The sequence below is a fragment of the Polynucleobacter sp. AP-Elch-400A-B2 genome (genome assembly GCF_018688355.1).
In the GTDB taxonomy this organism is placed as follows: Bacteria; Pseudomonadota; Gammaproteobacteria; order Burkholderiales; family Burkholderiaceae; genus Polynucleobacter.
Genome location: NZ_CP061317.1, coordinates 1 through 57,671, shown reverse-complemented (window position 1 = coordinate 57,671; position 57,671 = coordinate 1). Strand labels below are relative to the sequence as shown.

The 57,671-nt window shown below is 46.3% G+C and carries 50 protein-coding genes, 7 tRNA genes and 3 rRNA genes (1 of these 60 running past the window's edge); 6 read left to right on the top strand and 54 right to left on the bottom strand.

Annotated features, from left to right (window positions below; all coding sequences use genetic code 11):
• The 25 genes from rplD to FD977_RS00180 all read right to left on the bottom strand — a co-directional run.
• Positions 1–604: the 5' portion of a 50S ribosomal protein L4 gene (rplD, locus tag FD977_RS00300; protein WP_046329377.1), read on the bottom strand. 17 nt of this gene lie to the left of the window's left edge; the window shows 604 of its 621 coding nt (coding positions 1–604); the start codon lies at positions 602–604; the stop codon falls past the left edge of the window.
• 11 nt (positions 605–615) lie between these two features.
• Positions 616–1,272, bottom strand: a complete 657-nt coding sequence (gene rplC / locus FD977_RS00295) for a 50S ribosomal protein L3 (protein WP_215306983.1) — start codon at positions 1,270–1,272, stop codon at positions 616–618.
• Between the two features lie 197 nt (positions 1,273–1,469).
• On the bottom strand, positions 1,470–1,781 hold the full coding sequence (gene rpsJ, locus FD977_RS00290) for a 30S ribosomal protein S10 (RefSeq protein WP_011901899.1): 312 nt from the start codon (positions 1,779–1,781) through the stop codon (positions 1,470–1,472).
• A gap of 126 nt (positions 1,782–1,907) precedes the next feature.
• The gene (gene tuf, locus FD977_RS00285) at positions 1,908–3,098 is read right to left on the bottom strand and encodes an elongation factor Tu (protein WP_215305625.1); all 1,191 of its coding nucleotides are present in this window, start codon (positions 3,096–3,098) and stop codon (positions 1,908–1,910) included.
• A gap of 50 nt (positions 3,099–3,148) precedes the next feature.
• The gene (gene fusA, locus FD977_RS00280) at positions 3,149–5,251 is read right to left on the bottom strand and encodes an elongation factor G (RefSeq protein WP_215305632.1); all 2,103 of its coding nucleotides are present in this window, start codon (positions 5,249–5,251) and stop codon (positions 3,149–3,151) included.
• Between the two features lie 27 nt (positions 5,252–5,278).
• A complete protein-coding gene (gene rpsG, locus FD977_RS00275) occupies positions 5,279–5,749 on the bottom strand; it encodes a 30S ribosomal protein S7 (protein ID WP_015420229.1) in 471 nt (156 codons plus the stop codon).
• Between the two features lie 174 nt (positions 5,750–5,923).
• Positions 5,924–6,304 (bottom strand): 30S ribosomal protein S12, encoded by a 381-nt coding sequence (gene rpsL, locus FD977_RS00270; protein ID WP_108468237.1) that lies wholly within the window; start codon positions 6,302–6,304, stop codon positions 5,924–5,926.
• Positions 6,305–6,481: 177 nt separating this feature from the next.
• A complete protein-coding gene (gene rpoC / locus FD977_RS00265) occupies positions 6,482–10,744 on the bottom strand; it encodes a DNA-directed RNA polymerase subunit beta' (RefSeq protein ID WP_215305631.1) in 4,263 nt (1,420 codons plus the stop codon).
• 1 nt (position 10,745) lies between these two features.
• On the bottom strand, positions 10,746–14,846 hold the full coding sequence (gene rpoB, locus FD977_RS00260) for a DNA-directed RNA polymerase subunit beta (RefSeq protein ID WP_215305630.1): 4,101 nt from the start codon (positions 14,844–14,846) through the stop codon (positions 10,746–10,748).
• Between the two features lie 227 nt (positions 14,847–15,073).
• A complete protein-coding gene (gene rplL / locus FD977_RS00255) occupies positions 15,074–15,448 on the bottom strand; it encodes a 50S ribosomal protein L7/L12 (protein ID WP_173941805.1) in 375 nt (124 codons plus the stop codon).
• Positions 15,449–15,483: 35 nt separating this feature from the next.
• Positions 15,484–16,125, bottom strand: a complete 642-nt coding sequence (gene rplJ, locus FD977_RS00250) for a 50S ribosomal protein L10 (RefSeq protein ID WP_215305629.1) — start codon at positions 16,123–16,125, stop codon at positions 15,484–15,486.
• 237 nt (positions 16,126–16,362) lie between these two features.
• Positions 16,363–17,064: a 50S ribosomal protein L1 gene (rplA, locus tag FD977_RS00245; RefSeq protein ID WP_215305628.1), complete on the bottom strand. Its 702-nt coding sequence runs from the start codon at positions 17,062–17,064 to the stop codon at positions 16,363–16,365.
• A gap of 2 nt (positions 17,065–17,066) precedes the next feature.
• Positions 17,067–17,498 (bottom strand): 50S ribosomal protein L11, encoded by a 432-nt coding sequence (gene rplK / locus FD977_RS00240; protein ID WP_011901890.1) that lies wholly within the window; start codon positions 17,496–17,498, stop codon positions 17,067–17,069.
• Between the two features lie 158 nt (positions 17,499–17,656).
• Entirely contained in the window at positions 17,657–18,229 is a 573-nt protein-coding gene (nusG, locus tag FD977_RS00235) for a transcription termination/antitermination protein NusG (RefSeq protein WP_215305627.1), read from the bottom strand.
• Between the two features lie 7 nt (positions 18,230–18,236).
• Positions 18,237–18,614 carry a preprotein translocase subunit SecE gene (secE, locus tag FD977_RS00230; protein WP_215305626.1) on the bottom strand — a complete coding sequence of 126 codons (378 nt, stop codon included), beginning with the start codon at positions 18,612–18,614 and terminating at the stop codon, positions 18,237–18,239.
• Between the two features lie 20 nt (positions 18,615–18,634).
• Positions 18,635–18,710: transfer RNA gene (locus FD977_RS00225), tRNA-Trp, on the bottom strand.
• Between the two features lie 12 nt (positions 18,711–18,722).
• On the bottom strand, positions 18,723–19,913 hold the full coding sequence (tuf, locus tag FD977_RS00220) for an elongation factor Tu (RefSeq protein ID WP_215305625.1): 1,191 nt from the start codon (positions 19,911–19,913) through the stop codon (positions 18,723–18,725).
• A gap of 68 nt (positions 19,914–19,981) precedes the next feature.
• Positions 19,982–20,056, bottom strand: a tRNA-Thr gene (locus FD977_RS00215).
• 20 nt (positions 20,057–20,076) lie between these two features.
• Positions 20,077–20,150: transfer RNA gene (locus tag FD977_RS00210), tRNA-Gly, on the bottom strand.
• Positions 20,151–20,157: 7 nt separating this feature from the next.
• Positions 20,158–20,242 (bottom strand) — tRNA-Tyr (locus tag FD977_RS00205).
• A gap of 112 nt (positions 20,243–20,354) precedes the next feature.
• Positions 20,355–20,468: ribosomal RNA gene (gene rrf, locus FD977_RS00200) — 5S ribosomal RNA — on the bottom strand.
• Positions 20,469–20,577: 109 nt separating this feature from the next.
• A 23S ribosomal RNA gene (locus tag FD977_RS00195) occupies positions 20,578–23,451 on the bottom strand.
• 267 nt (positions 23,452–23,718) lie between these two features.
• A tRNA-Ala gene (locus FD977_RS00190) sits at positions 23,719–23,794 on the bottom strand.
• A gap of 30 nt (positions 23,795–23,824) precedes the next feature.
• Positions 23,825–23,901, bottom strand: a tRNA-Ile gene (locus FD977_RS00185).
• A gap of 57 nt (positions 23,902–23,958) precedes the next feature.
• Positions 23,959–25,491: ribosomal RNA gene (locus tag FD977_RS00180) — 16S ribosomal RNA — on the bottom strand.
• The 16S, 23S and 5S rRNA genes sit together here with 5 tRNA genes alongside, the layout of an rRNA operon.
• A gap of 495 nt (positions 25,492–25,986) precedes the next feature.
• Between FD977_RS00180 and FD977_RS00175 the strand changes: the two genes are divergently transcribed.
• Positions 25,987–26,646: a GNAT family N-acetyltransferase gene (locus tag FD977_RS00175; RefSeq protein ID WP_215305624.1), complete on the top strand. Its 660-nt coding sequence runs from the start codon at positions 25,987–25,989 to the stop codon at positions 26,644–26,646.
• Here FD977_RS00175 and FD977_RS00170 read toward each other — a convergent pair.
• From FD977_RS00170 to FD977_RS00160, 3 genes are read right to left on the bottom strand one after another with little or no spacing between them, the layout of a single operon-like run.
• Entirely contained in the window at positions 26,643–26,996 is a 354-nt protein-coding gene (locus FD977_RS00170) for a c-type cytochrome (RefSeq protein WP_251369499.1), read from the bottom strand. The genes FD977_RS00175 and FD977_RS00170 overlap by 4 nt on opposite strands.
• 23 nt (positions 26,997–27,019) lie before the next feature.
• A complete protein-coding gene (locus tag FD977_RS00165; RefSeq protein ID WP_215305623.1) occupies positions 27,020–27,667 on the bottom strand; it encodes a BON domain-containing protein in 648 nt (215 codons plus the stop codon).
• A gap of 27 nt (positions 27,668–27,694) precedes the next feature.
• Positions 27,695–28,297, bottom strand: a complete 603-nt coding sequence (locus FD977_RS00160) for a phosphoheptose isomerase (RefSeq protein WP_215305622.1) — start codon at positions 28,295–28,297, stop codon at positions 27,695–27,697.
• A gap of 106 nt (positions 28,298–28,403) precedes the next feature.
• Between FD977_RS00160 and rsmI the strand changes: the two genes are divergently transcribed.
• A complete protein-coding gene (gene rsmI / locus FD977_RS00155; protein ID WP_215305621.1) occupies positions 28,404–29,309 on the top strand; it encodes a 16S rRNA (cytidine(1402)-2'-O)-methyltransferase in 906 nt (301 codons plus the stop codon).
• A 40-nt stretch (positions 29,310–29,349) separates the two neighbouring features.
• Here rsmI and FD977_RS00150 read toward each other — a convergent pair whose 3' ends face one another.
• The gene (locus FD977_RS00150; RefSeq protein WP_251369207.1) at positions 29,350–29,586 is read right to left on the bottom strand and encodes a hypothetical protein; all 237 of its coding nucleotides are present in this window, start codon (positions 29,584–29,586) and stop codon (positions 29,350–29,352) included.
• Between the two features lie 106 nt (positions 29,587–29,692).
• On the opposite strand from FD977_RS00150, the gene FD977_RS00145 reads away from it, so the two are divergent.
• From FD977_RS00145 to gcvH, 4 genes are all read left to right on the top strand, one after another.
• A tRNA-Arg gene (locus FD977_RS00145) sits at positions 29,693–29,768 on the top strand.
• A gap of 82 nt (positions 29,769–29,850) precedes the next feature.
• Positions 29,851–30,993: a fatty acid desaturase gene (locus FD977_RS00140; protein WP_251369498.1), complete on the top strand. Its 1,143-nt coding sequence runs from the start codon at positions 29,851–29,853 to the stop codon at positions 30,991–30,993.
• A 41-nt stretch (positions 30,994–31,034) separates the two neighbouring features.
• Positions 31,035–31,220 carry a hypothetical protein gene (locus FD977_RS00135; RefSeq protein ID WP_041396810.1) on the top strand — a complete coding sequence of 62 codons (186 nt, stop codon included), beginning with the start codon at positions 31,035–31,037 and terminating at the stop codon, positions 31,218–31,220.
• Positions 31,221–31,320: 100 nt separating this feature from the next.
• Complete coding sequence (gene gcvH, locus FD977_RS00130; protein ID WP_215305620.1) at positions 31,321–31,713, top strand: glycine cleavage system protein GcvH; 393 nt, start codon at positions 31,321–31,323, stop codon at positions 31,711–31,713.
• Here the strand turns inward: gcvH and priA are convergent.
• The 25 genes from priA to dnaA form a co-directional block, all read right to left on the bottom strand.
• Entirely contained in the window at positions 31,710–33,827 is a 2,118-nt protein-coding gene (priA, locus tag FD977_RS00125; RefSeq protein WP_256442664.1) for a primosomal protein N', read from the bottom strand. The genes gcvH and priA overlap by 4 nt on opposite strands.
• Before the next feature lie 281 nt (positions 33,828–34,108).
• On the bottom strand, positions 34,109–35,221 hold the full coding sequence (gene hemE, locus FD977_RS00120) for a uroporphyrinogen decarboxylase (protein WP_215306979.1): 1,113 nt from the start codon (positions 35,219–35,221) through the stop codon (positions 34,109–34,111).
• Positions 35,222–35,230: 9 nt separating this feature from the next.
• Positions 35,231–35,647 carry a F0F1 ATP synthase subunit epsilon gene (locus FD977_RS00115; protein ID WP_215305619.1) on the bottom strand — a complete coding sequence of 139 codons (417 nt, stop codon included), beginning with the start codon at positions 35,645–35,647 and terminating at the stop codon, positions 35,231–35,233.
• Positions 35,648–35,668: 21 nt separating this feature from the next.
• Entirely contained in the window at positions 35,669–37,069 is a 1,401-nt protein-coding gene (gene atpD / locus FD977_RS00110) for a F0F1 ATP synthase subunit beta (RefSeq protein WP_215305618.1), read from the bottom strand.
• Between the two features lie 55 nt (positions 37,070–37,124).
• On the bottom strand, positions 37,125–37,994 hold the full coding sequence (gene atpG / locus FD977_RS00105; protein WP_215305617.1) for a F0F1 ATP synthase subunit gamma: 870 nt from the start codon (positions 37,992–37,994) through the stop codon (positions 37,125–37,127).
• Between the two features lie 17 nt (positions 37,995–38,011).
• On the bottom strand, positions 38,012–39,553 hold the full coding sequence (atpA, locus tag FD977_RS00100) for a F0F1 ATP synthase subunit alpha (RefSeq protein ID WP_215305616.1): 1,542 nt from the start codon (positions 39,551–39,553) through the stop codon (positions 38,012–38,014).
• Positions 39,554–39,598: 45 nt separating this feature from the next.
• Positions 39,599–40,135, bottom strand: a complete 537-nt coding sequence (locus FD977_RS00095; RefSeq protein WP_215305615.1) for a F0F1 ATP synthase subunit delta — start codon at positions 40,133–40,135, stop codon at positions 39,599–39,601.
• A gap of 1 nt (position 40,136) precedes the next feature.
• Complete coding sequence (locus tag FD977_RS00090) at positions 40,137–40,607, bottom strand: F0F1 ATP synthase subunit B (RefSeq protein ID WP_215305614.1); 471 nt, start codon at positions 40,605–40,607, stop codon at positions 40,137–40,139.
• A gap of 63 nt (positions 40,608–40,670) precedes the next feature.
• Positions 40,671–40,937, bottom strand: coding sequence for a F0F1 ATP synthase subunit C (gene atpE, locus FD977_RS00085; RefSeq protein WP_028818346.1), 267 nt, complete (start codon positions 40,935–40,937; stop codon positions 40,671–40,673).
• A gap of 42 nt (positions 40,938–40,979) precedes the next feature.
• Entirely contained in the window at positions 40,980–41,870 is an 891-nt protein-coding gene (gene atpB, locus FD977_RS00080) for a F0F1 ATP synthase subunit A (RefSeq protein WP_215305613.1), read from the bottom strand.
• A gap of 34 nt (positions 41,871–41,904) precedes the next feature.
• Entirely contained in the window at positions 41,905–42,393 is a 489-nt protein-coding gene (locus FD977_RS00075) for an ATP synthase subunit I (protein ID WP_215305612.1), read from the bottom strand.
• Positions 42,394–42,426: 33 nt separating this feature from the next.
• Entirely contained in the window at positions 42,427–43,320 is an 894-nt protein-coding gene (locus FD977_RS00070) for a ParB/RepB/Spo0J family partition protein (protein ID WP_371743133.1), read from the bottom strand.
• A gap of 20 nt (positions 43,321–43,340) precedes the next feature.
• On the bottom strand, positions 43,341–44,111 hold the full coding sequence (locus FD977_RS00065; protein WP_215305610.1) for a ParA family protein: 771 nt from the start codon (positions 44,109–44,111) through the stop codon (positions 43,341–43,343).
• Positions 44,112–44,135: 24 nt separating this feature from the next.
• Positions 44,136–44,798, bottom strand: coding sequence for a 16S rRNA (guanine(527)-N(7))-methyltransferase RsmG (rsmG, locus tag FD977_RS00060; RefSeq protein WP_215305609.1), 663 nt, complete (start codon positions 44,796–44,798; stop codon positions 44,136–44,138).
• The gene (gene mnmG / locus FD977_RS00055) at positions 44,791–46,716 is read right to left on the bottom strand and encodes a tRNA uridine-5-carboxymethylaminomethyl(34) synthesis enzyme MnmG (RefSeq protein WP_215305608.1); all 1,926 of its coding nucleotides are present in this window, start codon (positions 46,714–46,716) and stop codon (positions 44,791–44,793) included. The genes rsmG and mnmG overlap by 8 nt, the downstream gene beginning before the upstream one ends.
• Positions 46,717–46,961: 245 nt before the next feature.
• Positions 46,962–47,891: a branched-chain amino acid ABC transporter permease gene (locus FD977_RS00050; RefSeq protein ID WP_215305607.1), complete on the bottom strand. Its 930-nt coding sequence runs from the start codon at positions 47,889–47,891 to the stop codon at positions 46,962–46,964.
• Positions 47,892–48,812 carry a branched-chain amino acid ABC transporter permease gene (locus tag FD977_RS00045; RefSeq protein WP_215305606.1) on the bottom strand — a complete coding sequence of 307 codons (921 nt, stop codon included), beginning with the start codon at positions 48,810–48,812 and terminating at the stop codon, positions 47,892–47,894. It lies immediately after the preceding gene.
• Between the two features lie 17 nt (positions 48,813–48,829).
• The gene (locus tag FD977_RS00040; RefSeq protein WP_215305605.1) at positions 48,830–50,053 is read right to left on the bottom strand and encodes an ABC transporter substrate-binding protein; all 1,224 of its coding nucleotides are present in this window, start codon (positions 50,051–50,053) and stop codon (positions 48,830–48,832) included.
• Positions 50,054–50,075: 22 nt separating this feature from the next.
• Complete coding sequence (locus tag FD977_RS00035) at positions 50,076–50,780, bottom strand: ABC transporter ATP-binding protein (RefSeq protein ID WP_215305604.1); 705 nt, start codon at positions 50,778–50,780, stop codon at positions 50,076–50,078.
• A complete protein-coding gene (locus FD977_RS00030) occupies positions 50,777–51,544 on the bottom strand; it encodes an ABC transporter ATP-binding protein (RefSeq protein WP_215305603.1) in 768 nt (255 codons plus the stop codon). The genes FD977_RS00035 and FD977_RS00030 overlap by 4 nt, the downstream gene beginning before the upstream one ends.
• A gap of 95 nt (positions 51,545–51,639) precedes the next feature.
• A complete protein-coding gene (locus FD977_RS00025) occupies positions 51,640–51,864 on the bottom strand; it encodes a DUF3717 domain-containing protein (protein WP_215305602.1) in 225 nt (74 codons plus the stop codon).
• A gap of 13 nt (positions 51,865–51,877) precedes the next feature.
• Complete coding sequence (locus tag FD977_RS00020) at positions 51,878–52,372, bottom strand: SET domain-containing protein (protein ID WP_215305601.1); 495 nt, start codon at positions 52,370–52,372, stop codon at positions 51,878–51,880.
• 5 nt (positions 52,373–52,377) lie between these two features.
• Complete coding sequence (gene gyrB, locus FD977_RS00015; protein WP_215305600.1) at positions 52,378–54,876, bottom strand: DNA topoisomerase (ATP-hydrolyzing) subunit B; 2,499 nt, start codon at positions 54,874–54,876, stop codon at positions 52,378–52,380.
• A gap of 11 nt (positions 54,877–54,887) precedes the next feature.
• Positions 54,888–56,003, bottom strand: a complete 1,116-nt coding sequence (dnaN, locus tag FD977_RS00010; RefSeq protein WP_215305599.1) for a DNA polymerase III subunit beta — start codon at positions 56,001–56,003, stop codon at positions 54,888–54,890.
• A gap of 243 nt (positions 56,004–56,246) precedes the next feature.
• Entirely contained in the window at positions 56,247–57,671 is a 1,425-nt protein-coding gene (gene dnaA / locus FD977_RS00005; RefSeq protein ID WP_215305598.1) for a chromosomal replication initiator protein DnaA, read from the bottom strand.

The following is a 57,671-nucleotide window of genomic DNA, read 5'->3' as shown; positions in this document are numbered from 1 at the left end:
CAATTTTTGCGATCGCTGCTTTGCTTACCAATACTTTTTTGTATTGAACTAAAGCTAATGGATCAGCGTGCTGTGGCTCACATACAGCAACCTTATGCAAGTTGCGTGATGCCAAGTACAAATTCTCGCTAACCTGATCAACGATGATCAAGACTGAATCCAATCCCATTGCTTTAACTTTGTCAGCTAAAACTTTAGTCTTTGGAGCATCAAGAGTAAATTGGTCAACAACATTCAAACGACCTTCGCGAGCTAACTGAGACAAAATAGATCTCATACCAGCGCGGTACATTTTCTTGTTTACTTTTTGGCTGAAATTTTCTTCAGGTGAATTCGGGAATATACGACCACCTCCACGCCAAAGCGGGGAAGAGCTCATACCAGCACGTGCACGACCAGTGCCCTTTTGACGCCAAGGTTTTTTGGTTGTGTGCTTAACTTGCTCACGGTCTTTTTGTGCGCGGTTACCGCTACGTGCATTTGCTTGGTAAGCCACAACAACTTGGTGTACCAATGCTTCGTTATATTCGCGTTCGAATACTTCTGGTGAGGCTTGAATGCCTGCGCCTAAAGTTCCGTTATCTTGGAGAAGCTTAAGTTCCATATTCGCTCTCCTTATTTCTTCTTCAACGGTGTCTTCACCGCTGGAGTAACAATCACTTTACCGCCTGGGGCGCCTGGAATAGCGCCTTTAACCATGATGAGATTGCGTTCTGCATCAATGCGTGCGATGACTAAATTTTGTACAGTGCGTGTCTCGTCACCAAGGTGGCCTGTCATGCGCTTACCTGGGAAAACACGACCTGGATCTTGCGCCATACCGATAGAACCTGGCACGTTATGTGAACGTGAGTTACCGTGTGACGCGCGACCTGAAGCGAAGTGATGGCGCTTGATGGTACCGGCGTAGCCTTTACCAATCGTTACGCCTTGTACATCCACTTTTTGGCCAGCAGCAAATGCAGTGTCAGCAGGAATTACTTGTCCTGGTGCCATTTCTGCGATTTTTGCAGCATCTAGTTGGAATTCGTTGAGACCGTTACCAGCCATCACACCCGCTTTAGCGAAGTGACCAGCCATTGCTTTGGTAACGCGAGTAGCTCTACGTGTGCCATGTGCCAACTGGATAGCATCATAGCCATCAGTTGCCTGGGTCTTGATTTGAGCGATTCTGTTGTCGCTCACGTCAATTACGGTGACAGGAATTGCTTCCCCTTCGTCCGTAAATAGACGGGTCATGCCGATCTTGCGACCGATTAAGCCTAAGCTCATAATCATGCTCCACGCCGACTTCGATTGGTCGGCAAAATTAATTTAAGTGATTTACAAGTAAAAGTACTTCTAAATCAATAAGTTACAACGTTTTTAATGCTGATAAAACCTGAATATTCGCCCAAATAATTGAGCGAAGCCTTAGATTCTATCCCGAAAGCCCAGTCTTGGCAAGCGCAAAGACTGGAAATACTCAATTACTGCAACTTAATTTCGACATCCACACCTGCTGGAAGGTCTAATTTCATCAAAGCATCTACTGTTTTCTCTGTAGGATCAACGATATCCATCAAACGCAGATGGGTACGTATCTCTAGCTGGTCACGTGAAGTCTTGTTCACGTGTGGTGAACGCAGAATGTCAAAACGCTCAATACGCGTTGGCAAAGGTACTGGGCCCTTAACAACCGCACCAGTACGCTTAGCTGTATCAACGATTTCAGCTGCAGACTGGTCGATCAAACGGTAATCAAATGCTTTAAGACGAATACGAATTTTTTGGTTTTGCATATTAATTCCAAAGAGCGTTGCGGTGCTGCCGCGTTATATTTCTAAAGAGCTCGGTGACATCAGCAGCACTGATGTCACCGGTTAGCAAACCGCTAAATAATATTTACTTCTACCGCTTTAAATCTATTAAGCCAAAATCTTAGCAACCACACCGGCGCCAACAGTACGGCCACCTTCACGGATCGCAAAACGTAAACCTTCTTCCATCGCGATTGGCGCGATGAGTTTTACGGTAATCGTGACGTTATCACCAGGCATCACCATTTCTTTGTCTTTTGGCAACTCGATTGAACCAGTCACGTCCGTAGTACGGAAGTAGAACTGGGGACGATAGTTGTTAAAGAATGGTGTATGACGGCCACCTTCATCTTTACCCAAGATGTAAACCTCGGCTGTAAAGTGAGTATGTGGGGTGATTGAACCTGGCTTAGCCAACACTTGGCCGCGCTCAACTTCTTCACGTTTTGTGCCGCGTAACAAGATACCGACGTTATCGCCTGCTTGACCTTGGTCGAGCAATTTGCGGAACATTTCAACACCAGTACAAGTGGTCTTGAGGGTTGGCTTGATACCAATAATTTCAATCTCTTCACCAACCTTAACGATACCGCGCTCGATACGGCCTGTAACAACAGTACCGCGACCGGAGATAGAGAACACGTCCTCTACTGGCATCAAGAACGCACCGTCAATGGCACGCTCTGGAGTTGGGATATAAGTATCTAGTGCATCAGCCAATTTCATGATGGCTTCTTTACCCATTGGGCCTTCGTCGCCTTCAAGAGCTAACTTAGCAGAACCTTGAATGATTGGAGTGTCATCGCCTGGGAAGTCGTACTTAGATAAAAGCTCACGCACTTCCATTTCAACTAGCTCTAACAATTCAGCATCATCAACCATGTCGCATTTGTTTAAGAAAACCACGATGTAAGGAACACCAACTTGGCGTGCCAAGAGGATGTGCTCACGCGTTTGTGGCATTGGGCCGTCAGCTGCAGAGCAAACCAAAATAGCGCCGTCCATCTGAGCAGCGCCCGTAATCATGTTCTTTACGTAGTCAGCATGTCCTGGGCAATCCACGTGTGCGTAGTGACGATTTGCAGTCTCATACTCAACGTGTGCTGTATTAATCGTAATACCGCGTGCTTTTTCTTCTGGAGCAGCATCGATCTGATCGTATGCTTTTGCTTCGCCACCAAATTGCTTAGAGAGCACGGTTGCAATTGCAGCTGTCAAGGTAGTTTTACCGTGGTCAACGTGACCAATAGTGCCAACGTTTACGTGCGGTTTTGTCCGCTCAAACTTTTCTTTTGCCATTTTTTTGTCTGCCTTCTTAGCTAGTCAATATTCAAAATAATGTGGATAAATTACTTCGCTTTAGCAGCCATAACTGCTTCAGCAACGTTCTTAGGTGCTTCGGAATAATGCTTAAATTCCATGGTGTAGGTAGCGCGACCTTGGGTCAACGAGCGCAAGCCAGTTGAGTAACCAAACATCTCTGCCAATGGCACTTCAGCGCGAACGATCTTTCCGCCCCCTGGAATGTCATCCATACCTTGCAAAATACCGCGACGTGATGAGAGGTCACCCATTACGTTACCCATGAAATCTTCTGGTGTTTCAACTTCAACAGCCATCATTGGTTCAAGCAACACTGGTGATGCTTTGCGCATACCGTCTTTGAATGCCATCGAACCCGCCATCTTAAATGCGTTTTCGTTGGAGTCAACGTCATGGTATGAACCGAAGAACAATGTTGCTTTGATATCTACAACTGGATAGCCAGCCAAAATACCGGAGTTCAAAGTTTCGATAATTCCTTTTTCTACTGCAGGGATATATTCACGTGGAACTACACCGCCCTTAATAGCGTCTACGAATTGGAAACCTTTGCCTGGCTCTTGTGGTTCAAGCTTGAGCACAACGTGTCCGTACTGACCACGACCGCCAGACTGCTTAACAAATTTACCTTCAACTTCTTCGCAAACCTTACGAATAGTTTCGCGATAAGCAACTTGTGGCTTACCAACAGTTGCCTCAACACCAAATTCACGACGCATACGGTCAACCAAAATTTCCAAATGGAGCTCGCCCATACCGGAAATAATAGTTTGGCCAGACTCTTCGTCTGTCTTTACGCGGAATGATGGATCTTCTTGTGCCAAACGATTTAAAGCAAGGCCCATTTTTTCTTGGTCTGGTTTTGTCTTTGGCTCTACTGCCTGTGAGATCACCGGCTCTGGGAATACCATGCGCTCCAAAATCACGATGCCATCTGGATCACACAGTGTTTCGCCAGTAGTTGCGTCTTTTAGACCAACTGCAGCTGCGATATCACCCGCAAATACTTCTTTAATTTCTTCACGTTCGTTTGCATGCATCTGCAACAAACGACCAACACGTTCTTTCTTGCCCTTGATTGGGTTGTAGATCGTGTCGCCAGATTTCATTACACCTGAGTAAACACGGAAGAAGATCAGCTGGCCAACAAATGGGTCAGTCATGATCTTGAATGCCAAGGCTGAGAATTTCTCATCATCAGCGGCTCTACGTGTCGTAGGCGTGCCGTCTTCCAGTTCACAAGGGACAGGTGGAACATCTAATGGTGAAGGCAGCAATTCAACCACTGCGTCCAACATCGCCTGAACACCCTTATTTTTGAAAGCTGTTCCACACATCATTGGAATGATTTCATTGGCAATTGTGCGTTGACGCAATGCTGCTTTAATTTCTTCTTCGGTCAATGCGTCACCGCCGAGGTACTTTTCCATCAACTCTTCTGAGCTTTCAGCGGCGGCTTCGAGTAACTTCTCACGCCACTCTTCAGCAGATGCTTGCAACTCAGCGGGAATTTCTTCGTAATTAAATTTAGTGCCTTGTGATTCCTCATCCCAATAGATGGCCTTCATTTTGACCAGGTCTACAACACCTTTGAAGTTTTCTTCAGCGCCAATCGGAATCTGGATCAAGATAGGGTTTGCTTTAAGGCGTAATTTCATCTGATCATAGACCTTGAAGAAATTCGCGCCAGTACGGTCCATCTTGTTTACGAATGCCAAACGCGGAACGTGATACTTGTTAGCTTGACGCCAAACAGTTTCAGATTGTGGCTGCACACCACCTACCGCACAGTAAACCATGCAAGCGCCATCCAAAACTCGCATTGAACGCTCAACTTCAATGGTGAAGTCTACGTGTCCTGGGGTATCAATAATGTTGATGCGGTGCTCTGGAAAATTACCAGCCATGCCCTTCCAGAACGTTGTAGTAGCAGCAGAAGTAATCGTGATACCACGCTCCTGCTCTTGCTCCATCCAGTCCATGGTTGCAGCGCCATCATGTACTTCACCAATTTTGTGATTAACACCGGTGTAGAACAAAACACGTTCTGTTGTTGTTGTCTTACCTGCGTCAATATGCGCAGAAATACCGATATTACGGTATCTTTCGATAGGGGTTTTACGTGCCACTGTTGGTACCTTTTCTTTGCTGTGCGATTAGAAGCGGAAATGTGAGAAAGCTTTGTTAGCTTCTGCCATACGGTGAACTTCTTCACGCTTCTTCATTGCTCCGCCGCGACCTTCTGCAGCTTCTAATAATTCGTTGGCCAAACGTTGAGCCATGGATTTTTCACCGCGCTTTTTAGCGGCTTCGCGCACCCAGCGCATTGCCAAAGCTGAACGGCGTGATGGGCGAACTTCAACAGGAACCTGGTAGTTAGCGCCACCAACTCGACGACTCTTCACCTCAACCATTGGCTTAACGTTGCCCATAGCTGTTGAGAAAACTTCGAGTGGTTCTTTGTTTGCTTTTTTCTCGATGTGATCAAAGGCACCGTAAACGATACGCTCTGCAACCGATTTCTTGCCGTCCAACATCAGGACGTTCATGAATTTTGCTACTTCTACATTGCCGAATTTTGGATCAGGCAGGATTTCCCGTTTGGGAACTTCACGACGACGTGGCATAACAACTCCTTCAGTTCAGTTAGGGGCGACCCACATGGATCACCCGCTCCGGTTGTCCTACTATTTAGCGATTGAAATACATCAAGCTCTAAACGGAACAACCACTTACTTGTCTTTTGAGTCTGACAAACAATGACTTGATACAAAAACTACTGTTACTTAATTCTTAAAAAATTAAGCGGATTTCTTAGCACGCTTAGCGCCGTACTTGGAACGAGACTGCTTACGGTCTTTAACACCTTGCAAGTCAAGTGAGCCACGAACGATGTGGTAACGAACACCAGGCAAATCCTTAACACGACCACCGCGGATCAACACGACTGAGTGTTCCTGGAGGTTATGGCCTTCACCGCCAATGTATGAAATGACTTCAAAACCATTGGTTAAGCGAACTTTAGCTACTTTACGTAGGGCAGAGTTAGGCTTCTTAGGAGTAGTTGTGTACACACGTGTACATACACCACGGCGCTGCGGGCTGTTTTGCAGCGCAGGGCTCTTACTTTTAACGGTCAGCCGTGTTCTTGGCTTGCGTAATAATTGATTAATTGTTGGCATAAAATAGCTCGGTTAGTACTTCTTTGTTGCTTTCTTCAAGAAAATCAATGACTTAGATAAATTCTAGGTCAAAAAGACCCTCTTCTGAATCAGTAGAACTCAGCATTCTAGCTTGGCCAGCCTTTTCCGTCAACCAAATGGGGAAAAAACTGGCCATTTATGGCCAGAATTACCAAATTAGCCCGGATCAGCCTCCCCTGCAGGAGCAATCACTTCAGCCTCTATTTCTACAGGCATATCAGCCATTGCTTCCTCTTCGGCGGCAATCATTTGAGCGCGATCACGCTCGAATTGCTCTCTGACCTTGCGTGCACGGCGGTAAGACAAGCCGGTACCAGCAGGAATCAGGCGACCAATAATGACGTTTTCCTTGAGGCCACGGAGTGTATCGGTCTTGCCCATAATTGCGGCTTCGGTCAATACACGGGTGGTTTCTTGGAAAGAAGCCGCTGAAATGAAGCTATCTGTCGACAAGGATGCCTTAGTAATACCGAGCAACACATTCTCGAACTGAGCTGGGCGCTTACCTTGAGCAATCACAGCATCGTTTGCGTCATACAACTTAGAACGCTCAACTTGCTCACCAGTGATGTAGGCAGTATCGCCACCATCAGTAATTTGCACACGACGTAACATTTGACGCACGATCACTTCAATGTGCTTGTCATTAATCTTCACGCCTTGCAAACGGTAAACGTCTTGAACTTCGTCCACGATGTAAATCGCCAACTCTTCAATACCTCTGAGTGTCAAGATATCGTGTGGATCGGCAGGGCCTTCCACAATCATCTCGCCCTTATTCACAACCTGACCGTCATGAACGAGAACTTGTTTCTCTTTAGGAATCAAGAATTCATTCGCTTCGCCGTCCATATCGGTAATCACTAAACGCTGCTTACCTTTGGTTTCTTTACCGAAGGAAACAGTTCCAGTAACTTTAGCCAATACAGCAGCATCTTTTGGCGAACGCGCTTCGAACAATTCAGCAACGCGTGGCAAACCACCGGTAATGTCGCGAGTCTTCTGTGATTCGATTGGAATACGTGCCAACACTTCACCAACTTCAACTTTTTGACCATCTTTAACAGTGATCAAAGCGCCAACCTGCAAACCGATGTTTACTGGGTGATCTGTACCCGCAATCATCACTTCGCCGCCTTTGGCATCAACCAAGTTGATCATTGGACGAACGCCTTTACTAGCAGCACTACGACGCTTGCCGTCAATCACCACCAAGGTGGAGAGGCCGGTTACTTCGTCAACCTGCTTAGCTACAGTAACGCCTTCTTCAACGTTGTCAAAGCGAGCAATACCAGCGTATTCAGAAATAATTGGACGTGTTAGCGGATCCCATGTTGCCAAGCTTGCGCCCGCCTTAACTGCTGAATCTTCTTTAAACAAGAGTGTTGCACCGTAAGGTACTTTATGACGCTCACGCTCACGACCGTTATCGTCAATGATCACCGCTTCGCCTGAACGTGAAATCACGATCTGCTCACCCTTGGCGTTCTTCACAACACGCATCGTGCCGGAGAACTTCAAAGCGCCATTAGACTTAGCTTCAATATTGCTTGCAACCAATGCACGTGACGCTGCACCGCCGATGTGGAAGGTACGCATAGTCAACTGTGTACCTGGCTCACCGATGGACTGAGCAGCGATCACGCCAACTGCTTCACCCACGTTCACCAAGCCACCGCGACCTAAATCACGTCCGTAGCACTTAGCGCACAAGCCAAAGCGAGTTAAGCATGACAACACCGTGCGAACTTTAACTTCATCGATACCTAGGGCAACGATTTGGTCAACGTGATCTTCATCGAGCAAGGTGTCATGTGGAACGATCACTTCTTGTGTATCAGGATGAACGACATCATCAATACATACACGACCTAAAATACGATCACGCAATGCTTCAATGATTTCACCGCCTTCAACAAGCGCCTTCATTGTGACGCCGGTAGTTGCACCGCAATCATCTTCAATGACAACGAGGTCTTGAGTTACGTCGCATAAACGACGTGTCAAATAACCTGAGTTCGCTGTCTTCAATGCCGTATCAGCCAAACCTTTACGAGCGCCATGGGTTGAGATGAAGTACTGCAACACGTTCAAACCTTCACGGAAGTTCGCAGTAATTGGGGTTTCAATAATGGAGCCATCAGGCTTCGCCATCAAACCACGCATACCAGCCAACTGACGAATCTGCGCTGCAGATCCACGCGCACCAGAATCCGCCATCATGTAGATAGAGTTGAAAGATTCTTGACGCACAGTTTTGCCGTTACGGTCGAGTACGTCAACGTGTGACAACTCATCCATCATCGCTTTACCAACTTGGTCACCAGCAGCACCCCAAATATCAACCACGTTGTTATAACGCTCTTGATTGGTTACAAGACCTGACATGAACTGTTTGTCATATTCTTTAACCTTGGTAGAAGCTTCAGTGATGATGCGCTCTTTAGAGCTAGGAATCAGCATATCGTCGATCGCAACCGAGATACCGGCGTTAGTCGCCAAGCGGAAACCAGACTGCAAGAGGCGGTCAGCAAAAATCACTGTTTCACGAAGACCGCACTTACGGAATGAAGTGTTGATCAAGCGTGAGATTTCTTTTTTCTTCAGAGGCTTATTAATTTCCTCAAAAGTCATACCCTTAGGTAAGATTTCTGACAAGATTGCACGGCCAACTGAAGTTTGATAAATCGAAGTCTTCTCAGCAAAACGGGCATCGCCCTCTGCCTTTTTGTCAACGATCTCAAACTCGGTAATACGCACAGCAACGCGGGAGGCTAATTCAACCTGGCCAGCATCGTAGGCACGCATTACTTCAGTAATGTTGGCGAAAACCATACCTTCGCCTTTGCCATTGATCTTGTCACGAGTAGCGTAGTACAGGCCCAACACCACGTCCTGGGAAGGAACGATGGATGGTTCGCCGTTAGCAGGGAACAATACGTTGTTCGATGCCAACATCAAGGTACGTGCTTCCATTTGCGCTTCGAGCGACAAAGGAACGTGAACCGCCATTTGGTCACCGTCAAAGTCGGCGTTAAATGCCGCGCAGACTAATGGGTGTAATTGGATCGCCTTGCCTTCAATCAGCATTGGCTCGAAAGCCTGAATACCAAGACGGTGCAATGTAGGCGCACGGTTCAACATGATTGGATGTTCACGAATCACTTCTTCGAGAATGTCCCAAACGATTGGAGTCTGACTTTCAACTTCTTTCTTCGCAGCCTTAATAGTGGTTGCGATTCCTAAAGTTTCAAGCTTGTTGAAAATAAATGGCTTGAACAATTCCAAGGCCATTAATTTTGGCAAGCCGCACTGATGCAATTTCAATGTTGGGCCAACCACGATGACAGAACGACCTGAGTAGTCAACACGTTTACCCAACAAGTTTTGACGGAAACGACCGCTCTTACCTTTAATCATCTCGGCCAAGGACTTGAGAGGACGCTTGTTAGCGCCAGTCATAGCCTTACCGCGACGACCGTTGTCGAGCAATGAGTCAACGGCTTCTTGCAACATCCGTTTTTCGTTACGAACGATGATTTCTGGTGCGCGCAACTCTAACAAACGCTTTAAACGGTTGTTACGGTTAATCACACGACGATAAAGATCGTTCAAATCGGAAGTAGCAAAGCGACCGCCATCCAATGGCACCAATGGGCGCAATTCAGGTGGCAATACTGGCAATACTTCCATGATCATCCAGTCAGGCTTAATACCTGAAGTCTGGAACGCCTCGAGCACTTTTAAGCGCTTAGCGTATTTCTTGATCTTGGCATCACTACCAGTGGCTTTTAAATCAGCACGAATGGTCTCTACTTCACGATCGATATCAATCGAACGCAAAAGATCACGAATACCTTCTGCACCCATGATGGCAGTAAATGCGCCGTCACCGTACTCTTCAGTCTTGGCAATGTACTCGTCTTCAGACATGATCTGACCGCGCTTCATGGCGCCTTCAGGCGTCATGCCAGGATCAACAATGACATAGGCTTCAAAGTAAAGAACGCGCTCGATGTCCCGGAGGGTCATATCGAGAACCATACCCAAACGGGATGGTAATGACTTCAAGAACCAGATGTGCGCTACAGGGGCTGCCAACTCAATGTGGCCCATACGCTCACGACGTACCTTAGCGAGCGTAACTTCAACGCCGCACTTCTCGCAGATAACGCCACGGAACTTTAAACGCTTGTACTTACCGCATAAGCACTCGTAGTCTTTGGTTGGTCCAAAAATCTTGGCGCAGAACAAACCATCACGCTCGGGCTTAAAAGTCCGGTAGTTGATGGTTTCTGGTTTGCGTACTTCACCAAAAGACCATGAGCGAATTTTCTCAGGGGATGCAAGACCAATCTTGATGACATCAAACTGCTCATCACCCTGCGTTTGCTTAAATAAATCGAGCAATGCTTTCATATCAGTTGCGCTCCATGTCAATGTCAATACCCAACGAGCGGATTTCTTTTACCAACACGTTGAAGGATTCGGGCATGCCAGCATCAATTGTGTGCTCGCCCTTGACGATGTTTTCGTAAACCTTGGTACGGCCTGCGACGTCATCGGACTTCACTGTCAGCATTTCCTGCAAGACATATGAAGCACCGTATGCTTCGAGGGCCCAAACTTCCATCTCACCAAAGCGCTGACCACCAAACTGAGCTTTACCGCCCAGTGGCTGTTGCGTTACTAACGAGTAAGGTCCGGTTGAACGTGCATGCATCTTGTCATCGACCAAATGGTGGAGTTTCAAGACGTGCATTACACCAACAGTAACAGGACGCTCAAACTGATCGCCAGTACGACCGTCGCACAAAATCATTTGCTGACGTGAAGGGGTCATCTTCAAAGAAGTAGCTACTTCTTCTGGATAAGCCAACTCGAGCATGCGTCCGATTTCTGCTTCAGTAGCACCGTCAAACACTGGAGTAGCGAATGGCAAGCCTTGGCGTAAATTCTCAGCCAAAACATTGATCTGCTCATCAGTGAAGTTATCGATATCTTCGATACGACCGGTTTCGTTGTAAAGCTGCTTCATGAACTTACGGAGTTCAGCTTGTTTAGCCTGTTGACGAACCATCTCATCAATACGCTTACCAATACCTTGAGCCGCCCAACCTAAGTGGGTTTCTAAGATCTGACCTACGTTCATACGGGAAGGAACGCCCAATGGATTCAAGACGATGTCAACAGGGCGTCCGTCAGCCATGAATGGCATATCTTCCGCTGGAGCGATTTTAGAAACCACACCCTTGTTACCGTGACGACCAGCCATCTTGTCACCAGGCTGTAAGCGACGCTTAACGGCCAAGTAGACCTTAACCATCTTTGTTACGCCAGGCTGCAAATCATCGCCTTGGGTAAGCTTGGTGCGCTTCTCTTCGAAGGCCTCATCAAACTGCTTACGCTTCGCTTCGATAGAAGATTTGATTGCTTCAACTTGTGAGGCAACTTCATCATCCGCTGGACGAACATCAAACCAATGGTATTTGTCTAAGTCAGCAAGGTATTCCTTGTCGATCTTAGTGCCTTTAGCTAATTTCTTAGGGCCGCCGTTAGCAACTTTGCCAACCAACAGCTTTTCTAAACGCATGAAGGCATCGCCCTCAACAATACGCAACTGGTCGTTTAAATCCAAACGATAGCGCTGTAATTCTTCTTGAATAATGGCTTGTGCACGGGCATCGCGCTCAATACCTTCACGAGTGAAGACTTGAACGTCAATAACAGTACCAATCATCCCAGATGGAACGCGCAAAGAAGTATCTTTAACGTCTGATGCTTTTTCACCGAAGATCGCACGCAGTAACTTCTCTTCTGGAGTAAGAGTAGTCTCACCCTTTGGAGTTACTTTACCAACCAATACGTCACCAGCTTCAACTTCAGCACCGATGTAAACAATACCGCTCTCGTCCAAACGGGAGAGTTGTGACTCAGCCAAGTTGGAAATATCGCGCGTAATTTCTTCTGAACCCAGTTTGGTGTCACGAGCAACAACCGACAACTCTTCAATATGAATCGAGGTGTAACGGTCGTCAGCAACTACTTTCTCAGAGATCAAGATTGAATCTTCGAAGTTGTAACCGTTCCATGGCATAAATGCCACAGTCATGTTTTGACCCAAAGCCAATTCACCCAAATCGGTAGATGCGCCGTCAGCAACTACGTCGCCGCGGACAACACGATCACCAGCCTGAACGATAGGACGTTGGTTGATGTTGGTGTTTTGATTTGAACGGGTGTACTTGATGAGGTTATAAATATCCACACCAACTTCACCAGCTGCTGTCTCGTCATCGTTTACACGAATCACGACACGGTTTGCGTCAACATAGTCAACGATACCGCCGCGGGAAGCCAAAATAACCGTACCTGAGTCAACCGCAACAATGCGCTCTAAACCTGTACCGACCAATGGCTTATCTGGACGCAAGCAAGGAACCGCTTGACGTTGCATATTCGCACCCATCAAGGCGCGGTTCGCATCATCATGCTCCAAGAATGGAACCAATGAAGCAGCAGCAGAAACGATCTGGCTCGGAGCAACGTCGATGAAATCGATACGCTCTGGGCTCACCATCATGGTTTCACCAGCTTGACGCGCTGAAACCAATTCGTCAGCCAACTTACCATTTTTGTCGATCGTTGCATTAGCCTGAGCAATGACGTATTTCGCCTCTTCAATAGCAGAGAGATACATCACTTCATCGCTTACCTTGCTATTAGCAACCTTGCGATATGGCGTTTCCAAGAATCCATGCTCATTCAAACGCGCAAACAAGGCGAGTGAGTTGATCAGACCAATGTTTGGTCCTTCTGGAGTTTCAATTGGGCAAACACGTCCATAGTGAGTTGGATGCACGTCGCGCACTTCAAAGCCTGCGCGCTCGCGTGTCAAACCGCCAGGTCCCAATGCAGAAATACGACGCTTGTGCGTGATCTCTGACAATGGATTTGTTTGGTCCATAAACTGCGACAACTGTGAAGAACCGAAGAACTCACGAATCGCCGAAGAGATTGGCTTGCTGTTAATCAAATCATGCGGCATGAGGTTTTCTGTTTCTGCTTGGCCGAGACGTTCTTTAACCGCACGTTCAACACGTGACAAACCTGCACGGAATTGATTCTCTGCTAACTCACCTACGCAACGTACACGACGGTTGCCTAAGTGGTCGATATCATCGACTTCGCCTTTGCCGTTACGCAAGTCAACTAAGGACTTAATAGTGTCGAGGATATCTTCATCCGACAAAACCATCTTGCCTTCCATCTCAGAACGACCGAGACGGCTGTTTACTTTCATACGACCAACGCGTGATAAGTCGTAGCTATCTTCGTTGTAGAACAAGCGCTGGAACAAGGCTTCAACCGCATCTTCAGTTGGGGGCTCACCAGGACGCATCATGCGATAGATGGCAATACGGGCAGCCATTTGATCTGCAGTTTCATCGGTACGCAATGTCTGTGAAATGTATGCACCAGAATCCAAATCATTGGTATAGATGGTTTCCAATTGCTTGATACCTGCATCGCGCAATGTAGCCAACAACTCTTCAGTGATTTCATCATTAGCATAAGCCAAGATTTCACCGGAGTCTGGATCAATGATGTTGCGTGCAACTACACGGCCAACTAAGTAATCGTCTGGAACAACGATATTTTTAGTCTTAGCCGCTTCCAGCTCACGAATATGCTTCGCATTAATACGCTTGTCTTTTTGAATGACTACTACGCCATTCTTATCGAGCACATCAAAGTTAGCCATTTGGCCACGCAAACGCTCTGGCACAAATTCCATTGATGCGCCGTTTGCGCTCAATGCAAAATGGTCAAAGTTAAAGAAGTTTGCAAGTATCTGTTCGTTGTTTAAACCAATTGCTTTGAGCAAAATGGTGACAGGCATCTTACGACGGCGGTCAACGCGGAAATACAAAATATCTTTTGGATCAAACTCAAAATCGAGCCATGAACCACGGTAAGGAATGATGCGTGCTGAGAACAGCAACTTACCTGAACTATGTGTTTTACCCTTATCGTGTTCGAAGAACACGCCTGGGGAACGGTGCAACTGAGAAACGATGACGCGCTCAGTACCGTTAATAACAAAAGAGCCGTTGTCGGTCATGAGTGGAATTTCACCCATGTAGACTTCGCTCTCTTTTACCTCTTTAACCTTGGTTGGTGCTTCGCGATCATAAATAATCAAGCGAACTTTTGCACGTAAGGCTGAGTGGTATGTGTAGCCACGCTGTTGACATTCTTTAACGTCAAATGGTGGCTGTGCCAATTGGTATGACACGTATTCCATACGTGCATAGCCATTGTTGGACACAATTGGGAATGCTGATGTAAAGGCAGCTTGAAGTCCCTCTGTAAGACGAGACATAGCTGGCTTTTCAGCCTGTAAAAATTTAGCGTAGGATTCCAGCTGCGTTGCGATCAGGTATGGAACCTGATGATTATTTACTCGCTTAGCAAAGCTTTTACGGACTCGCTTGCGTTCGGTGAAGCTGTAGTTCATTTCATCTCCGAATTCAGCGACTGTACAAAGATTTGGCGATTGGCCACTACCAATCACTGGCGGACAACACTAAATCGAAAGATATAGTGTCCGACCAAACTTGCATTCTGCAGTCGTATCAGAAGGCAAACCCGATTTCAATCAAAAATGAAATCGGGTTTGACCTCTAAAGATCAAACCCAACGTAACTAACGACCCCCTTTTGGGGGGCGTTAGAAAAGTTTTTATTACTTGATTTCTGACTTAGCGCCTGCTTCGTCAAGCTTCTTCTTAGCTTCTTCAGCTGTCTTCTTATCAACAGCTTCTTTGATTGGCTTTGGTGCGCCATCAACTAAGTCTTTAGCTTCTTTCAAGCCAAGGCCAGTGATTTCACGAACAGCCTTAATTACTGAAACTTTATTTGCGCCAGCTTCGAGCAAGTTCACAGTAAATTCTGTTTGCTCTTCAGCAGCAGCGCCGCCAGCAGCACCAGCAGGGCCAGCAACAGCCATCGCTGCAGCTGAAACGCCAAACTTCTCTTCGAACGCCTTAACCAAGTCGTTCAAATCCATAACAGACATGCTACCTACTGCATCAATGATTTCTTCTTTAGTAATCGCCATTTTTAGCTCCTAATACTTAATAGTTAATCTGTCGCTTATTCAGCGGCAGGGGTTTGCGGTGTTTCTGTTCCAGCTTCTGGGGCTGCGGCTGCAGGCTCAGCACTTGCTTCTGGAGCTGCGGCTTCAGCAACTATTTCTACTGGAGCTGCTGCTACTTCTGCTACCGGTGCTGCAACAGGAGCGGGTGCTCCTTCTGCCTTTTGTGCTGCTACTGCGCCCAATACGCGAGCCATTGCAGATACTGGTGCCAACATCACACCTAACAACTGAGATAACAACTCGTCGCGGCTTGGAATAGACGCGAGGGATTTAACGCCCGCTACGTCCAACAACTTGCCGTTATATAAGCCAGCAGTAATGACCAGCTTGTCTTGAGTCTTAGCAAAGTTCTGCAATACTTTTGCCGAAGCAATCGGATCAACAGAGATGCCATAGATCAAAGGGCCAACCATCGAATCGGCAAGAGGCTCAAACTGTGTACCTTGTGCAGCACGGCGTGCCAATGTGTTCTTCAAAACGCGAAGATATACACCTTGGTCACGTGCGCTAGCACGTAGCTTTGTCAACTGCTCTACTGGAATACCACGGTATTCAGCAAGCACGACTGTTTGAGCTCCAGCCAATTGAGCGCCGACATCAGCAACAATCGCTTTTTTGTCTTGTACATTCAAAGGCACGGTTTAACTCCTAAAAAACCAACTGTTTCCAGTTGGGGTTACACACCAGCGTCTGATCATTTGTCACAAGAAAATCTTGTGAAATCTTTTCAGGGTCGCCATCTGCGCTGGCAATTACTTTCGTAACAATTAAGAATTTATTTCTGAATAAGCAAATAAATTCACCAACGGTCTTTGATGTTCGACTCTCACCCAAAGAGCGGGAGTCGACCCAAAGTTCTTTTTGCTACAAACTACTTACTGAGCAGCTTGTATCGATGCTTGGTCTACACGTACGCCTGCACCCATGGTGCTGCTTACGGCAACCTTCTTTAAATAAATGCCCTTAGATGCAGGTGGCTTAGCTTTGTTCAAAGCCTCCAGCAATGCGAGCAAGTTGGATTTCAATGCAGCTGGCTCGAATGAACGACGACCAATGCTGGCATGCACGATACCGGCTTTGTCCACACGGAATTGCACTTGACCTGCTTTTGCATTCTTCACTGCAGTAGCAACGTCAGGAGTAACAGTTCCCACTTTTGGATTCGGCATCAAACCACGTGGGCCCAATACCTGACCTAAAGTACCAACGATCTTCATTGTGTCTGGGGATGCGATCAAAATATCGAAATCAATTTTGCCGCCCTTAATCTGCTCAGCAAGCTCTTCCATGCCAACGATTTCAGCACCTGCAGCTTTAGCTTGTTCAGCCTTTTCGCCCTGCGCAAATACCGCTACACGAACATGCTTACCTGTACCAGCTGGGAGCACAACTGCGCCACGCACAACTTGGTCAGATTTTTTTGCGTCAATACCCAACTGAACTGCAACGTCGATAGACTCATCGAACTTAGCAGTTGCACACTCTTTAACGAGGTTTAATGCATCTTCTAATGCATAAAACTTATTGCGATCTACTTTAGATTCGATTGCTTTTAAACGCTTAGATAACTTAGTCATGATTAGAGACCTTCCACTGTGATACCCATTGAACGGGCGCTACCAGCGATTGTTCTTACAGCAGCATCCATATCAGCGGCTGTCAAATCTGGCATTTTTGCTTTAGCAATTTCTTCTGCTTGAGCACGTGTAATTTTTCCTACCTTATCGGTATGGGGACGTGGAGAACCTTTTTCGATCTTCGCAGCCTTCTTAATCATAATGGTCGCTGGAGGCGTCTTCATGATGAAAGTGAAGCTCTTATCAGCAAAGGCTGTAATCACGACTGGAATTGGAAGGCCAGGTTCCATGCTCTGTGTTTGAGCATTAAACGCCTTACAGAATTCCATGATGTTGAGACCACGTTGACCCAATGCTGGGCCTACTGGCGGTGATGGATTTGCTTTACCTGCAGGGATCTGCAACTTGATAAAGCCAATGATCTTCTTTGCCATTGATTGCTCCTAAAAGCGCGCCTAACCTCATTAGGAAAGACCGCTGTTGAGTAAACGCTTCACTAGTTTTTTGGCTTTCTAGATCCGCTCCTCGGTTATTACTAACCACTTAAAACCACTACTTTTTGTTGCAAAACACCCTTTAAATTGGGTATTTTTTACATCTTTTCTACCTGGCCGAACTCCAGCTCAACTGGGGTACCGCGGCCAAAAATTGTAACAGAAACGCGCAATCTTGACTTCTCATAATTGACTTCTTCGATATTGCCATTGAAATCAATAAATGGACCTTCTTTAACGCGCACGATCTCACCCACCTCAAACAGGGTCTTAGGCTTAGGCTTATCCACCCCAGCTTGCATCTGATCCATGATTTTGGCTACTTCCGCTGTAGATATAGGGCTTGGGCGGTTACGAACACCGCCAACGAAACCGGTCACTTTTGGTGTATTTTTCACCAAATGCCAGCTCTCGTCAGTCATTTCCATCTCAATCAGGACGTATCCTGGGAAAAAACGACGTTCAGATACTGATTTTGCGCCTGACTTGATCTCTACAACCTCTTCGGATGGAACCAAGATGCGGCCAAATTTTTCTGGCATTCCAGAGCGAGCAATACGCTCTTCTAAGCCTCTTTTTACGCTTTTTTCCATGCCCGAATAAGCATGAATAACGTACCAGCGCATATTGCCGGTTGCTTGTGGGTTTGAGACTAATTCAGCATCAATCATTTTTCACTCACTTCCAGCCCAAAAAGGCTGAAAAAACTAGCCATTCAATTAATTTGTCTGCAAGCCACAAAAACAAGGACATGATCACGACAAAGCCAAATACGACTAGAGTCATTTGAGTCGTCTCTTTGCGAGTCGGCCAAACAACCTTTTTTACTTCATACCAAGAGTCTTTAGCGTAGGCGATGAAACGACGCCCATCTGCTGACATCGCCACAATCAAAACTGCAGTTGCTATGCCGCCAAACAAAACAGCTAAACGGATCAATAAAGATTGATCTGCCAACGTGTAGTAAAGAACTAACGCTGCAACGACGATTAAAGCAGCGAGTCCGGAGACCCAGCTGCTCTTTTCTTCAGAGTGACTTGCTGTTTGATGAGACATATAACTTTCAGTTTAAATCGTGGCAGGGGCGGAGGGCATCGAACCCCCAACCTTTGGTTTTGGAGACCAACGCTCTGCCAATTGAGCTACACCCCTTCTTTAAATCTATTAAGCCAAAATCTTAGCAACCACACCGGCGCCAACAGTACGGCCACCTTCACGGATCGCAAAACGTAAACCTTCTTCCATCGCGATTGGCGCGATGAGTTTTACGGTAATCGTGACGTTATCACCAGGCATCACCATTTCTTTGTCTTTTGGCAACTCGATTGAACCAGTCACGTCCGTAGTACGGAAGTAGAACTGGGGACGATAGTTGTTAAAGAATGGTGTATGACGGCCACCTTCATCTTTACCCAAGATGTAAACCTCGGCTGTAAAGTGAGTATGTGGGGTGATTGAACCTGGCTTAGCCAACACTTGGCCGCGCTCAACTTCTTCACGTTTTGTGCCGCGTAACAAGATACCGACGTTATCGCCTGCTTGACCTTGGTCGAGCAATTTGCGGAACATTTCAACACCAGTACAAGTGGTCTTGAGGGTTGGCTTGATACCAATAATTTCAATCTCTTCACCAACCTTAACGATACCGCGCTCGATACGGCCTGTAACAACAGTACCGCGACCGGAGATAGAGAACACGTCCTCTACTGGCATCAAGAACGCACCGTCAATGGCACGCTCTGGAGTTGGGATATAAGTATCTAGTGCATCAGCCAATTTCATGATGGCTTCTTTACCCATTGGGCCTTCGTCGCCTTCAAGAGCTAACTTAGCAGAACCTTGAATGATTGGAGTGTCATCGCCTGGGAAGTCGTACTTAGATAAAAGCTCACGCACTTCCATTTCAACTAGCTCTAACAATTCAGCATCATCAACCATGTCGCATTTGTTTAAGAAAACCACGATGTAAGGAACACCAACTTGGCGTGCCAAGAGGATGTGCTCACGCGTTTGTGGCATTGGGCCGTCAGCTGCAGAGCAAACCAAAATAGCGCCGTCCATCTGAGCAGCGCCCGTAATCATGTTCTTTACGTAGTCAGCATGTCCTGGGCAATCCACGTGTGCGTAGTGACGATTTGCAGTCTCATACTCAACGTGTGCTGTATTAATCGTAATACCGCGTGCTTTTTCTTCTGGAGCAGCATCGATCTGATCGTATGCTTTTGCTTCGCCACCAAATTGCTTAGAGAGCACGGTTGCAATTGCAGCTGTCAAGGTAGTTTTACCGTGGTCAACGTGACCGATTGTGCCAACGTTTACGTGCGGTTTTGTCCGCTCAAACTTTTCTTTTGCCATTTTTTTGTCTGCCTTTAGTTAACTCTTAAATCAACGCACGAAATTAAATTTATTTACTACACAAACCATGGTGCCCATGGGCAGGATCGAACTGCCGACCTCTCCCTTACCAAGGGAGTGCTCTACCACTGAGCCACATGGGCAAATACAAATACTAAAAAACTGGAGCGGGATAAGAGAATCGAACTCTTGACCGAAGATTGGAAATCTGCTGTTTTACCATTAAACTAATCCCGCACATCTCTGGTGGAGGGGGTAGGATTCGAACCTACGTAGGCATAGCCAACAGATTTACAGTCTGCCTCCTTTAGCCGCTCGGACACCCCTCCGCGAACCCAATATTTTGACTCCTAATGGAGTTATTGTCAATCTCTCAAACCTCAAAATGCTTTGCACAAGTAAAAACGCCCAGACCTAAGAGGGTCTGGGCGTCGCATTGGTGCCCGGCAGTTACCTACTTTCACACGGGTAATCCGCACTATCATCGGCGTAAAGTCGTTTCACTGTCCTGTTCGGGATGGGAAGGAGTGGTTCCAACTTGCTATGGTCACCGGGCGTAGAGGGTCGAGTTGTTGATAAATCATCAACAACTCTATTTGAGTAAGCATGTAATTAAGGATGCAGATTAAATCTGGCAAACATCCAACACAATAGTGCTGGTTATAGGATCAAGCCTAACGGGCAATTAGTATCAGTTAGCTTAACGCATTACTGCGCTTCCACACCTGACCTATCAACGTTGTGGTCTTCAACGACCCTTTATGTAGGTTAAACCTACGGGAGATCTCATCTTCAGGCAAGTTTCCCGCTTAGATGCTTTCAGCGGTTATCTCTTCCGTACATAGCTACCCTGCGATGCTTCTGGCGAAACAACAGGTACACCAGCGGTACGTCCACTCCGGTCCTCTCGTACTAGGAGCAGCCCCCGTCAAATCTCCAACGCCCATGGCAGATAGGGACCAAACTGTCTCACGACGTTTTAAACCCAGCTCACGTACCTCTTTAAATGGCGAACAGCCATACCCTTGGGACCGGCTACAGCCCCAGGATGAGATGAGCCGACATCGAGGTGCCAAACACCGCCGTCGATATGAACTCTTGGGCGGTATCAGCCTGTTATCCCCAGAGTACCTTTTATCCGTTGAGCGATGGCCCTTCCATACAGAACCACCGGATCACTATGACCTGCTTTCGCACCTGCTCGACTTGTCGGTCTCGCAGTTAAGCACGCTTTTGCCATTGCACTTTAGGTACGATGTCCGACCGTACCAAGCGTACCTTCGTACTCCTCCGTTACACTTTGGGAGGAGACCGCCCCAGTCAAACTGCCTACCATGCACTGTTCCCGACCCAGATAATGGGCCAAGGTTAGAACCTCAAACAAACCAGGGTGGTATTTCAAGGTTGGCTCCAGCGAAACTAGCATTCCGCTTTCAACGCCTCCCACCTATCCTACACAGACCGGTTCAAAGTCCAATGCAAAGCTACAGTAAAGGTTCATGGGGTCTTTCCGTCTAGCCACGGGTAGATTGCATCATCACAAACATTTCAACTTCGCTGAGTCTCAGGAGGAGACAGTGTGGCCATCGTTACGCCATTCGTGCAGGTCGGAACTTACCCGACAAGGAATTTCGCTACCTTAGGACCGTTATAGTTACGGCCGCCGTTTACTGGGACTTCAATCAAGAGCTTGCACCCCATCATTTAATCTTCCAGCACCGGGCAGGCGTCACACCCTATACGTCCACTTTCGTGTTTGCAGAGTGCTGTGTTTTTATTAAACAGTCGCAGCCACCTTTTTATTGCAACCCTTTCGTCCTCCCCTTGTACAGAGTCAAACTACCAGGGCGTACCTTATCCCGAAGTTACGGTACAAATTTGCCGAGTTCCTTCTCCTGAGTTCTCTCAAGCGCCTTAGAATACTCATCTCGCCCACCTGTGTCGGTTTGCGGTACGGTCTTGTTAGACTGAAGCTTAGAGGCTTTTCTTGGAACCACTTCCAATTGCTTCGCGAATAAATTCGCTCGTCTCACGCCCTTGAATTACGCTACCGGATTTACCTAATAGCCATCTCCAACGCAAGAACCGGGACTTCCAACACCCGGACAACTTTCCGCGATCCGTCCCCCCATCGCATCTAACAATGGTCAAGGAATATTAACCTTGTTCCCATCAGCTACGCATCTCTGCCTCGCCTTAGGGGCCGACTCACCCTGTTCCGATGAACGTTGAACAGGAAACCTTGGGCTTACGGCGAGGGGGCTTTTCACCCCCTTTATCGCTACTCATGTCAGCATTCGCACTTCTGATACCTCCAGCATCCTTTACAAGACACCTTCACAGGCTTACAGAACGCTCTCCTACCATCACATTGCTGTGATCCGCAGCTTCGGTTATATGCTTAGCCCCGTTACATCTTCCGCGCAGGACGACTCGATCAGTGAGCTATTACGCTTTCTTTAAAGGATGGCTGCTTCTAAGCCAACCTCCTGACTGTTTTAGCCTTCCCACTTCGTTTCCCACTTAGCATATATTAGGGACCTTAGCTGGCGGTCTGGGTTGTTTCCCTCTTGACACCGGACGTTAGCACCCGATGTCTGTCTCCCGTGATTGCACTTGTAGGTATTCGGAGTTTGCTATGGCGCAGTAATCCGCAATGGACCCCACTACCATGACAGTGCTCTACCCCCTACAGTGATACACGAGGCACTACCTAAATAGTTTTCGGAGAGAACCAGCTATTTCCAGTTTTGTTTAGCCTTTCACCCCTATCCACAGCTCATCCCCTAACTTTTCAACGTTAGTGGGTTCGGTCCTCCAGTACGTGTTACCGCACCTTCAACCTGGCCATGGATAGATCAACTGGTTTCGGGTCTACACCCAGCAACTAGCGCCCTATTCGGACTCGCTTTCGCTACGCCTTCCCTATTCGGTTAAGCTTGCTACTGAATGTAAGTCGCTGACCCATTATACAAAAGGTACGCAGTCACCCCTTACGAGGCTCCTACTGTTTGTATGCACACAATTTCAGGATCTATTTCACTCCCCTCCCGGGGTTCTTTTCGCCTTTCCCTCACGGTACTTGTTCACTATCGGTCGATTACGAGTATTTAGCCTTGGAGGATGGTCCCCCCATATTCAGACAGGATTTCACGTGTCCCGCCCTACTTGTCTCTAGCCTAGTACCACCCAATAATTTTCACATACGGGACTATCACCCTTTATTGTCGGACTTTCCATTCCGTTCTGTTAATTACTGAGATATCACTAGAAGGCTGTTCCCATTTCGCTCGCCACTACTCTGGGAATCTCGGTTGATGTCTTTTCCTCTTGCTACTTAGATGTTTCAGTTCACAAGGTTCGCTTCTCATACCCTATGTATTCAGGTATGGATACCACAAAAGTGGTGGGTTTCCCCATTCAGAAATCCCCGGATCAAAGCTTATTTACCAGCTCCCCGGGGCTTATCGCAGGTTATAACGTCTTTCGTCGCCTGTAATCGCCAAGGCATCCATCATGTGCACTTATTCACTTGATCCTATAACGAGCACCATTGCTAGTACCTGTTACAGGTTTACTTCTACTTCTGACATGTTTGCCGTAATCCAAACTGTAAGTACTTGTTAAAGAACTTGGTAAAACTCGTTTGTATTACTGATTGATGATTCAATCTTTACCCTTATTACATTGTCAAATGTCCTCTCAAAGAAACATTTGACACTTTGCTTACTCAAATTTTTAAAGAACAGCCATAAATGGCAAAACTAAACGATTAAGTCTTCGCTTAGTTTTGACATTTAGATGATGGTGGAGGATGACGGGATCGAACCGACGACCCCCTGCTTGCAAAGCAGGTGCTCTCCCAGCTGAGCTAATCCCCCAACGTCCCACTAAGTCTTGTTTCTGGCTGGTGGTGGGTCTGGTAGGACTTGAACCTACGACCCCTGCGTTATCAACACAGTGCTCTAACCAGCTGAGCTACAGACCCGTGGCTTTTATTGTCAACCGATAAGTGTGGGCACTAGGATTCAGCATCTTTCTCTAGAAAGGAGGTGATCCAGCCGCACCTTCCGATACGGCTACCTTGTTACGACTTTACCCCAGTCATGAACCCTGCCGTGGCAGTCGCCCTCCTTGCGGTTAGGCTAACGGCTTCTGGCAAAACCCACTCCCATGGTATGACGGGCGGTGTGTACAAGACCCGGGAACGTATTCACCGCGACATTCTGATCCGCGATTACTAGCGATTCCAGCTTCACGTAGTCGAGTTGCAGACTACGATCCGGACTACGATGCATTTTCTGAGATTAGCTCCCCCTCGCGGGTTGGCAACCCTCTGTATGCACCATTGTATGACGTGTGAAGCCCTACCCATAAGGGCCATGAGGACTTGACGTCATCCCCACCTTCCTCCGGTTTGTCACCGGCAGTCTCTTTAGAGTGCTCTTGCGTAGCAACTAAAGACAAGGGTTGCGCTCGTTGCGGGACTTAACCCAACATCTCACGACACGAGCTGACGACAGCCATGCAGCACCTGTGTTCACTTTCCCTTACGGGCACCTAATGTATCTCTACTTCGTTAGTGACATGTCAAGGGTAGGTAAGGTTTTTCGCGTTGCATCGAATTAATCCACATCATCCACCGCTTGTGCGGGTCCCCGTCAATTCCTTTGAGTTTTAATCTTGCGACCGTACTCCCCAGGCGGCTGACTTCACGCGTTAGCTACGTTACTCAGAATGTAAATTCCGAACAACTAGTCAGCATCGTTTAGGGCGTGGACTACCAGGGTATCTAATCCTGTTTGCTCCCCACGCTTTCGTGCATGAGCGTCAGTGTTATCCCAGGGGGCTGCCTTCGCCATTGGTATTCCTCCACATATCTACGCATTTCACTGCTACACGTGGAATTCTACCCCCCTCTGACACACTCTAGCTATACAGTCACAGGCGCCATTCCCAGGTTAAGCCCGGGGATTTCACGCCTGTCTTGTATAACCGCCTGCGCACGCTTTACGCCCAGTAATTCCGATTAACGCTTGCACCCTACGTATTACCGCGGCTGCTGGCACGTAGTTAGCCGGTGCTTATTCTTCAGGTACCGTCATTCCCGGACTGTGTTAGAGCCGGTGTTTCTTCCCTGACAAAAGAGCTTTACAACCCGAAGGCCTTCTTCACTCACGCGGCATTGCTGGATCAGGGTTTCCCCCATTGTCCAAAATTCCCCACTGCTGCCTCCCGTAGGAGTCTGGGCCGTGTCTCAGTCCCAGTGTGGCTGATCGTCCTCTCAGACCAGCTACTGATCGTCGCCTTGGTGGGCCTTTACCCCACCAACAAGCTAATCAGGCATCGGCCGCTCTAATCGCGCGAGGTCTTTCGATCCCCCGCTTTCCCCCTCAGGGCGTATGCGGTATTAGCACAGCTTTCGCTGCGTTATCCCCCACGATAAGGTACGTTCCGATGTATTACTCACCCGTTCGCCACTCGCCACCAGGTACAAGTACCCGTGCTGCCGTTCGACTTGCATGTGTAAGGCATGCCGCCAGCGTTCAATCTGAGCCAGGATCAAACTCTTCAGTTTAATTCCTGTGATCCTTGCGGATCGTCGCACTCATTCAAAAGAAATTGACTTGGTAATAAAACCAAATCTTTTTACTGTCTATGAGTACTATTTATTTACATCTGTCCCGAAGGACTTGATGCTTTCACTTAGTACCCACAATTATCGGTTGACTAATTTTTAAAGAGGGCTGCGCGTTTCGTAATTCATAAAACGTTGCAGCTGAGAGATGAGACTTTATACCCCTTTTGGGGGTCCGTCAACACCTTTCGTAGTCTTTTTCTATAAAAAAGCGATGTTTTTTCCTACTTTTAAAATAAACCTATGTAGAACAAGGGGATGGAGGGCGAAAATATTTTTCAATTTTTTTGAAAATATAAGGGTTTTTAAAAATAAGGTAGAAAAATTTGCGGCAATTATTCGGTTTTTAACTCCCTGTATCGCCCTTTTTATGTCTCTATTCTTATACCTAGGGAAAACCCTGTAATTTGCTCTAGTTTCTGCTAATATGTTGCTATGCACAATAAACTAGCAAACAGTCACTTACCCAGCAAGCCATATGCTGCTGGCTCAGTCGTGCCTATTCGCGAATTACATGCTGGCCATAGAGAGCGCATTCTTCAGCATCTTTTGCTGCTAAATGAGGAGGATCGTCGTCTTCGCTTCGGCACTCAAACTCCTGATGAGGTTATTCATCGCTATGTAGAGAAGCTTGATTTCAAAATAGATGCAATATTTGGCAGCTTTGACTCCGAGCTAAATTTGATTGGCATGGCGCATTTGGCGTATCTACCCAAAATAAAAGACCAGCCACTAGCTGCAGAATTTGGCGTATCGGTGCTGCCTAATGGCCGGGGGCAGGGCATTGGTACAGCATTATTGGCCCGCGCCTCAATGCACTCACGCAATACTCGGATCGAAATTTTATTCGTACATTGCCTAGCAAATAACAGGGCGATGATGCGTCTGGCGCAAAAGGCGGGCATGCTTGTTGAGTACGCCCATGGTGATGCCGATGCTTACTTAAAATTACCGCCTGCAAATTCAGGTACGATTGTCGAAGAGGCTGCAAACGAACAGTGGGCTGACTTTGACTACGCCCTAAAAGAAAACTTTAAGCGTTCAAATGATGCGTGGTCCTGGTTTCTTGGAAAGCCAGTCGTTCGCCCAACTTAATTTGGGCTAGGCGCTCCGCGCAAAATCCAACCAGCCAATAAAGATACATCGGCATCACTCAACTTTGCATTTGCTGGCATTGGCACAACGCCCCAAGATCCCAAGCCACCTTTAATAATTTTGTTTTTTAAAAATGCAGTTGCGCTAGGGTCATTTGCGTATTTTTTTGCAACCGCTTGAAAGCTAGGGCCCACAATTTTTTTATCAACCGCATGACATCCCAGGCAAGCATTTTGCTTTGCAAGTAAAGCCGCCTTTGTATCGTCACTAGATGCCTTCGCACTTAGCGAGCATAGCAAGAAGACGGTAGTGAGTAAAACAGATTTCAGATCTTGCATAGATAAATTCATTACTCACTTTACATCAAACAACCTTACTGCTTTGGCATTGAGTTTGGCTCCGATTCGTCTGCCTTACCTTGTTTTTCAAGACGCGTTTTTTCTGCATCAGAAATAATATCGAAGTAGACGTACACATCTTTTACACCATCAACATTGCTCGTAACTTTTTTAGCAATCGCGGCTTCATTTTGCGTCAGAATGCCCATCAAATAAACGCTGCTCCCTTCAGCAACAATTGCCATTGAATTCGATGGCAACTTGTCTGTGAAGATCATTTGGGTTTTGATTTTAGATTCGAGGTAAGAATCATTCGCACGAGCTGTAAAGGTGCTATTAGGGCCGATGACCAATTCATTAAAGACAGAGCGGGCATTTTTCATTGCCTTTGCAAAGGTGGCGGCTTGGCCCTTAATATCGGCATCCTTAACCTCACCAGTTAACAATACCTTTTGATTGAATGATGTCACGTTAATGTGGGCATTATCACCATAGCGCTTGGCTAAAGCATTGCCAGCCTCTAACTCAATGCCCTTATCAATTGCCTGCACGGCTGGAGAACGGCGATCAGCCAATACGCTTGCGCCTGCCACAACACCGCCAACAGCTAATAAGCCACAACCAGATAGGAAGGAGGAAATCAACATCACAGCAAATAATTTGATGATGAGGGTATTTCGCATATGCGTACCTTTTAATTAATGAATTTATTAATCGAGCAATAAATGATCTACACCATCGCATAAGGCATGAAGTAAAACTAAATGCGTTTCTTGAATACGAGCAGTACGAGTGGAGGGCGCACACAGATGAATGTCATTAGTGTCTAATAAGCTAGCAATCTTTCCACCACCATTACCAGTCAAGGCAATAATCTGAATCCCCATCTTTTTTGCAGCCTCAATTGCTCTCACTACGTTTTTTGAATTTCCTGAAGTGGAGATCCCAATTAAGATGTCACCTTTTTTTCCAAGGCCGCGTACTTGCTTAGCAAAGATTTCGTCATAGCTGTAGTCATTTCCTACAGCAGTCAAAATAGATGTGTCTGTAGTCAGCGCAATCGCAGCCAACTCTTGTCGCTCTCTCTCAAAGCGACCAATCAGCTCAGCGGCGAAATGCTGCGCATCAGCGGCTGATCCGCCATTACCGCAAGCCATTACTTTTCCGCCAGCGCGTAGGCAGTTTGTCATGGCAACTATGCCGCGAGCAAGCGGCTCAGGAAGTATTTTTTCAGCAGCCTGCTTTACAGCAATGCTGTCTAAAAAATGTTGGGATGCGCGAGCGCGCAAACGTTCGAGAGTATCTTTATCCATCACATTATTATGCGCCATAGTTCGGGCAGCCCGCCTACGCTACCCATGACTTCAAAATCAACGTATTCTCTTACTAATTAATACTATTTAACAAAAGATTGCCTACATGGAATTAAGCTCCTTTGACTTTTTAAAACAACAGGATCTGCCAGCTGGCTCTCTATACATGGTTGCCACGCCAATTGGCAATTTGGGTGACATTACCTTGCGTGCACTGCATGTGCTTAATTCAGTAGACGGTATTGCCTGTGAAGATACGAGGCATAGCGCGCCCCTGCTGCAACATTTTGGCATTCATAAGAAATGTGTCGCTTTGCATGAACACAATGAAATTACTGGTGCGCAAACCATTATTGAGCGCCTCGCTCAAAATGAACGCTGGGCTTACATTTCAGATGCCGGTACACCCGGAGTATCAGATCCCGGCGCAAGATTGGTGAACGCGGTACAAAAGGCTGGCTTTCGCATTATTCCCATTCCTGGTGCAAGCGCGATTTCTGCCGCTATTTCTGCTAGTGGCTCTGTCATGCTGCCATCAGAAGGGCGCTTTCAGTTTCTGGGCTTCTGGCCAAATAAAGCAAAAGAGCGGGGCGCCCTTATTCAAGATATTCGTAACAATTCAAAAACGAGCATCTTTTTTGAATCACCACATCAAATACGCGAGACCCTGATAACGCTAAGCAAAGAACTAGAGGCCGAGCGACAGGTAATAGTAGGCAGAGAGCTGACCAAAAAATTTGAGCAGCTGGTCACACTCACTGCTGCGGATATTCCGGAGTGGCTTGATAAAGCTGAGAGCCTCAGGGGTGAATTTATTATTTTAGTAGCTGGCCGCCAAGCCTACGCGGACGAGGCTCCTGAAAACTCGGCGCTCTTGCTATGGGCTAATGCCCTAAGTCCTTACTTAGGCAGCAAAGAAATTGCTGCCGTGCTCGCTCAAACGCTTGGGCTGAGCAAAAAAGAGGCGTACCAAGTTACTCTAGACGCAAAACGTCAAAACGAAGAAGAATAAAAAGCTGGCATCTAGCCAGCTTTATCCAGAGCATTAAACCTTATTTAGTGGCTGGGGCAGCCTCTTTGGACTCCGCTGGAGCGCTAGCATCCTGGTAATTCAGTTGCGCAACAGGTTTAATCAACTGCTCAGCAGAGGCAGCCGCATCAGTACGTTTACCGTTATTTACATATACCAATAGCAACAAAATGATGATCAATGGCACAAAAAAGGTGGCGAACACCGTGATGATCAGCTGTTTGGGGGTTTTAATGATGCTGCCGTGCGCTTCGCTCATAGGACTTTTATAGTTTGACGGGTTTTTAGGATGGTTCTACATAGATTATAACGAGAGCCTAGGGATATAGGCACTTACAATGGCGTAGTTAGCGAATTTCATACTGGCGCCCGTAGCTCAGTGGATAGAGTATTGGCCTCCGAAGCCAAGGGTCGCAGGTTCGATTCCTGCCGGGCGCACCAAAACAGAGGGGGTTTTTGACCCACGTCATGCATAAATTAGTGAACAAGGCTATCATTTCACCCTAACTTATTGATTCTTATCATGTCAAACTATCTAAATTCTGCCCTATCCGAACCCTCTATGGCTAATCCTTTGGCCCCAGATCTTCCGTTGCCGCACCGAAAAATTATTCGTAGCTGGTTGATCCCTATGGCTCAAGGTGAAACAGCAAAAGCAATTGCTTTGCTAGCATTAGATGCTGTTTTATGGCTTGCCTGTATCGCTGGAACTATTTTTATTGAGAGCGTACTGATCAAAATCGCATTGGGCTTAGTTGCAGGTTTTGTTACTGGTCGCATCTTCATCTTAGGTCACGATGCTTGCCATCAAAGCTACACACCGCACCGCGAACTTAACAAAGTATTAGGTCGCATTGCATTCTTGCCGTCTCTAACCCCATATAGCTTATGGGATGTAGGCCACAACGTTGTTCACCATGGCCAGACTAACCTCAAGGGCTTTGACTTTGTTTGGGCTCCATTATCAAAAGCGGAATTTGATGCACTTCCTGCTTGGCGCAAAGCCTTAGAGCGCCTCTACCGTAGTGGCTGGGGCCCTGTTCTCTACTACCTCATTGAGATCTGGTGGAGACGTGAGTACTTCCCGAATGCAAAAAACAAACCTGGCGATCGTCCAATTTTCTTGAAAGACAATTTATTGGTGACTGGCTTTGCCATTATCTGGATTGCTTGTCTTGTTTTTGGCGCTCTCGCCACTGGTCAATCTGTCTGGCTTGGCCTCATCACTGGTTTTGCTCTTCCCTTCCTTTTCTGGAATGGAATGATTGGTTTTGTGGTCTATGTTCACCATACCCACACTTCAGTCTCTTGGTATGACAAGAAATCTGAGTGGTTACGCGCCCAGCCTTTTGTATCCACCACAGTGCATTTGACCTTTAATTGGATTTGGGGCTCTTTAATGCACCACATCATGGAGCACACGGCCCATCACGTAGATATGAGCGTGCCCCTATATCGCCTTCAAGAGGCCCAAAATACCCTGGAAACCATCCTTCCAGAGCGTATTTTTATCCAAAAGTTCTCTTGGGCATGGTATTTCGAGACGGCTCGTAAGTGCAAGCTCTATGACTTTGAAAATAAGGCCTGGCTCGATTTTGATGGTAATAAAACGGCCGATTCGGTACGAGTTGTCCTGAGCCCAGCCCCGGCCGGACAAAACGGGTAAAATAGAGTTTCTGTACAAGATTTGGATTACCCGGATTGCCCATGACTACCTCGACTCCAGCTGCTACCCAAGAAACTTCACAGAGCCTTAAGTTCTGCTCCTCATGCAGTCGCGAAAAGCGTCTGGAAGGTGGTACCTGGATTCCGACAAGCAATCGCAAGCAGCGCTGGATTTGTGCAAGCTGTTTATACAACCGTACACACCGTACTGGCTCAGCAAAAACCTAAATCTTCATTTAGCTTTACTAATTTGCGATTAAACAATCCTCAATAGGGATTGCTTTGGCGCGCTCTTCAGCAAACGTCGACATAGTCCACAGAACACTCAATGAAAACTCAAGACACATTTAAATTCGCAGAAACACATGAGTGGGCTAGCATCGAAGATGATGGGCTAGTTTGGGTAGGCATTAGCAATCATGCGCAAGAAGCTTTGGGTGATGTCATGTTTTTCCAGGCGCCAAAAATTGGCCAACAAGTAAAGCGGGGCGAAGCCATTGCTGCAATAGAGTCCGTTAAGGCAGCAAGCGATATTCATGCTCCTATCAGCGGTGAAATTGTTGCCCTCAATGAAGAGGTGAATGTCAGCCCTGAGGTGGTGAATACTCAGCCGTATGCAGTTTGGTTATTTAAAATTAAACCAACATCTACTGAGACGCTGAGTACTGACCTAAACAACTTAATGTCGCTCGCACAATACGAGTCTAGCGCCGGTGCTTAGATAGCAATCGGATCGCGCTCTATCAACCATCGAATACGTGATGTTTTACTGATTCTTCCTGTGGAATCTTGGCGCAATTCTTGATCAATTATTTCAAGCGTTTCTTGTAGTAACTTGCGATTACCTGACTCAATTAATAATTGGGCGCGCTCTGCACCCGCCACCCGCATGACTGGCTTAGGTACTGGGTCGTACACTTTAAGCTCTCTCGTAATCAGACCCTGAGTTTTTATACGCGCCTTGAGTTCATTCAAAAACTGAATCGCCCGATCTAGGCTTTTACCTTCTGCATGAATAAGCGCTTGATACGAGTAGGGCGGTAATTTCGCCTCTTCGCGCTCTTTGGCAGTAAATGCTAAAAATCCATCGACATCATGTCTTAACAAATACTGAAATACAGGCGCCTTTGGGTATTGTGTCTCGATATAAATATCTCCCCCAGTTTCACCTTTGGTGCCCGACCTTCCTGCGCGTCCGGCCACCTGAACTAACTGCGTAAATAATCTTTCGGCCGCCCTAAAGTCTGCTGAATAGAGTCGGCTATCTGCGTCCAGCACGGCGACTAATCCAATGTTTTGATAATCATGTCCTTTGGCAATCATTTGAGTGCCAACGATAATGTCAACATTGCCATCATGTATTTCGGTAAAGAGCGCTTCTGCTCCTTTACTCTTTCTGCTTGAATCTGTATCGACCCGCAATACCCTCGCTTGTGGCCACATTTCCTCAATGGCATCTTCTAATTTTTGAGTCCCATGACCAAGCGTTTTAAGATCTGCATTTCCACAATCAGGGCAAAACTGTGGGATGGGTTTTACCAACCCACAATGATGGCAATTCAATACCGATCTTTTACTTAAAGCGCCGGCCTTATGCATTACTGTATAGGTAGAGCATTGCGTACATTTTGATAGCCAATTACATGCTGAACAACTGAGTACCGGAGCATAACCGCGCCTATTAATCAAAATCAAACTTTGCTTTTTTTCTACAAGTGACTTGCTAATCGCATTTGCAAGTGTTTTTGTAATCAGACTTTTTTGTTTGGGCACACCTGCATCGCCTGGGCTAAATTGATTTTGTGGATCACGTGTATTAATTAAGTGCACACTAGGTAGAGCTGCGCCTTGAGCGCGCTGATCAAGTCGAATATTTTCATAGCGCCCCGATTGAGCGGCTAACCAGGTTTCTAGTGAGGGCGTGGCAGAAGACAAGAGGATGGGAATTTTTTGATCATGCGCTCGCCAGATTGCTAAATCTCTTGCTGAATATCGAGTCCCATCTTGTTGCTTATAAGATGGATCGTGCTCTTCATCCACCACGATGGCTCGTAAGTTAGGTATAGGCGTTAAAGCTGCTAGCCTGGTTCCTAAAATAATTTGCGCTTTGCCAGTCATTGCCTCATACCAAGCAACGCCTCGTTTCTTTTCGCTAACACCGCTATGTAATACCGCCATTTTTTTATCAGGGAAATAGGCTTTCACGCGTCTTTCTAGTTGCGGAGTTAAGTTAATTTCTGGCACCAGTAAAAGTACTTGGGCACCCTCTTCTTTAAGAGTGTTTGTAAGCCAATTTAGAAAGACGGCTGTTTTGCCGCTCCCCGTTTGGCCTTGCAATAAAATCGCCCTGAATTGATTTTCTTTTTGACCATCTGCCAGTAGTTGACATAGGGCGACCTTTTGATCGGAATTCAATTGCTCTACGGTTATCAAACCTTCTGCCACTGCTACAAGCTTTTTTTTACCTTTTTTGTCTGCAGATTCCAGTTTTTCCGGTATTTTTTCCCATTCATCTGCTTTTTTCCACATCTGCGGTATGACCGGCAATACGGTTTCCCCTAAAGCGTGGATGTAATAGTGACTGGTAAAGCTCATTAATCGCAATAAAGCGGGGTCCAATACAGGAAGTGGCGCAAGGCGATCTACGTATTTGAGCTTTCCAATCTCATAATCGGAGTGATTACTAACCCTTACTATCAGCCCAATTTCTTTAGACCTAGCAAAGGGCACCTCAACCACATTACCAATTTCAGGTAATTTACCCAACTTTTCAATATCCCATAGGTAGTCAAAGCCCTGCACTAAAGGCTTATCTACTACTACCTGGACTACGATAGGCTGAGGATCATCTACTAAAATTTGTTATTACGCCCTGTGGATAAGTCTGTGGATATCATTTGTTGCTTTGCGTTTCTATAGACATTTTATAGGAACGCCATCTTGGACAGAAAATCAATATTGTATTAATTTCCAATATAAATCAATGACTTATATATGTTTAATAAAGTAAAGATTGATAATTCTCATGAATCTCACTGTATTTTTAATTTTGCACATTTCTGTGCATAACTTTTACCAAAATACTAGCCTAAGTTAGCAATTACTTATAGTTATTGCTATGTGCGCAAGGCTTTTGAGTGCTTGATTACGGCTTCGGAAAGCGCCGCCACATTTTCGGGTGGGGTAAATTGGTTAATGCCGTGCCCCAGATTAAAAATATGTCCATCGAGGGGATGTAGGCCAGGCTTTAACGCAGGAGCGCTCGCCAAGTCATTCAAGAGGCCTTCTGCAGCAGCAGCAACTTGCTTTGGCTCTGAGAACAAAATTAGCGGATCTAGGTTGCCTTGCAAAGCCAGCGGTTTGTTGATGTCTAAAAGCTGCTGACGAGCGCGACTTAAGCGCATTGTCCAGTCGATTGCAATGACATCTGCCCCAATTTGCGCCATGTCATTTAACCAAATACCACCACCTTTTGTGAACATAATGATTGGGATCTTGCGCCCCTCATGTTCACGAGGTAACAGTGCAATCACTTTTTGCATAGCGGCCAAAGACATGCGCTGATACCAACCGTCGGGAAGTAAGCCGCCCCAAGTATCAAAAATCATAAGCGCTTGTGCACCCGCCTTAACCTGCTCAATTAAATAAGCAGCCACCGACTGCACATTAATCTCCAGAATATGCTCAAGCAAATCTGGGCGACTAAACATCATGGTCTTGGCGTGACGAAAATCGTCTGAGCCAGAACCATCAATCATGTAGCAGGCCAATGTCCATGGGCTACCAGAAAAGCCAATTAGTGGCACGCGCTGCTTTCCATCTTGAACCAAAGCTTTGCGAATTTCTGATACAGCATCAAAAACATATTTGAGCTGATCCATATCCGCAACGCGTAATTTTTTTACCGCCTCTTCTGTACGAAGGGGGCTATCAAAGCTGGGGCCTTCACCTGCTGTAAATTTCAGACCTAAGCCCATTGCATCTGGAATGGTCAAAATATCTGAAAACAAAATCGCTGCATCTAATGGGTAGCGATCTAGTGGCTGGAGGGTTACTTCAGTTGCATAGGCTGGATTTTTAGCTAAGCCAAGAAAGCTTCCAGCTCTTGCACGGGTAGCGTTGTACTCTGGTAGGTAACGACCAGCTTGGCGCATGAGCCAAAGCGGGGTTTGATCAACCGCTTCGCCCAAGCAAGCTTTTAAAAATCGATCATTTACCAACAAGGAAATGTCCGACTCTTACTTTTTACGACGAAAACGTGCAATAGCAGCCAGCTGGGCTGCTGCCATCGCAAACTCTGATTGAGCTAAGGCCAAATCAAAGTCCGTGCCACGATTTTGTATTGCTTCTTCAGCACGCTTCTTAGCTTCGTTCGCTTTAGCTTCATCTAAATCATGGCCGCGAATAGCAGTGTCTGCCAATACAGTAACATGGTCAGGCTGAACTTCTAAATAGCCACCCGCAACGAATACAAACTCTTCGTCACCATCAGCTTTTTCGATACGAACTGAACCTGGACGAATGCGTGTAATCAAAGGAGTGTGGCCGCGTAAGATACCGAGCTCACCATTTTCTCCAGGAAGCGCTACAAACTTGGCTTCCCCACTGAAAATAGATTTCTCAGCACTTACTACATCGACGCGTATAGTGGACATAATTTCCCTAGATGAGTTCGATTAAAGCTTCTTAGCTTTCTCGATGGCTTCATCAATTGAACCCACCATGTAGAACGCTTGCTCTGGCAAGTGATCCAATTCTCCGCTACAAATCATCTTGAAACCACGGATAGTTTCTTTCAATGGAACGTATTTTCCTGGTGAACCAGTAAATACTTCAGCAACGTGGAAAGGCTGGGACAAGAAACGTTGGATCTTACGTGCACGTGACACAGCTAATTTGTCTTCTGGTGACAACTCGTCCATACCCAAAATAGCAATAATGTCGCGCAACTCTTTGTAACGCTGCAAAGTCATCTGAACTTCACGAGCGACATCATAGTGCTCTTGACCAACTACTTGTGGGTCAAGCTGACGGCTGGTTGAATCCAGTGGATCAACCGCTGGGTAAATACCCAAAGCAGCAATATCACGTGACAACACCACTGTGGAGTCCAAGTGTAAGAAGGTTGTGGCTGGTGATGGATCGGTCAAGTCATCAGCAGGAACGTAAACGGCCTGAATAGATGTAACAGAACCGGTCTTTGTTGAAGTAATACGCTCCTGCAACTTACCCATCTCTTCAGCCAATGTTGGCTGGTAACCCACAGCAGAAGGCATACGACCGAGCAACGCTGATACTTCAGTACCGGCGAGTGTGTAACGATAAATATTATCAACGAAGAACAAAATGTCACGGCCTTCGTCACGGAAAGCTTCGGCCATTGTCAAACCAGTCAACGCAACGCGCAAACGGTTGCCAGGAGGCTCGTTCATCTGACCAAACACCATCGCCACTTTATCTACAACGTTAGATTCCTTCATCTCGTGGTAGAAGTCATTACCTTCACGAGTACGCTCACCAACACCGGCGAACACAGATAAACCTGAGTGTTGCTTAGCGATATTGTTAATCAATTCCATCATGTTCACGGTCTTACCAACACCTGCACCGCCGAACAAGCCAACCTTACCGCCTTTAGCAAACGGGCAAACTAAGTCAATAACTTTAATACCGGTTTCCAACAAGTCAACGGATGGCGAGAGTTCATCAAACTTTGGTGCTGGCTGGTGAATGGCACGACGCTCTTGGGTAGCAATAGGGCCTGCATCATCAATTGGGCGACCTAAAACATCCATAATGCGGCCCAGTGTGGCTGGACCAACAGGAACAGAAATTGGAGCGCCAGTCGATTTAACTTGCATACCGCGACGCAATCCATCGCTAGCGCCCATAGCAATTGCGCGAACTACGCCATCACCAATTTGTTGCTGAACTTCAAAGGTCAAGCCTTTTTCAGCAAATGATTTTTCTCCGCTCTCAACTAATGTCAAGGCCTCATAAATGTTTGGCATGTTGTCACGTGGGAACTGAATGTCCACCACTGGACCGATACACTGCACGATATTTCCGTTACTCATCGCATTTCTCCGCTTTTAATTCCTGAATTCTTTCGTATTCCTAAACGCTGACCGCTTAAACCGCAGCCGCTCCGCCAACAATCTCTGACAACTCTTTAGTAATAGCAGCCTGTCGTGTTTTGTTGTAAACCAATTGCAATTCACCAATCACATTCTTCGCATTATCTGAAGCGGCTTTCATTGAGACCATTCGTGCAGATTGTTCCGAAGCCATATTTTCAGCAACAGCTTGATAAATCATTGCCTCTACATAACGCTTGAGCAAGCCATTCAAGACGGACTCCGCATCAGGTTCGTAGATGTAATCCCAAGAATTTCCTGCCTTCCCTTCTGAAGTCAATGTAGCTGGCTCCAGTGGCAAGAGTTTTTCTAAAACAGGCTCTTGTTTCATAGCATTTACAAAGCGGTTATATGCCAAATAAACAGCATCAATTTCACCGCGCTCAAACGCTTCTAACTGGGCAGTGATTGCGCCAATCAACACATCCATGTGTGGTGTATCGCCAATTTGAGTTGTTTGAGAAATCAGTTTTGCTTTGGAACGATTCAAAAACTGGAGGCCTTTTGAGCCGATGGCAGTGTATTCAATATCTATATTGCTGCCTTGCATATCGCGCACTTGGTTTGCAATCAAACGCAATACGTTGGTGTTTAGTCCACCGCATAAACCTTTGTCGGTTGTAACCAAAATCGTGCCAATTTTCTTTACATCACGAGTTGCCATGTAAGCAGGGCGGAACTCAGGGTTTGCTTTTGAAAGATTGGCAACAATCTCACGAATTTTTTCAGCATAAGGACGCGCATTACGCATACGCTCTTGGGCGCGACGCATCTTAGATGCGGCGACCATTTCCATTGCCTTCGTGATCTTGCGCGTGTTTTGCACGCTCTTGATCTTAGATCGTATCTCTTTTGTGCTTGCCATGATTTATGCGAGTCCTCTTAGAAAGAGGCTGAACGCTTGTAATCCTCAATCGCGGAACGCAAAGCAGCTTCATCATCTTTGCTCAAGTCTTTGGTCTCTTCAATACGGCCAACTAAATCAGCGTATTTTGATTTCAAATGATCTTGTAAGCCTTTTTCAAATGCTAATACATGCTTTACTTCAAGATCATCAAAGTAGCCGTTGTTCATGGCATAAAGTGAGGCAGCCATTTCCCAAACTTGCAAAGGCTTGTACTGCGCCTGCTTACACAACTCAGTAACACGCTTACCGCGCTCGAGTTGCTTACGTGTTGCATCATCAAGATCGGATGCAAACTGCGCAAACGCTGCTAATTCACGATACTGAGCTAGGTCGGTACGAATACCGCCAGACAATTTCTTGATCACCTTAGTTTGAGCTGCGCCACCAACGCGTGACACAGAAATACCGGCGTTAATCGCAGGGCGTACGCCGGCGTTAAACAAGTCGGTTTCCAAGAAAATCTGGCCGTCAGTAATCGAAATCACGTTGGTTGGAACGAATGCAGAAACGTCACCAGCTTGAGTCTCAATAATTGGCAGTGCAGTCAAAGAGCCTGTCTTACCTTTTACTGAACCATTTGTAAATTTCTCAACATATTCAGCATTTACACGAGCAGCGCGCTCAAGTAAACGTGAGTGGAGATAGAACACATCGCCGGGGTAAGCTTCGCGGCCTGGTGGGCGACGCAAGAGCAAAGAAATCTGACGGTATGCAACCGCTTGTTTTGTTAAATCGTCATACACGATCAATGCATCTTCACCACGATCGCGGAAGTATTCACCCATTGTGCATCCAGCATATGCTGAGAGGTACTGCATTGCTGCAGACTCAGAAGCGCTTGCCGCTACAACAACGGTGTATTCCATTGCGCCTAGCTCGGTGAGCTTGCGAACAACGTTGGCAATAGTAGAAGCTTTTTGACCGATCGCCACGTAAACGCAATAAACGCCTTTACCTTTTTGGTTAATAATCGCGTCAACCGCAACTGCTGTCTTACCTGTTTGACGGTCACCAATGATCAACTCGCGCTGGCCACGGCCGATTGGAACCATTGCATCAATCGCCTTCAAACCAGTTTGAACTGGCTGGCTAACAGATTGACGTGCAATCACGCCTGGAGCCACTTTTTCGATAAAGTCAGTTAACTTAGTATTGATTGGGCCTTTGCCATCAATCGGCTGACCCAGTGCGTTTACAACGCGGCCGAGCAACTCTGGGCCAACTGGAACTTCCAAAATACGACCAGTACATTTAACTGGGTCGCCTTCTTTAATGTGGGTGTATTCACCCAACACCACAGCACCAACTGAATCACGCTCAAGGTTCAATGCGAGGCCGATTGTGTTATTGGGGAACTCCAACATCTCGCCCTGCATAACACCAGATAAGCCGTGTACGCGGCAAATACCGTCGGTCACTGAAATTACAGTGCCTTCGTTGCGAAGTTGGGAATCAACACCCATTTCGCTAATTCGGCTTTTGATCAGTTCACTGATCTCGGAAGGGTTGAGTTGCATTACTTACTCCTGGGTCTTATTTCGTATGTTCTTAATAGGGATAACTTATGCGCCAAGACTTGCTTGCATTTGCGCTAGCTGTGCCTTCACTGAACTATCCATTACCTCATCTCCAACTTGAATGCGAACTCCGCCAATCAATTCTGGATCTACTTGGATAGTTGGGCGCAATTCTTTGCCCCCAAAGCGCTTCTTCAAACTTGACAACAAATCATTTAACGCAGAACCCTCTAATGGGAATGCGCTAGTAATCATTACTTCTGCTGCACCTTCGCTCTGATTCTTCATTGCCTCAAACTGAAGAGCAATTTCAGGCATGGCAGATAGGCGATGGCTTTGATTTACAAGGCTTAAAAAACTGGCGACTTTACTATCCAACTTAGTCTTCACCATGCCGGAGAGCAATTTACTGACGTCATCTGCCGATACTTTTGGATTATTTGATAAAGCAGCAACTTCTGGCAATGCAGCAAGCTGCGCCAGTTCATTCAACTGCTCTAAACAAGTAGCAAACTCGGCAGGCTTAGCACTTTGAAAAAGTGCTTCAGCATAAGGGCGTGCAATCGTGGCTAATTCAGCCATATCAAAGTTCTGCCTTTAGTTGATCCAGCAATGTGCCGTGGACTTTTGCATCCACTTCACGACGCAAAATTTGCTCTGCGCCTTTAACAGCCAATACGGCGACTTCCGCACGCAATACTTCGCGGGCACGAGTGACTTGTTGATCTGCGTCTTGCTTTGCTTGAGAAATAATGCGAGCTGCTTCTGCTTGTGCATTTGCGCGAATTTCTTCAGCGGACATTTGTGCACGTTTTTCTGCTTCTGCAACACGCTGCACACCTTCTTGGCGTGCTTTAGTTAATTCTTGCTCTGCTTCATTGCTTGCTAATGCGAGTGCTTCTTTACCGCGCTCGGCGGCAGCTAAGCCGTCAGCAATTTTGCTTGAACGCTCATCTAACGCCTTAACTAGCGGTGGCCACACAAAGCGTGCAACAACCCACCATAAGACGAAGAAAACGATCATTTGCGCGAATAGGGTCGCGTTCAGATTCACGATATTCCTTTCAGTATTGTTGAGAACGGTTGGATGACCCGGTGGTCATCCACGCCAAAACAATTACTTAATAACTGCGAGCAGTGGGTTTGCGAAAGCAAACAACATTGCAACACCAACGCCGATCAAGAATGCAGCGTCGATCAAACCAGCCAAAAGGAACATCTTGGTTTGTAATTCATTGATCAATTCTGGCTGACGGGCAGCGCCCTCAATGAACTTACCGCCCATTAGGCCAATGCCCAAACAGGCTCCCAATGCGCCGAGGCCGATGATGAGGCCGATACCGATAGCGGTTAGTCCTTGGATGTTGGCTAAGAATGCTTGCATGTTTACTCCTAAGTATTGAAAGTGAGGTTAAAAATAAAAAAATTAATGGTGACTGTGGGCTTGCCCAATGTAAACCAAGGTCAACATCATGAAAATAAATGCTTGTAACAAAATGACCAAGATGTGAAAGATTGCCCAAGCCGAGCCGGCAATCACGTTGCCGACGAAGCCAAGCATGTACAAATCTAAGTTAAAGGTCCACATGCTTCCCAAAAGGGCGATGAGCAAAAATAATAGTTCGCCCGCATACATGTTGCCGAACAGTCGCATGCCAAGGGAAACGCCCTTAGCGATATATTCAATGATGTTCAAAATCAGATTGAAAGGCGCCAAGTACCACTTTGCACCAAAGGGCGCCGAAACCAGCTCATGCAAAAAGCCTCCGAGGCCTTTGACTTTGAAACTGTAAAAGAACACCAACATGAGAACTGAAAAAGATAGGCCGAAGGTGGCATTTAAGTCGGTGGTGGGGACTATCTTGTGATGAGGAACATGAACTCCGAAACCACCGATAAATTGGTTAACCCCGAAGATCCAATCTACCGGCACCAAATCCAATGTATTCAAAAGAATAATCCAACAAAAAACGAACAGGGCCAGAGGAGCAATAAAGCTTCTATCCCCATGAACAATGCTTTTGGTCTGGTTATCAACCATCTCTACCAGCATCTCGATCAAACATTGAAAGCGGCCAGGAACACCTGGGGATGCCCTACGCGCGGCAATCAACAGCAGAAAAACTGTAACCAACCCCATTACCGAGACCCAAAAGATGGTGTCTAAATTAATGATGCTGAAATCAATAACTGAGGTTTGCGCCCCGCCAATATTATTGAGGTTTTGTAAGTGCTCAGCAATATAAGCAGTGGGTGTAAGCGGTTCGCTGGCCACTTGATGGGCCGCCCCTGCTGCTGCGTTGACTTCGCTAGACATCTCTAAACTTGTCCTTATATATATTTACCACCTGTTACTTCCAAAACCACACTAGCAAATAACATTTGAGCGTAGCCAAATAAGTGACAAGCAATGGAATCCATTTCAAATCAGGCTGCTTCAAGGCAAAGCCAATAAAGAGGAGAACGGTCGCTACGATTTTTATAAATTCGCCAGAAACCACTGCCGCTAAATATCCGCCAGGGCTTGATTTTACATTTTTCTTTGCTGCCTCTAAGCGCACCAAAAATAATGCTGAGGGTAAAAATCCAATCAAACCGCCTACTAAAGCCGAGTAAGTATAAACGCTTTTGTCAGCCTGGCCAGAAAAAACAAAGCAGGCAGTAGCAATCGCTAAGGTTAGCCCTGCCTGACTTAAAACTATCCACCACGAATTCATTAACCTAAAATTCTGCGGCTTTGCCTTACGCAATACATCCATTTCCTCTTTGCTCAGGGCTTTATAGGAGTCACTATCGATTTCATCCCATTGATACCCTGGAGTTAGCTGTTCTTTTTTCACAAAATTCATTTCTCGAGGCGAAGTAAAAGGGCTTTAATCTGTCCCAATACCCAATTTTTTTAACAGGGAATCTAGCTCATCAAATTGGCTAAAACGGATTCTGAGCTCGCCACCATTGCCTTTAAACTTAAATTCTGTATTTAAGCCTATCAAATCAGCGATTTCTTGAGTTAATCGACGCATATCTGGATCGCGGCTTGGTGCGCCGCCTTCCGCCTTAGTTTTGGCTTTTCTGTCACCAATTTGACCGCCAGCAAGCGCTAGGGCAGTAGCCATTCTTTCGGCTTCACGAACGGATAGGCCTTGGGCAGCAATTCTTTGCGCCAAAGCGACTTGGCTTGCCCCGGGCAAAGGCAATAAAGCTCGGGCGTGACCCATATCAATATCGCCCGCCAAGAGCATGGCCTGAACTGGTTTTGCCAATTGATTTAAACGCAATAAATTGCTTACAGCGCTACGTGACTTACCCACCGCTTTTGCCGCTTGCTCATGCGTAAAACCAAACTCCTCAATTAACCTTGCAAGGCCCTGAGACTCTTCCAGCGGATTCAGATCTTCACGCTGCATATTCTCAACTAAAGCCATTGCAGCAGCAGCTTGGTCATTGGCTCCAGAAACTAATACAGGCACCTCTTTTAATCCGGCCAAAGTTGCCGCACGAAAGCGACGTTCACCGGCAATGATTTCGTATTTACCGGGGGCAACCAAACGCACTAACAAAGGCTGCATCACACCTTGCTCGCGAATACTTTCGGCTAACTCTTGCAATGCACCCGCTTCCATTTTTTGACGTGGCTGATATTTGCCAGCCTGCAACGCGCTTAATGGCAAACGATTAATTTCAGCTGTGGTTTCTTTTTGCGCCTTATCGCCGAGAAGCGCCTCTAAGCCACGACCCAAACCTTTTTTCTTGATTGCAACCATAATATTTTTGTTGTTCCTAGGTTTTACATTTGCTTAATGCGCTCAATCATCTCAGCGCCAAACTCTAAATAGGCTTTGGAGCCACGCGATGTCTTATCAAACGCCACCCCAGGAAGACCATAGGACGGGGCTTCAGCCAGGCGGACGTTGCGGGGAATGATGCTCTTAAATACTTTATCGCCAAAGTGCTCAAGTAGTTGATCAGAAACTTGTTGTTGCAAAGTCATGCGCGGATCAAACATCACGCGCAACAAACCGATGATCACTAAGTCAGGATTTAAGTTTGCGTGAACTTGCTTAATCGTGTTCACTAAATCCGATAGGCCTTCCAATGCAAAGTATTCACATTGCATTGGTACGATCACGCCATTCGCTGCACACAATCCATTTAACGTCAACAAAGATAGTGCAGGGGGACAGTCAATCAAAATAAAGTCATAGTCATTCGCAACTAGAGCAAGTGCGTCCTTCAATCTTTGTTCACGCGAATCTAAATCTACCAACTCAATTTCTGCTCCTGCCAAATCGCGATTTGCTGGCAACACATCGTAGCCAGAACTCTCGCAGGGCACTGCAGATTCTTTTACAGTCGAAAGACCAATCAAGACTTGATACACAGTGCTGTTGAGATCTGCTTTTTCAATTCCTGAGCCCATCGTCGCATTACCTTGTGGATCCAAATCCACCAATAAAACACGTTGCTGGTGTCCAGCTAAACCAGCGGCCAAATTAACAGCGGTAGTGGTTTTGCCAACCCCGCCTTTTTGATTTGCAATACAGAATATTTTGGCCATAATTTTTCTTAAAAATGTCGTGCTTTAAAGGGGTAATTTTCTCACAGGGGTTAAAACTAAAAGTCGGCGTTCCACCGCCAAATTCGGAATCTCTAGGGGCTCATCGGCCACCAGTCGCCAGTCGTCCATACAAACGTCCTGCAACTCTTCATCTGCGCGCTTAGCCTTCATAGCAAATATGAGGCCATTGGGCGTGAGCAGGGGCAAGGACAGCTCTAAAAAATGGGCAAGATTAGTAAATGCCCTAGAAATCACCGCATCAAACTGCCCTGGCTGTGATTTGGCCACCGCTTCAACACGCTCGCTCAAAACCTGGATATTCTTTAAACCCAGCTTACCGCGCACATGTTGCAAAAAAGCCGTCTTTTTACGAATAGCCTCAATCAAAGTCAAATGCCACTCCGGCTGCAAAATAGCGATTGGGATTGCAGGTAAGCCGCCGCCCGACCCAAGGTCCGCAATTTTGGGGTTTGGTAAGCCCAGAAAGCGGCGCATTACTGGTAAAACTGTCATAGAATCAATGAGATGCAATCTAACTGAGTCTTTCTCGTCTTCAATTGCAGTCAAATTATGGACCAGGTTCCAGCGGCCCATTTCCTGCAAGAAAAGCTCTAAATCCGAGATATTGGCAGGGCTCAGATTAAGGCCTAAACTCTCAATCCCCAAAGAGACCAAATCATTACTCATGAACTTCTTCTTGGGCGCGGCCTAAGCCTTTTTTAAGATGGACCAACAACAGGGAAAGGGCCGCAGGCGTAACTCCAGATATCCTTCCAGCCTGACCCAAGGTACCTGGCTTATGCAGATTGAGTTTTTGCTGCACCTCTTTAGATAGGCCGACTACTTGGGTGTAATCCAAAGTTTCTGGCAGTGGAAAGGTCTCGTTATGCTCTTGCCGAGCAATCTCGACAGCTTGCCTCTCTATATAACCTTGATATTTAATCGAAACTTCAACCTGATCACTAATTTGCTGCGCTAAACCTAAATCATCATCCAGCGTTCCTGGCGACCAAAGACCCTCAGACAGGCTGGTAACTGCCTCGTAAGTAATGCCGGGGCGCCTTAAAAGGTCTGCCAAACTACACTCATGGGACAAATCTTGGCCCAAAAGCTCCGAGACAGCCTTTGCTGACCCATGTTTTGGGCCAATCCAAATGTCTTGTAAGCGAGATGTTTCACGTGAAACAGCCTCTTGTTTCCTGCAAAACGTATTCCAGCGGTAATCATCGACCAGACCCAATTCACGGCCAATCTTAGTTAGGCGCAGATCCGCATTATCTTCACGTAGGCTAAGGCGGTATTCCGCACGGCTAGTAAACATACGATAGGGCTCTTGGACGCCCAAGGTAATCAGATCGTCAACTAAGACGCCAATATAGGACTCACTGCGCTTAGGCAACCAAGGCTCTTTACCTTGCGCCGCCAAACCAGCGTTAATACCAGCAAGCATGCCTTGGGCAGCAGCTTCTTCATAGCCTGTTGTGCCATTAATCTGGCCAGCAAAGTACATGCCTGCAATTGCCTTGGTCTCTAAGCTATGACGCAAATGGCGCGGATCAAAGAAATCGTACTCAATAGCATAGCCAGGACGCACAATTACCGCAGACTCTAGACCACGAATACTGCGCACCAAATCCCACTGAACATCAAAGGGCAGGCTAGTAGAAATACCATTAGGGTAAAACTCATTTGTTGTTAGGCCCTCAGGCTCTAAAAAGATTTGGTGGCTATTTCTAGAGGCGAAACGATGAATCTTGTCCTCAATAGAAGGGCAATAGCGCGGGCCAACCCCCTCAATAAGGCCGGTGTACATCGGGGAACGGTCTAAACCACCCCGAATAATGTCGTGTGTTTGTTCATTTGTATGAGAAATCCAGCACGGTACTTGCTTCGGATGTTGCTCAGGCCGGCCCAAATAAGAGAAGACTGGCACCGGATCCAAATCCCCTGGCTGCTCCAGCATCACCGAAAAATCAATAGTGCGCCCATCAATCCGGGGCGGGGTACCGGTCTTTAACCTTCCCTGAGGAAGCTTCAACTCTTTCAATCTAGCCGACAGGGGAACGGCGGCCGGATCGCCAGCTCGACCCCCGGCATGGTTATTTAAACCAACGTGAATTTTTCCGTCCAAGAATGTGCCGGCAGTTAGCACCACCTTCTTGGCCATAAACTTCAGTCCCATTTGCGTAACCACGCCCTGAACTTCATCACCCTGAACCAGAAGGTCGTCTACGGCGGCTTGGAAAAGGGTCAAGTTTTCTTGATTTTCAAGACGACGACGAATCGCAGCCTTATATAAAACCCGGTCACCTTGTGCACGGGTTGCGCGAACGGCAGGCCCCTTGCTTGAGTTCAATATCCGAAACTGAATGCCTGCCTCATCGGTAGCAGCTGCCATAGCGCCACCCATAGCATCAATCTCTTTAACTAAATGGCCTTTGCCAATTCCACCGATTGAAGGGTTGCAGCTCATGGCACCCAAACTCTCAATACTATGAGTTACGAGAAGGGTGTCGCATCCCATGCGTGCAGCCGCAAGGGCAGCCTCGGTTCCGGCGTGACCACCGCCAACCACTATGACATCGAAGTTCTTTGAATAACGCATGATTTGCCTTAGATAGGGCGATGATCATAGCATTTTGTAGGTTTCACGTGAAACAAATCCATACCTAAATGACAACATGCACAATCATTATTGTGTAAGCCATTGATTTAATTGGGTATTTCTATAGTAGGGAATCAAAATATACAACGCTCAAAGTAGCGTCTAACTTAGAGCGAAAGACAGAGGGTCTTAAATGAGTACGGCGCCGAAGCGCCGCACTAAAAACCCATTAGACAAAAACGGGTTTAGCTCTTGTTCTTAAAAAAGTGGGTGATTTCACCAACAACGCCCCGACGGAAGGCCAAAACACAAATCACAAAAATGAATCCGGTTGCAATGGTGCTCCAAGATCCAATATTAGCTAGATAGTTTTGCAAACCGACAACGATCCCCGCACCAACCACTGGACCAAGGATAGTTCCCATCCCGCCCAGCAGGGTCATTAAAACAACTTCACCCGACATATGCCAATGCACATCAGTCAATGTTGCTAACTGAAAGACTAAAGTTTTCAAAGAGCCCGCAAGACCTGCAAGCGCTGCTGAGATTACAAAGGAAATGAGTTTGAAACGATCAACGTCATAGCCTAAAGAAACTGCGCGAGGCTCATTTTCGCGAATGGCTTTTAAAACCTGGCCGAAAGGGGAGTGAACCGTACGAACGATCAACGCAAATCCTAGGAAGAAAATAGCCAGCACAAAGTAATACATACTGACGTCATCTTTTAAGTCAATCAAGCCAAATAACATGCCGCGTGGGACACCCTGAATGCCATCCTCACCACCAGTAAATGGAAGTTGCACAGCCAAGAAGTAAATCATTTGGGAAAGCGCCAAAGTCACCATCGCAAAATAAATTCCTTGCCGACGAATTGCTAAAGAGCCAATCAAGAAACCCAAAATACCCGAGCTAAGCACGCCAAACACAATTCCTAATTCTGGGGATAGGCCGGCTTCTTTGCAAAGATGGGCAGTGATGTAAGCAGAGGTACCGAAGAATGCTGCATGCCCAAAAGAAAGAAGTCCTGTGAAGCCTAGTAATAAATTAAAAGCGCAAGCGAAGAGCGCGAAGCACAACACCTTCATTGCAAACACTAAATAGATAAAATCTTGAAGAGGCAAAAGCAAGGCGATTAGAACGAGGATGCTGTAAAGCAGTTTTATTTTTGAGCTCACTTATTTCTCCCGGCCGAAAAGTCCAGCAGGACGAATGAGCAACACAATTGCCATGATCACAAAAATTACTACACCCGATGCTTCTGGATAAAACACTTTAGTTAGGCCTTCGATCAAACCCAAAGCAAGGCCAGTCAAAATAGAGCCCATGATGGAGCCCATGCCGCCAATCACCACCACTGCAAAAACTACAATAATTAAATTGGAGCCCATCAGTGGGTTGACTTGAAAAATCGGTGCAGCCAAAACACCAGCAAAGCCAGCCAGGCCAACGCCGTAGGCATAGGCCAAAGAAATCATCAAAGGAACGTTGATGCCAAACGCCTGAAGAAGTTTTGGATTTTCAGTTCCAGCGCGAAGATAGGCACCCAACTTCGTTCTCTCAATTACATACCAAGTAGAGAAACAAACCACCAAAGAAGCGACCACCACCCACAACCGGTATTTCGGCAAAATAATGCCAATCGACTCCAAGGGAATGGCGCCCTGTAATAGTTCGGGGGCCGGATAACTCTCACCAGAAATTCCATACCAGTGGCGGAACATACCCTCAATAATGAGAGCTAATCCAAAAGTTAATAACAAGCCATAAAGATGGTCAAGGTGGTAAAGACGCTTGAGCATTGTGCGCTCAAGAATCAAACCGAATCCCCCCATAACCAAGGGCACCAAAATTAGTGCAAACCAATAATTAATTGAGAACTCAGGAAAGCCAAACCATTGACCAACTTGAGTCAAACCAATCCACGCTACGAAAGCACCCATGGTGTACTGGGCACCATGAGAAAAATTAATAATGTTGAGTAGGCCAAAAATAATGGCCAAACCCAAACTCAGAATGGCGTAAAAAGAGCCATTGATAAGCCCCACCAAGAGCTGAGCAACCAGCCCTTGAGGGGTAATTCCAAGAAGTTCAAACATGCTTGTTAAAAAACCAATTACTTGTTAGTAACCAACTTGCATCGTGACAATGAAAGTGGTTGTGTTGCTTCAGCAGCTGGAATCACTGCTTTGACATTGTAGTAATCCCATGGGCTGGTAGATTCAGATGGCTTTTTCACTTCTAGCAAATACATATCATGCTCGAACTTACCATCAGCGCGGATTTTTCCTTTGAACAAACCATCATCAATATTGGTAGATCTCAAAGCCTTCATTACTGCTTGAGTGTCGTCAGTGCCCGCTTTTTTAACTGCAGCTAAGTAAGCAAGAACTGATGAGTAAACACCAGCCTGAACGCTAGTCGGCATACGCTTATGTTGCAAAATAAAACGTTTGGCGAACGCGCGGGTCTTTTCATCTTTATCCCAATAGAAACCTTCGGTTAAATACATGCCTTGAGCGGCATTCAAACCCAAAGAGTGAACATCAGAAATAAACATCAACAAAGGAACAACAGTTTGTTTTTTATTGATACCAAACTCTGAGGCCTGCTTGACAGAATTAATTGTGTCTTGACCCGCATTTGCCAAGGCAACAACATCGGCGCCACTAGCTTGAGCCTTCAAGAGGTATGAAGAAAAGTCGCTATTCGGGAATGGGTGCTTACTGGTTCCCAGCACCTTACCGCCATTAGCGTTAACAACGTTAGTTGAGTCTTTTTCCAAAGCCGCCCCGAAAGCGTAGTCAGCAGTAAGAAAGTACCAGTTCTTTTTGCCTTGCTTTACAACAGCTTTAGCCGTGCCGTTTGAAAGCGCATATGTGTCATAAGTCCAGTGCACATTGTTAGCGGTACACTTTTCATTGGTGATTGGCAAAGAAGCTGCGCCAGATACCAGGGTGATCTTATTCTTTTGTTCTGCCACCTCCATTACAGCGAGTGCGACGTTGGTAGACACCAACTCAACAATCACATCCACACCATCTTTGTCGTACCACTCACGTGCTTTGTTTGCAGCGATATCTGCTTTGTTTTGATGGTCGGCACTCAGCAACTCAATCTTTTTGCCAATAACTGTGCCATCTTTTGAAAAATCAGCAATCGCCATTTTTGCGGCAATCACAGCGCCCGGACCAGCCAAATCAGAGTAAGTTGAAGAAAGGTCGGTTAAAACACCAATCTTAATTACGTCACCACTTACTTTAGATGCTTGCGCGAATGCTGGGTTTGAACCAAAAAAGGTTGCCGCCACTAGACACGCAGTAATTTGCTTTAACTTCATTTATGTCTCCTATAAATAACCACTAAACACCAAGATACTCATTTAATAAACTTGCTTTTTCCGTAAGCTCATTTTGATTAACAACCTCAACTACATTGCCGTGCTCAACCACATAATGCCGATCAGCTAGGGGCGCGGCAAAACGGAAGTTTTGCTCCACCAACACAATAGTGAAACCCTTATTTCGTAGGCTAGTAACGACCTCACCCAACTTTTGAACAATCACCGGCGCCAAACCTTCAGTAATCTCATCTAATAGTAGTAGCTTTGCGCCCGTTCTCAGAATACGTGCCATTGCGAGCATTTGCTGCTCACCACCCGACAGCCTTGTGCCAGGGCTATTGCGTCGCTCGTACAAATTGGGAAACATTTCATAAATCTCATCTAAACCCATGCCGCCAGGAGCAATGTCTGGCAAGAGCAACAGATTCTCCTCAGCACTTAAGCTGGCAAAGATGCCGCGCTCTTCTGGGCAATAACCAACGCCCAAGCGGGCAATTTTGTAGGTTGGCATTGCAATGGTTTGGTTGCCATAAATTTCTACCGAGCCCGTTCTTTTACTAGTCAGGCCCAAAATGGTTTTTAAGATGGTGCTGCGGCCAGCGCCATTGCGACCCAGAAGAGTCACCACCTCACCATCACGAACAGCAAAGTTCACACCATGAAGAATGTGGGACTCGCCATACCAAGACTCGAGGTTTTTAACCTCCAGCGCCATCGTGCTCATGTGCCATCACCCCCATGACTGCCCATATAAGCCTCAACCACCAGGGGATTATTGGAAACCTCTTGGTAGGAGCCCTCGGCCAATACAGACCCTCGCTGCAATACTGTGATGCGGTCTGCTATAGAGGAAACCACTTTCATATTGTGCTCAACCATCAAAATGGTGCGGCCTTTAGCAACCCGATCAATTAACTCTGTAACGCGCTCTACATCCTCATGCCCCATACCTTGTGTTGGCTCATCCAACAGCATTAATTCAGGCTCCATTGCCATGGTGGTGGCAATTTCTAAAGCTCTTTTGCGACCATAGGCTAGGTTTAGCGTTTCTTCATGGGCAAAGTCTGCCAAACCCACCTCTAATAACAACTGTTCAGCACGCTCATTGAGCACGTTTAGCGAGTTTCCAGATTTCCAAAAATGAAATTCGGTGCCCAATCCTCGCTGCAGTGCAACACGAACATTCTCTAAAACAGTGAGGTGTGGAAAAACAGCTGAAATTTGGAATGAGCGGACAACCCCACGACGGGCAATTTGAGCGGGTCGCTCTTTGGTAATGTCAAAGCCATTAAACAAAATCTGGCCGCTGGAGGGCTCTAAAAACTTAGTAAGCAGGTTAAAACAGGTTGTTTTACCAGCGCCATTAGGGCCAATAAGGGCGTGAATGGTTCCCCTAGCAACATCTAGGTTGACATCGCTTACCGCAGAAAAGCCTTTGAACGTCTTTCCAAGGCCAATTGTTTTTAATATTGTTTCTTGCAAGCTCAAATCCTTATACCCATTTATAGGCAAGAGTTTGAGAATACCCTAAGAGGGGGCCGACTAATATAGCGATAACCCTAAAAACGTTCAGGGTGTAATGATTAATTTGTCTGGGTAATGTTTAGAAACTTTTGGATTGCCAATCTTGCCGCCTCATCCAAAACATCCATAGGAACCCTTTGGGCCCCCTGAACAATCATAAGAGCATATGGTTTTGCAAGAGCGGCGGCCTCAGGGCACAAATGAAGCTCCTCACCAATCGCGGGCGATTGGCTACGCCAATAATTAATGGCAGCCTCTAAATCCTGAATGGTAATAAACAGCATATTGAAAAAAAATTTACTTCTTATCGAGGGACAGCATGGTGCCTCGACATTTTTTTGCGCCACAACGGCACTCATAATCTTTTTTCATTTGCTTGGTAAGGCGACCATCAACCCCGAGGGAGTAGTCATAAAAAAGTTCCTCACCTACTTTAAGGTCCCTTTTGGCATAAATAAATACGCGAGGCTCACCACCGAAGCTGTCCTCCTGCGTTTCACAAATTGGCTTACAGGAATGGTTAATCCAGCGAGCAGCGTTTCCACCATACTTCGCGTCAATACAGCGGCCATCTTCTAGTGAAAAGTAAAATGTGTGGTTTGGGTCTTTTGGGTCATGTGGATGACGCTTTTCTGCCAACCTCCAACTAATTATCTCGCCTTTGTACTCAATAATCGCATCACCCTTTTTAATTGGCTTGGCAACAAAAACACCTTTTCCATGGATGGGTGAAGACTTAACAACAATACGCGAACGATCAATTTTTGGAGCCGCCAATTTCTTTTTACTCATTTAAATCAAACATCCAAATTACGCGCAATTAGGGCATTTTTTTCGATAAAGGCGCGGCGCGGTTCAACCTCATCACCCATTAGGGTGGTGAAAACTTGGTCGGCAGTAATTGCATCTTCAATTTTGACTTGGAGTAGGGTGCGGGACGCAGCGTCCATTGTGGTTTCCCACAACTGGGAAGGATTCATCTCACCAAGGCCTTTATAGCGCTGACGACTGAGAACGCGTTCAGCCTCAGAAAGCAACCACGCAAAAGCAGCCCTAAAATTTTGAATCGATTGTTCTTTTTGGTTTTTGTCTGGATCTCCGCGGCGCACCTTTGAGCCCGGCAACACTTTGCCAGATAAAACCGCAGCCGCATTGGCCAGGCTTTGGTAGTCATCACCATGAACAAAATCGGAGTTGATAGCCGACAATTTCAGATTGCCATGAATGCGGCGAGATAGCAGCAGCTTATAACGATCTGTGCGCTCTTCTTTTTGAACAACAATTTCAGGTGGAAGCGCCAAGGGATTTAAGGATTCTGCAAGCGCAACACGCAAGCGCTCGGCAGACTCTTGGGCCGACTTTTCTGTATCTAAATTTAATTGGGTGCCAGAGGCAATGGCGCGCAAAGCATCTTCATCAATAGTTCGTGATAGGCGATCAACAATAGACTGAATCACTTGATAGTGTTTGGCCAATTCGTCCAGTGCGGCGCCTTCAATGATTTCACCTGTGGGGGTTTGGAGTGATGCTGACTCAAGGGCAATTTTCAAAAGCAATTGATTGAGTTCGGCGTCATCTTTAATGTATTGCTCATTCTTGCCAAACTTGACCTTATATAAAGGCGGTTGAGCAATATAGATGTGGCCTCGCTCAATTAACTCGGGCATCTGTCTATAGAAGAAGGTAAGTAGAAGCGTGCGTATGTGGCTTCCATCTACGTCCGCGTCAGTCATGATGATAATGCGGTGATAGCGGAGTTTATCCGCCTTATATTCTTCGGCGCCAATACCGGTCCCAAGCACGGTAATTAAAGTAACCACCTCTTGGCTTGCCAGCATCTTGTCGAAGCGCGCCTTCTCCACGTTCAGGATTTTTCCTTTAAGAGGAAGAATTGCTTGGAAGCGACGATCTCGGCCCTGCTTTGCAGACCCACCCGCGGAGTCTCCCTCGACAATAAACAGCTCAGATTTTGTAGGGTCCTTTTCTTGACAGTCTGCCAATTTTCCAGGAAGTCCGAGGCCATCTAAAACACCTTTGCGACGAGTCATATCGCGGGCTTTGCGGGCTGCTTCGCGAGCGCGCGCAGCATCCACAATTTTTCCACACAAGATTTTGGCGTCAGCTGGGCGCTCTTGTAAATAAGCGCTTAAGGCTTCAGCAACAATTTCCTCTACTGGCCCCCGAACCTCACTAGAAACCAGCTTATCTTTTGTTTGACTTGAAAACTTTGGCTCTGGGACTTTGACAGACAATACGCAGGCAAGGCCTTCGCGCATATCATCGCCAGAAATTTCTACCTTAGCTTTCTTTGCAACCTCATGTTCATCAATGTATTTGTTGATCACGCGCGTCATCGCTGCGCGCAATCCTGTTAGGTGGGTACCACCGTCACGCTGAGGAATGTTGTTGGTAAAACATAAAACTTGCTCACTAAAACTATCATTCCACTGCATTGACACTTCAGCCGTGATATTGCCACCCAAGTCTGATGGGCGAATACCTTCAGCGTAAAAAATATTAGGGTGTAAAACATTTTTTGTTTGATTAATGTATTCAACAAAGCCTTTTACACCACCAGAAAACGCAAAATCTTCTTCTTGACCAGAGCGTTGATCAATTAATTTAATGTGAACACCATTATTTAAAAACGAGAGCTCGCGGATACGTTTAACAAGTATTTCGTAATGAAACTCGACATTTCCAAAAATGGTTTCATCAGCTAAAAAGTGAACCTCTGTACCAGACAGGGTTGTATCACCAGTAACAGTGATTGGTGATGTAGCAACACCGTTCTCATCTTGTATATTGCGGTTCTGAATAACACCACGCGCGAACTCCATGTAATGCGCTTTACCGTCGCGACGAATGGTCAGCTTTAACCACTTAGAGAGTGCGTTTACGCAACTAACGCCTACGCCATGTAAACCGCCGGAGACTTTATAGCTATTTTGGTCAAACTTGCCGCCAGCATGCAGCTCCGTCATCACAATTTCAGCAGCACTTCTTTTTGGCTCGTGCTTGTCGTCGTATTTAATACCTGTTGGAACACCACGGCCGTTATCGACTATAGAAATGGAATTGTCGGTTTGGATGACAACGGTAATTTCAGAACAATAACCCGCAAGCGCTTCATCAATCGAATTATCTAAAACCTCAAAAACTAAGTGGTGTAAACCTGTGCCATCAGAGGTGTCTCCAATGTACATTCCTGGGCGTTTGCGAACAGCCTCAAGACCTTCTAAGATTTGAATTGATGATGCACCATACTGCTCTACTACTTTTTTTTCTTCAGTCATTTTTTTCTAAATTAAATACGCATTGGCATCACAACATACTTAAAGTCCTCAGAACCAGGTAAGGTAATAACTGCACTGCTGTTGGCATCACCTAAACTAATTTGAATTTTTTCATTCTTCAAGTTTGATAAAACATCTAATAAATAACTTACATTAAAACCAATCTCAACCTCATCGCCGCTGTATTCGGTTTCAATCTCTTCTTGCGCCTCTTCTTGCTCAGCATTGGTTGACTGAACTGTGATTCGATTTGGTGATAAAGAAAAGCGTACGCCCTTAAATTTGTCGGTTGTCAGAATTGCAGCGCGTTGTAATGCGGATTGCAAAACATCTCGCCCAACAACCAGTGAGTTTTTGTGACCCTTAGGAATTACTCTTTGGAAATCAGGGAACTTACCTTCAACTAGTTTTGAAATTAACTCGATATCGCCGAAAGTAAATTTCACTTGATTGGATGTAAGACTCATCTCCAGCATCTCATCCGAATCTTCTAACAAGTGCTGACACTCTAGAATGGTTTTACGAGGAATAATAATTTCTTGTCTTTGCCCAGAGCCTACTGGGGCTTCGGCCAGCTCAACTTGAGAGTAAGCTAAACGATGGCCATCAGTAGCCACAGCAATTACTTGTTTGCCTTCAATAACCAACAGCATCCCGTTAAGGTAATAACGAATATCCTGTTGCGCCATAGCGAAGTGGACTTGACTAACTAGTTGGCGAAAACTCTTTTGAGTCATTCGCCAGCTCGCCATTACCTCACCAACACTCTGCATAACAGGAAATTCGGAGGCAGAAAGAGTTTGTAAAGAAAAACGACTCTTACCACTCTGTATAACCATTTTGTTGTCTTTAAGACTTAAGGCTACAGGCCCTTCTGGAAGTGCTCGCAAAATATCAAGCAACTTTCTAGCGGCTACCGTTGTTGTTACATCTTCTGCACCAACACCAAAACTGGCGTTGGTTGTAATTTGAATCTCTATGTCAGTCGAGACAAATGACACCTTGTCACCTTGCTTTTTAAATAACAAGTTTGCCAAGATCGGCAAAGTGTGTCGACGTTCAACAATGCCACTGACAACCTGAAGTGGTTTTAATAAACTATCCCTTGAAGTGTTTACGAGTTGCATTGCTTTTAAATCCTTGTATATATCTTATTAGTAGTAGTAATAAGGCTTGTTATTTCGGTGGATAAGTTAAAAACCCCATATAAAACAATCCATTAAAACAAAAAAAACCTGTGGAAAACCTCTGTATAAACCGCGTATAAATCTTGGATAACTTTTTATCAACACTCTATTTTTGCATGAAGCACCATCTTTCCACAAACTTATTCACTGAGCTATCCACAACCTTATCCACAGGCGAAAAACCTAAGATTTTAGGGTTTGCTCAATAACGTGGATTTCATGGTTAAGTTGACCGTCATGAGACCGCTCCTCCCCAATCTTACGAACTGCGTGCAGAACGGTTGTATGGTCCCGCCCCCCAAATAACTCACCAATTTCTGGGAGGCTTTTTTGGGTTAACTCTTTTGCCATAAACATAGCAATTTGCCTTGGACGAGCTATATTTGCCGGACGCTTTTTTGAATACATGTCGGCAACCTTAATACTATAAAAGTCAGCCACCGCCTTTTGTATGTTGTCGACTGAAATTTGCCGATTTTGGATTGACAAAAGGTCCTTTAAGGCCACGCGAGCCACCTCAATCGTGACCTCTTTGCCGTGGAAGCGAACAAACGCCAATATCTTCCTTAAAGCCCCCTCCAGCTCCCGTACGTTAGATCTAAGGTGTTTGGCAACAAAGAAGGCCACATCCTCACTCATGGGGATGCCCTCACTTAAAGCCTTTTTCATTAAGATGGCAACCCGCATTTCTAGCTCTGGCGGCTCAATGGCTACCGTTAGGCCGGAATCAAATCGGGAAATAAGGCGGTCATCAATCCCAGCCATCTCTTTTGGGTAGGTGTCACTTGTGATGATGACCTGAGCTTTATTGCTTAAGAGCGCTTCAAAGGCGTAAAAAAATTCCTCTTGAGTCCTGGATTTACCGCTAAAAAATTGAATGTCGTCAATCAATAGCAAGTCTAGTGAGTGGTAGTAGCGCTTAAAGCGATCAAAAGCCTTTTGTTGATAGGCTCTAACCACATCAGAGACGTACTGCTCTGCGTGAATGTATCGAATTCGGGCACCAGGCTTTTCTTTTAGCAGGTGATTCCCGATTGCATGAATCAGGTGGGTTTTACCCAAACCCACCCCACCATACAAAAACATGGGGTTGTAGGAGGTTCCTGGGTTATGGGCAACTTGGATCGACGCAGCCCGAGCCAATTGGTTTGCCTTACCAGTAACAAATGTATCAAAGGTAAGGTTAGGGTTCAGCTTGGAGTGATCTTCAATCTCAAAAGCCTGCTCCTCAGTGGAGTTGTTATCGGCAATCACCACGGGCTCTTGCTGCGCTGGCAACTCCCGGCTTGTATTGAGCTGCACTGTTTGGGCGCCTGACACCTCGACACTAAGTACAAAACTGAGGTTGATTGGGTGACCAAAATACTGGTCTGCCAACTCTTGAAGGCGGTCAGAAAAAGTTTTCTTAATCCAGTCTAGCTTAAATCTGTTTGGTGCCCCTACGACGAGTGATTGCTCACTTTCATCGAAAGAAACCAAGCTTAGGGGCTGGATCCAGGTTTTAAATTGTTGGGGGGAAAGCTCGCGAGCAAGCGCACCAAGTGCGCCGTCCCAAAACCCCAGTGGGCTAAGTGAATTCAAAGTAATAGGGTTCTGTAGGTTGCTCAT

Bases quoted from the DNA above. Each gene is read 5' to 3' on its own strand.
- rplC (WP_215306983.1), bottom strand. From the start codon at position 1,272: ATGAGCTTAGGCTTAATCGGTCGCAAGATCGGCATGACCCGTCTATTT.
- rpsJ (WP_011901899.1), bottom strand. From the start codon at position 1,781: ATGCAAAACCAAAAAATTCGTATTCGTCTTAAAGCATTTGATTACCGT.
- tuf (WP_215305625.1), bottom strand. From the start codon at position 3,098: ATGGCAAAAGAAAAGTTTGAGCGGACAAAACCGCACGTAAACGTTGGC.
- rpsG (WP_015420229.1), bottom strand. From the start codon at position 5,749: ATGCCACGTCGTCGTGAAGTTCCCAAACGGGAAATCCTGCCTGATCCA.
- rpsL (WP_108468237.1), bottom strand. From the start codon at position 6,304: ATGCCAACAATTAATCAATTATTACGCAAGCCAAGAACACGGCTGACC.
- rpoC (WP_215305631.1), bottom strand. From the start codon at position 10,744: ATGAAAGCATTGCTCGATTTATTTAAGCAAACGCAGGGTGATGAGCAG.
- rpoB (WP_215305630.1), bottom strand. From the start codon at position 14,846: ATGAACTACAGCTTCACCGAACGCAAGCGAGTCCGTAAAAGCTTTGCT.
- rplL (WP_173941805.1), bottom strand. From the start codon at position 15,448: ATGGCGATTACTAAAGAAGAAATCATTGATGCAGTAGGTAGCATGTCT.
- rplA (WP_215305628.1), bottom strand. From the start codon at position 17,064: ATGACTAAGTTATCTAAGCGTTTAAAAGCAATCGAATCTAAAGTAGAT.
- rplK (WP_011901890.1), bottom strand. From the start codon at position 17,498: ATGGCAAAGAAGATCATTGGCTTTATCAAGTTGCAGATCCCTGCAGGT.
- nusG (WP_215305627.1), bottom strand. From the start codon at position 18,229: ATGATTGATGCTGAATTAGTCTCAAACCCACAAGCAACCGGCAATATG.
- secE (WP_215305626.1), bottom strand. From the start codon at position 18,614: ATGTCTCATCAAACAGCAAGTCACTCTGAAGAAAAGAGCAGCTGGGTC.
- tuf (WP_215305625.1), bottom strand. From the start codon at position 19,913: ATGGCAAAAGAAAAGTTTGAGCGGACAAAACCGCACGTAAACGTTGGC.
- FD977_RS00175 (WP_215305624.1), top strand. From the start codon at position 25,987: ATGCACAATAAACTAGCAAACAGTCACTTACCCAGCAAGCCATATGCT.
- FD977_RS00170 (WP_251369499.1), bottom strand. From the start codon at position 26,996: ATGAATTTATCTATGCAAGATCTGAAATCTGTTTTACTCACTACCGTC.
- FD977_RS00165 (WP_215305623.1), bottom strand. From the start codon at position 27,667: ATGCGAAATACCCTCATCATCAAATTATTTGCTGTGATGTTGATTTCC.
- FD977_RS00160 (WP_215305622.1), bottom strand. From the start codon at position 28,297: ATGGATAAAGATACTCTCGAACGTTTGCGCGCTCGCGCATCCCAACAT.
- rsmI (WP_215305621.1), top strand. From the start codon at position 28,404: ATGGAATTAAGCTCCTTTGACTTTTTAAAACAACAGGATCTGCCAGCT.
- FD977_RS00150 (WP_251369207.1), bottom strand. From the start codon at position 29,586: ATGAGCGAAGCGCACGGCAGCATCATTAAAACCCCCAAACAGCTGATC.
- FD977_RS00140 (WP_251369498.1), top strand. From the start codon at position 29,851: ATGTCAAACTATCTAAATTCTGCCCTATCCGAACCCTCTATGGCTAAT.
- FD977_RS00135 (WP_041396810.1), top strand. From the start codon at position 31,035: ATGACTACCTCGACTCCAGCTGCTACCCAAGAAACTTCACAGAGCCTT.
- gcvH (WP_215305620.1), top strand. From the start codon at position 31,321: ATGAAAACTCAAGACACATTTAAATTCGCAGAAACACATGAGTGGGCT.
- FD977_RS00115 (WP_215305619.1), bottom strand. From the start codon at position 35,647: ATGTCCACTATACGCGTCGATGTAGTAAGTGCTGAGAAATCTATTTTC.
- atpD (WP_215305618.1), bottom strand. From the start codon at position 37,069: ATGAGTAACGGAAATATCGTGCAGTGTATCGGTCCAGTGGTGGACATT.
- atpG (WP_215305617.1), bottom strand. From the start codon at position 37,994: ATGGCAAGCACAAAAGAGATACGATCTAAGATCAAGAGCGTGCAAAAC.
- atpA (WP_215305616.1), bottom strand. From the start codon at position 39,553: ATGCAACTCAACCCTTCCGAGATCAGTGAACTGATCAAAAGCCGAATT.
- FD977_RS00095 (WP_215305615.1), bottom strand. From the start codon at position 40,135: ATGGCTGAATTAGCCACGATTGCACGCCCTTATGCTGAAGCACTTTTT.
- atpE (WP_028818346.1), bottom strand. From the start codon at position 40,937: ATGCAAGCATTCTTAGCCAACATCCAAGGACTAACCGCTATCGGTATC.
- atpB (WP_215305613.1), bottom strand. From the start codon at position 41,870: ATGTCTAGCGAAGTCAACGCAGCAGCAGGGGCGGCCCATCAAGTGGCC.
- FD977_RS00065 (WP_215305610.1), bottom strand. From the start codon at position 44,111: ATGGCCAAAATATTCTGTATTGCAAATCAAAAAGGCGGGGTTGGCAAA.
- rsmG (WP_215305609.1), bottom strand. From the start codon at position 44,798: ATGAGTAATGATTTGGTCTCTTTGGGGATTGAGAGTTTAGGCCTTAAT.
- mnmG (WP_215305608.1), bottom strand. From the start codon at position 46,716: ATGCGTTATTCAAAGAACTTCGATGTCATAGTGGTTGGCGGTGGTCAC.
- FD977_RS00045 (WP_215305606.1), bottom strand. From the start codon at position 48,812: ATGTTTGAACTTCTTGGAATTACCCCTCAAGGGCTGGTTGCTCAGCTC.
- FD977_RS00040 (WP_215305605.1), bottom strand. From the start codon at position 50,053: ATGAAGTTAAAGCAAATTACTGCGTGTCTAGTGGCGGCAACCTTTTTT.
- FD977_RS00035 (WP_215305604.1), bottom strand. From the start codon at position 50,780: ATGAGCACGATGGCGCTGGAGGTTAAAAACCTCGAGTCTTGGTATGGC.
- FD977_RS00025 (WP_215305602.1), bottom strand. From the start codon at position 51,864: ATGCTGTTTATTACCATTCAGGATTTAGAGGCTGCCATTAATTATTGG.
- FD977_RS00020 (WP_215305601.1), bottom strand. From the start codon at position 52,372: ATGAGTAAAAAGAAATTGGCGGCTCCAAAAATTGATCGTTCGCGTATT.
- gyrB (WP_215305600.1), bottom strand. From the start codon at position 54,876: ATGACTGAAGAAAAAAAAGTAGTAGAGCAGTATGGTGCATCATCAATT.
- dnaN (WP_215305599.1), bottom strand. From the start codon at position 56,003: ATGCAACTCGTAAACACTTCAAGGGATAGTTTATTAAAACCACTTCAG.
- dnaA (WP_215305598.1), bottom strand. From the start codon at position 57,671: ATGAGCAACCTACAGAACCCTATTACTTTGAATTCACTTAGCCCACTG.